Origin of the sequence: Arthrobacter sp. zg-Y750, from assembly GCF_020907365.1 — a bacterium.
GTDB lineage: Bacteria > Actinomycetota > Actinomycetes > Actinomycetales > Micrococcaceae > Arthrobacter_B.
In genome coordinates this window covers 55,535-112,202 of the sequence record NZ_JAJJOC010000006.1, presented here as the reverse complement: position 1 = coordinate 112,202, position 56,668 = coordinate 55,535, and the positions used below count along the sequence as shown (strand labels likewise).

The window sequence follows — 56,668 nt, the reverse complement described above, 5'->3', positions numbered from 1 at the left end:
ACCAGCCTGGCCTTTAGCCGACTGGTGTTCAGACCCTGCTTCTTCGGTTATCCGTTCGGTGTTCCCGAGCTGATCCATGCCCCAAGGATTTCACCCGGCACTGACATTTCCGGGGCCAAAACAGGCGAAAAAGGGGTGCATGCTCACACCAGAAATACCTGTCTTGAGGACCAGGCTACTTACCTTCCCCTGCCGCCGTCCTTGCCGCCGCCGCCGGCTCCTTTGCCTGATCCGGCAGCGCGAATATGCGGCCGGGGTTCCGACCCTAACCGGTTCCCCGCCAGACTTGAAGAAACCCGCGACGCCGCAGTGAAGGGACACCCCATGGCCACCGACTCCGTCCTCATCATCGGCTCCGGACCCGCCGGGTACACGGCCGGGATTTACGCGGCGAGGGCCGGGCTGAAGCCGCGCATCCTGGCCGGCTCGGTCACCGCTGGCGGGGCGCTGATGAATACTACCGAGGTGGAGAATTTTCCCGGCTTCACCGACGGCATCCAAGGCCCGGACCTGATGGAAAACCTGCGCCGGCAGGCGGAGAAGTTCGGTGCGGTGGTGGAGTACGACGACGTCGTCTCGGTCGAGCTGGCCGGCCACACCAAACGGGTGGCCACTGGAGGCGGGAAAACCTACAAGGCCCGCAGCGTCATCCTCGCCACCGGTTCCGTATACAAGGAGCTGGGACTGCCCGAGGAGAAACAGCTCAACGGGCGGGGCATTTCCTGGTGCGCCACATGCGACGGCTTCTTCTTCCGGAACCAGCCCATTGTGGTGGTGGGCGGCGGGGATTCGGCCATGGAGGAGGCACTGTTCCTGACCCGGTTCGGGGAGTCGGTGACCGTCGTCGTACGCCGCGATGCCCTGCGTGCCTCGCGGATCATGGCCCAGCGCGCCCGCGACCACGGCAAGATCCGCTTCGAGTTCAACAGCGAGGTCACCGCCATCCACGGCACGGACAAAGTCACCGGAGTGACGCTGACGGACACCGTCACGGGGAGCACGCGGGAGGTGCCGGCTACCGGGATCTTCGTGGCCATTGGCCACGCGCCGCGCACCGATCTGCTGGCCGGGCAGGTGGACCTGGACGAAAACGGCTACATCCGGGTGGCCGCCCCCACCACGCAGACCAACCTCGACGGTGTGTTCGCGTGCGGCGACGCGGTGGACCACCGGTACCGGCAGGCGATCACCGCGGCCGGCACCGGCTGCTCGGCGGCGCTCGACGCCGAGCGGTACCTGGCAGCAGTGGAAGATGCGGACAGCATTGCCACCGCACTGGTGGAAGGCTCCCTGCAGGGCTAGGCATGCGGGCCGAGCCCTGTCCGGACGTACCGGAGTCCGGACGTACCGGGCCGAGCCCCTCCTCAGCTCAGGCGCCGGTAAAGGTCAGCACCAGCAGCGTGATGTTCAGTGTGACCAGCAGCAGTGAGACCAGCACGCCCAGTGCCGTGGTCCACCAGTGGTTGCGGTGCACACCCATCACCGCCTGCTGCGCGGTCAGCCAGACCAGCGGTATCAGGGCAAACGGGATGCCGAAGGAGAGGATGACCTGGCTGAGGATCAGGGCCCAGGTGGGATCGATGCCGACGGCGAGGATCGCCAGGGCCGGAATCAGCGTGATCAGGCGGCGCAAGAGCATCGGGATGCGGATTTTCAGCAGCCCCTGCATGATCTCCGCTCCCGCGTAGGCGCCCACCGACGTCGACGCCAGCCCGGACGCGAGCAGCCCCACGGCGAACAGTGTGGCCACCACTCCGCCCAGGGACCCGGCAATGGCGGCATGCGCGCCCTGCAGCGTGTCGGTCCCGTCCACTCCCTGCAGGGAGCTGGCGGCCAGCAGCAGGATGGCCAGGTTCACTGACCCTGCCACCGCCAGGGCAATGGTGACGTCCACCTTGGTGGCCTTGATCAGCCGCGGGGTGGTCAGCGTGTCAGTGCGTCCGGGGAACCGGTCGCGGGTCAGGGCCGAGTGTGCGTAGATGGCGTGCGGCATTACGGTGGCGCCCAGGATGGAAGCTGCCAGCAGCACCGATTCGCTGCCTTCAAAACGCGGGACCAGGCCTTCGGCCACCCCGCCAGCGTCCGGCGGGCTGACGAACACCCCTACCGTGAACCCCACCACGATCACCGCCATCAGGGTGACAATGACGTATTCGAAGCCGCGCTGGCGGCCGCTGTTCTGCAGCTGCAGCACCACAATCGAAATGATGCCGGTAATCAGTCCGCCCAGGAACAACGGCAAGTCAAAGAGCAGCCAGAGGGCGACGGCGCCGCCGATTACCTCCGCCACGTCGGTTGCCATGGCCACCAGCTCGGCCTGCAGCCAGTACAGCCGGCGGGCGGGCTTCCGGCCGATCCGCTCACCAAGCAGTTCCGGCAGGCTGCGGCCCGTGACCAGGCCCAGCTTGGCGGAAAGGTACTGGATGAGCCAGGCCATGATGTTGCCGACTACCACCACCCAGACCAACAGGTAGCCGAACCGGGCCCCAGCGGTCATGTTGCTGGCAACATTGCCCGGGTCCAGATAGGCCACACCGGCTACGAGCGCGGGCCCGAGCAGCCACAGGATATTGCGCGGCCGTCCTGCCGAGCGGGTGCCGGGGTCCGGCACAACGGTCTCTGGGGAAGGGACTGTACGAGCCATGACAGCAACCTAACACTCAAAGTTCGGTGCGCCTAACAATTTTTCCAGGTATGCCTTGGCACCGGGTGGATTGGTGTTCCGGACGCTGACTAACCAGGTGGCCTTGGATCGGTTCAGGAGTGCTTTGGGCGCACCGGATGCCCGGGGCGCTTAGGGCTGGGGCGCGTAGGCCTGCTGACCGGGCTGGTTGGCGAGACCGAAGGGGCCCTTGCTGGCCTGCGGACTGAAAGGACGGAACTGTTTCGGTGGACTATTCGCAGACATTCGATAATTCGCCGGGCGGGCGCTTCCACGGCAGATATCCCGTGACCTCCAGCTGCAGCGAATAACTCAGAAAGGTCCGGATCAGCACAATGACCGCCAGCACTCCCAGTGATTCAAACGTGGGGGTCACGGCTACGGTGCGGATGATGTCCGCAGCGACGAGGAGTTCCAGTCCCAGCAGGATGCTGCGGCCCAGCCGCTGCCGGTAATCCGCGTAGACCCGGGGCTTCCTTTGAGCCAAGGTGACGACGGCGGCAACGCTTGCGGCAATGGCTCCCAGCACTATGGCGGCAACCCCGGCCAGGTCCACCAGCTCCCCGACCGTCTCGATAAAGTGCTTGAAATCCATTCCAACTATCAGCTCCTCCCGGAGCGCCTGCGTCAAGGGTCAGGCGGCTGCGGGGGAGGGGCTGTAGTAAAAACGGAAATCGTCGTACGGATCCCGCCAGGCGGAGTCGTCGCGGGGAATGCGCTGCACCGCCGGTGCCGGTACCCAGCGGTTGTGGGCCACGCCGTCGTCGTCAATCCAGTGCAGGAGCACCTGGGTGCGGGTCCAGGCCACGGCCTTGCCGTCCACGGTTCCGCCGCCGCGGGTGGTGCACCGAACGTACGGTTCCCGGCGGTAATGGGCGTGGGTGACAGGTGTGGTGGGAACAGCGGAGAGGGCGGAGGTGCCGGCGGAGGAGCTCATGGATAAACCATGGCAAGTGGCACTGACATTTCTGCCGGTGCGGGGGAGAGACGGCTAGGAAGCCAGGTCCCGCCATTTCGCAGCAGCACGGCCGGTGAGCTCCGCGCCGCGTTCAGCAGCTCGGCGGGGCATCATGCGGATCACGGGTGCAAGGCCTGCAGCGGGTGCGGTGCCCTCGTGCCGCTCGGCGGCGTTCGCCGGCTTCCCGGGGGCCTTCATGGCAGACCGGTTCAGCACCAGGTAGGCAACGCAAATCGGCAGGAAAAGCAGCGAAATCAGGGTGAGGGCGCCGAGCGCGAAGACGGCCAGGGCGGCATGCACGGGGGAACCGAACAGGGCGCCGACCAGGTCAGCAGCCCCGAACAGCATCCACAGCCAGAAGACGCCGATCAGTACAAGACCGCTGCGCGCCCGGCGGTAGAGCATGGCCGACCGCTTCCGGGTGGAAGGCATGGCCTGAGACTGACTGCCCATTTTGGTTTTTCTCCCCAACTAAAGGTCCCTATCTGGACCTATGCAGATAATAGCCGTTTTTGGCCGAATTGGGAGATGGGCTTTTACCGCCGAGGCCACAGGGGCGCTTCCCGCCGGCTCAGCTTCCCGGCTGGGGATCAGCCCGCAGCTGGGAATGCCGCGGACTGTTGGGGTTCAGCAGGGAGTGGCGGTAGCCGTAGAACCCGTACACGGCCATGCCGATCACCAGCCAAATGGCGAACCGCAGCCAGGTTTCCCAGTGCAGCTGCAGCATCAGGAAGCCGGAGGACAAGACCCCGAATGCCGGGATCCACGGCATCAGCGGCAGCCGGAATTCCCGCGGGGCGTCCGGCTGGCGGTAGCGGAGCACAATCACGGCAACACTCACCACCACAAAGGCGGCCAGGATGCCGATGTTCGTCAGGTCGGCCACGGCGCGGATGGGGAAGAACCCGGCGAGCAGGGCCGAGGCGCCGCCGGCAATCCAGGTAACCCGCTGCGGAGTGCCGCGCCGGTCGGTGCCGGCGAACCAGCCCGGCAGCAGCCCGTCCCGGCTCATGGAGAACCACACCCGGGTGACGCCCAGCAGGAACGTGAGCATCACGGTCAGGATGGAGAGCACCGCGAAAGCCGAAATGACGGTGGCAATGACCGGCAGCCCCACGGACTGGAAGGCCGACGCGAACCCGGCCGTTGGGCTGATGTCCCCGTAATTCTGCATCCCGGTGAGCACCAGGGTGGCCAGGATGTACAGGACCATGGCCACGCCCAGGGACAGCAGGATGGCCTTGGGCATGTGTTTTTTGCCGTCCTTGGCTTCCTCTGCTGCAGTGCTCATGGCGTCGTAGCCGAAAACGGCGAAGAACACAGTGGCGGCACCGGTGAACACGGCGCCGAATCCGCTGGGCAGGAAGGGCGTGTAGTTGTCCGTGTTGATGAAGAAGAAACCAAGACCGACGATGAACAGGATCAGCAGCACCTTCAACCCCACGGCAACCAGCTCGAACCTGCCGAAGGTCTTGGTGCCGCGGCTCAGGATGAAGGTGATGAACAAGCAGACGACGGCGGCGGGCAGGTTGATCAGCCCGCCCTCCACGGTGTCACCGGTCCCCTGCATCCACACCGGCATGTCGATACCGAAGCCCGCCAGGAACTCGGTGAAGTACCCGGAAATACCAATGGCGACCACCGCCACGATGGCCGTGTACTCCAGGAGCAAATCCCAGCCGATGAACCAGCCGATCAGCTCCCCCAAAGCCACGTACCCGTAGGTGTAAGCGGACCCGGCCCGCGGCACCATGCCGGCGAACTCAGCGTAGGAAAGCGCGGCAGCCGCACTGGCCAGACCGGCGACGAGGAAGGAAATCAGCACGGCCGGACCCACCGGGGCAGCGTCCGGTCCACCGTTGGCCACCAGGCCGGCGAGGGTGAAAATGCCGATGCCGATAATCCCGCCCACCCCGATGGCGGTCAGTTGCCACAGGCCCAGGCTTTTGAACAGCTTGTTGCCGGTCTTCTCGTCGTCGATCTCTTCGATGGGCTTGCGGCGGAGGACGGAACCTCCGCGGCCCGCAACTGTGGACATATCTGCTCCGTTCCGTACGCGGCAGTGCCGGGACCGGGTGCCGGGCACCCGCTAGGGCAGAAGTATGGACCCCTGCACTGCCATCCGGGTACCCCTGCGCCGTTATCTGTTCAACCGGCGCGGGCACCGCCGGGAAACGGGCAGGCAGCAGGGCCCGCAGGCGTTGCGGGCCCGGGAGCCGGAAGACCGGATCGGACGGGCCGCCTAGCGCGGGCCGCCTAGCGCTGGCCGCGCAGGGCCGCGGCGGCGTCGCTGGCAGTGGTCCGGATCCGGTAGAGGCTCGACGTCGCGGTCATGTACAGCGTGCGGCCGTCGGCGCCGCCGAAGCAGACGTTGCTGACCGTTTCCGGCACCGGAATGTGCAGGAGCACTTCCCCTGCAGGGGAGAAGACCCGCACCCCGTCGCCGCCGGAAGACCAGAGATTGCCGTCGGTATCCACCCGGAAACCATCCGGCACGCCCGGGGCCACCCGCACGAAGACGCGGCCGTTTTTCGCCTGCCGCCCGTCGACGACGTCGTAGGCGCGGATGGGGTTGCCCGCAGGCTGCGCCGGCCCGGCGGGGGAGACGGTTTCCTCGGCGGTATCCGAAACGTACAGGACGGACTCATCCGGCGAGAACGCCAGGCCGTTGGGCGCCATGATGTCCGTGATGACTGCGGTCAGTTCCCCGCTGGCCGGATCGAAGCGGAACACGTACCGGTCCCCGTATTCCAGCTCTCCGCCGTGGCCTTCCGCCGGATTGTCGATGCCGTAGGAGGGATCCGAGAACCAGACGGTGCCGTCGGACTTGACCACGACGTCGTTGGGGGAGTTGAAGCGCACCTCGCCGAAGCGGTCCACCAAGGTCTGAACGGTGCCGTTGGTATCGCGCTCAATGGCCCGGCGTCCGTGCGAGCACTGGACCACGGAGCCGTCGGCGTCGAGTGCGCGGCCGTTGGTGAATTCCACATCCCGGCCGTACACGCTGAGCTCGCCCGTGGTTTCGCTGTATTCCAGGATTCGGTTGGACCGCACGTCGCTGTACCGGACAGCATTGCGCTGCGGAACCCAGGTTGGTCCTTCGGCCCAGACCGCCCCGGTGCCCACCTGCTCCAGCTCGGCTCCGTCTTCCAGCAGTGCGTCCATGCGTTGTCTCCTTTTCGCAGCCCCCTGCGGGCCCAAGCGTGTGCGGTCTGCGTCCTTTTATACGCGAGGCGGCCGCCGGTCCCAAGCCGGGCAGCACCGCGGATGTGCTCCGGGGTTGCGAAGCGCGCGCAAGGCTAGGCGACCCAACCGTGGATCAGGAGGTCGGCGTGCTGCCGAAAAGTGCGCACCAGGTCCGCGTTGGGCTGGTCCACGTCCTGCACCCACGCTGCTGCCGTCACCGGGTCCTTGCCGAAACGGATGTGCCGTTCCACCAGGCGTTCCATCCGCAGTTCCTCCTCGGGTTCGCAGAACCAAACCTCAGTGCAGTGGGAACGGACCTGCCGCCATTCCGGCCGGTCCAGCAGCAGGTAGTTGCCCTCGGTGAGGATGACGCGTGCGGCGGGGAACACCGGGATGTCCCCGGCCAGCGGCTGCTCCAGGGTCCGTTCAAACCCCGGGGCGTAGACGACGGCGGTGCGCGGGGCGGTCAGCCGCTCCAGCAGTGCGGCGTACCCGCCGGCGTCGAAGGTTTCCGGTGCGCCTTTGCGCTGCAGCAGGCCCAGGCGGGTCAGTTCCCGGTCGGAGAGGTGGAAGCCGTCCATGGGCACATGGGCAAAGCGGCGCGATTCCAGGGGTTGGTCCTCCGGATTCAGGGCTTGGACCAGTGCTTCCACCAGGGTGGTTTTTCCCGCTCCGGGCGCACCGGTGATGCCGACGATCACGGGCCCGTCCGTGGTCCCGGCCAACGTTAGGAGCCGCGTTTTCAACTCGGTCAGGGCGGTAGCACTGGACACGGTCCTTCCGCTCCTCCTCCGTCCCGGTCTGCTCCGGACAGGTCTTTTCTTCATGCAGGTTCCGGTTCGGCCCAGTCTATGGCGGCGATGCCGGTCCACCCGGGACATTGGCCGTGACTTCTCCTACGCTGTGTGCCCAGGAGAAAACCCAAGGGAAAACCTGCCTAGGAGGCGGCCGTGGGCCGTGGACGTACGCTTTTGAAGGCCGCCGCGCAGGGCGCCGTCGCAGGTTTGGCCGGGGTGGCCGTGATGACCGCAGGCGAAAAGGCCGAACAGGCACTGACCCGCCGGCCCAACTCCTACGTGCCGGGCCGGACCCTGCTGAGCATGCTGGGCAGGCACCCGGCTCCGGACGCGCAGCCGCCGATATGGAACCACGCGATGCACTGGGGAACCGGCGCCGTGCTCGGCGGACTGCGCGGCATCTGGTCGGTGACGGGCATCCGCGGTCCGGTGGCCAACACCACGTTCACCGTGGTGCGTCTGGCAACGGACCAGACACTGGAAAACGCCACCGGCATCGGCGCGCCGCCCACCTCCTGGCCGCTGCCCGAAACGGCCGTGGATGTGTGGCACAAAGCCGTCTACGCCTGGGCCACCGGGCTTGTCTCAGACGCCTGGATCGCCCCGATCCTGGAATCCCGGCAGGGCACCACCAGCCACTGACCCGAGGCGTGCGGGCCGCACCCGTCCCGGCCTAAGCTGGGGATGTTGCCTATCCGAGGAGAAATACGTTGTCCCTGCTGACCCCCTTGATTACCAGCGCCGGCCTGATCGGCGGCTACAAGACCGCCCGTGATACCGGGAACCGCCAGCTCGGCGGAGCCGTCCTCGCCGCGGCGGGCGCCGCCGCCTTCGCCCTGTGGAAGCGCGACGCCGGCACGGGCACCGCTGCCGCACTCACCACCGGCTACGTTGCCGCCTTCGGCCTGTCCCACCCGCTGGCCAAGAAGATGGGCGCCTGGCCGTCCGTCTTCACCGTAACCGGGGCCGTCGCCCTGGCTTCGCTGGTCTTCGGCCGGAAGCGCTAGCCGCAGCGAAAAACACAAGTACAGATAGGGCCGGACAGGAATACCTGTCCGGCCCTATCTGTGTGTGGCGGCAGCGGCAGAAAGTAATTCTATTTATCTATTGTGACGATCGTCATAGTCTGTCAATAATGGAGCGTCCAAGCACTGCAACGCAAGGAGCACCGTGGCTACACAGGCACCATCATCGACTGAATGGAACATTCCCCGCCGCACCACGGGCCTGGTGCTGTTTGCCTGCTGGCTGGCAATCCTGGCCGAGGGATACGACGTCGGCGTCCTCGGCGCCGTGCTTCCCGCACTCGCGGAATACAAGGAATGGGACCTCTCACCCCTTGAACTGGGCGGGCTGGGCGCTTACGCACTGGTAGGCATGCTCTTTGGCGCCCTGTTTATCGGCACCCTCAGCGACATCATTGGCCGCAAGAAAATGCTGCTGCTTTCCATGCTGATCTTCACCGTGACGCAGGCGGGCGCCGCGATGGCCCCCACCCCGGAAATGTTCGGCCTCTTCCGCTTCCTGGGCGGACTCGGCATGGGCGGCGTCATCCCGGTGGCCGCCGCGCTGACCATCGAGTACTCCGCACCGAAGAAGCGCTCTTTCAACTACGGCTTGATGTACTCGGGCTACTCGCTGGGCATTGTTGCCTCGGCACTGGTCGCCATGGCCCTGCTGCCGGCATTCGGCTGGCGGGCAGTCATTGCCGTGGGGGCGCTCCCGGTGGTCATCCTGCCCGTAGTGGCCTACCTGCTGCCCGAATCGCTGGAGTACCTCGTCTCCAAGGGCCGGATCACGCAGGCCAAAGCCCTCGCCGCACGCCAGAACATCCCCAACTACAACCCCGCACCGCCTGCCCGCGGGACGGCGGCAATTCCCTGGCGCGAAGTCATGGCCACCATGTTCTCCAAGCGGTTCCTCCGGTCCACGGTCTTCTTCTGGATCTCGCTGTTCTGCGGCATGGTCCTGGTCTACGGCCTCAACACCTGGCTGCCGCAGATCATGCGCAAGGCCGGCTATGACCTGGGATCCTCGCTGACCTTCCTTCTGGTCTTCAGCCTGGCCTCCGCCATCGGTGGCCTGGTCCTTGGATACGCCGCAGACCGGGTGGGGCAAAAGCGCATCCTGGTGGTCTTCTACATCCTCGGTGCAGCGGGAATCCTCCTGCTGATGTTCCCCAACTCCATGGTTGTGAACCTGGCCTTCGTTGCCTTCGCGGGCATTGGATCGATCTCCACGTCCTTGGTCCTCACCGGCTATATTGCGGACTACTACCCGGCGGCCACCCGAGCCACGGCCACGGGCTGGGCGCTCAGCTTCGCGCGGATCGGTGCCATCAGCGGTCCAATCATCGGCGGCTGGATCGCCGGTGCCGGAGTTCCCTTCGAATGGAACTTTGCCGTCTTTGCCGTCATCGGCCTGGTTGCCGCCGGCGCGGTCGCCATGATCCCCAAGCGGGTTCCCCAGTTGGACGGCCTGGCTGCGGATACTGCCGTACCGGCTGCCTCCCCTGCGGCCGGTTCCACCAAATAAAACCTACGGTTGGTGCCCGGCCGCGTGCCGGGCACCAACCCTGTCTGCGGAGGACCTGCATGAACGTAGCGCAGCTGGTGGGCCGGACCTTGGCGGAACTGGGTGCCGGGCACTGCTTCGGCGTGGTGGGGTCGGGAAACTTCACCCTGACAAATTCTCTGCGCGAGCACGGAGTAGCGTTTACCGCCGCACGGCATGAGGGCGGCGCTGCCACCATGGCCGATGCCTATGCCCGCATGTCCGGCCGGGTGGGCCTCGTCTCGGTGCACCAGGGGTGCGGGCTGACAAACGCGGCAACAGGAATAGGCGAGGCGGCCAAGTCCCGGACACCGGTGATCGTGCTGGCTGCCGAGGCCCCGTCCGCGTCCGTGAACTCAAACTTCAGCATGGATCAGGACAGCTTCGCCCGGTCCGTCCTGGCCGTTCCCGAACGGATCCACTCTGCCCGGACCGCAGTCGCGGACACGGTCAGGGCCTATCGCCGGGCGGTTAATGACAGGCGCACGGTTGTGCTGAATCTTCCCCTGGACGTACAGGCCCAAGCAGTGCCGGAAATTCCTTCGCAGCCGGTCCCCGCCCTGCGGCGGCCCGATCCGGTGCGGCCGGGTGCAGGATCTGTTGCCGCGCTCGCAGACCTGCTGGAAAAGGCCCGGCGTCCGGTAATCATTGCCGGCCGGGGAGGCAGAGGGGCACGGAACGAACTGCTGGCGTTGGCCCGCCGCAGCGGTGCCCTGGTGGCTACTTCCGCGGTGGCCAAGGGGCTGTTCAACGCAGACCCGTTCAGCCTGGGCATTTCCGGCGGGTTCGCCTCACCCTTGGCGGCTGAGCTGATCACGGACGCGGATCTGCTGGTCGGTTTCGGCTGCGCCTTGAATATGTGGACCATGCGGCACGGGCATCTTGTGGGCCCCGACACCGCCGTGGTCCAGGTCGATCTGGAGGACGAAGCACTCGGCGCCAACCGTCCGATCACCTTGGGGGTGCAGGGCGACGCAGCCGAAACGGCGACGGCGGTACTCGCGGAACTGTCCAGCCGCGGGAGCGCTGCGCGCACCGGGTACCGGACCGACGGCGTCCGCCGGCGCATCGCCGCCTCCATCCGGTGGCGGGATGAGCCGCTGGTGGATTCCTCAGCCGGCGGCAGGATCGATCCGCGCGTCCTGACCCGCAGGCTAGACGAGCTGCTGCCGGCAGAACGGATTGTTGCTGTGGACTCCGGCAATTTCATGGGCTATCCAAGCCAGTTCCTCGACGTTCCGGACGAGTTCGGGTTCTGTTTCACGCAGGCGTTCCAGTCCGTTGGCTTAGGCCTGGCCACCGCGATCGGAGCAGCTGTAGCCCGCCCGGACCGCCTCCCGGTCCTCGGGACCGGAGACGGCGGCTTCCACATGGCCCTGGCGGAACTGGAAACCGCCGTGAGGCTCCACCTGCCGTTGGTCTGCGTTGTGTACAACGATGCCGCCTACGGAGCAGAGGTCCATCACTTCGGTGCGGACAATCCGCATGCTGACATGGGCACGGTGGTGTTCCCGGAAACGGACGCGGCAGCCATCGGACGCGGTTTCGGTGCAGACGGGCTCACCGTCCGAAAGGCCGAGGACCTGGACGCCGTAACTCAGTGGCTGGCATCAGGCCCGCGCCGGCCGCTGGTCATCGACGCCAAAATCACGTCGGACAACGGTGCCTGGTGGCTCGCCGAGGCCTTCAGCAGCCACTAAGCAGTCACTGAGCAGCCACTAAGCAGCCCCAGAGCAGCCCGGCCAAAGAGAGCCTGCCAAGAGCCCGGCAAAAGCACAAAGGGAAAGGTCCCGTCTCTTGTAAAGACGGGACCTTTCCCTTGGAGGGGGCGGTTTATACGCCCGAAGCCAGGACTTCCGCAGACCGGGCGGCGTTTGGTGTCCACCGCACGTGCGTCGCAGCGGATTCCGGTTCCAGTTCACGCAGCAGCGACAGCCGGGGCCGGACGGCGTCGGTCCGGGCGCTGGGCGGCTTGCGCCGGCCGGCCTTGAACGGCAGGGGCCAATCCGCTCCCGGCCCCCGGTAGTCCTGCTCCGCTGCGGCCTGCAGCGTCCACTGCGGGTTGTACAGGTGGGTGCGGCCCAACGCGCAGAAGTCGGCGCGCCCGGCGAGCAGGATGGAATTCACGTCGTCGTAGGAGGAAACAGCGCCGACGGCGATAACGGCCACGCCGGAAGCAGCTGCCGCCTGGTTGCGGATTTTGTCCGCAAAGGGTGTCTGGTAGCTGCGGCCGAACGCCGGCTTTTCCTCCTTCGAGACCTGGCCGGAGGACACGTCGATTCCGTCTGCCCCGTGGGCGATGAACGCACGCGCGATCTCCACGGCGTCGTCGTCGGTGTTTCCGCCCTCAACCCAATCCGTGGCGGACAGTCGGACGGTGAGCGGGCGCTCGGCCGGCCAAGCCGCCCGGACGGCGTCGAAAACTTCGAGGGGATAGCGCAGCCGGTTCGCCAGGCTGCCGCCGTATTCATCCGTGCGCCGGTTGGAGAGCGGGGAGAGGAAGGAGGACAGAAGGTATCCGTGCGCGGCGTGGAGTTCGAGCAAATCAAAGCCGGCATCGGCAGCACGGCGGGCCGCGTCGGTAAACTCCGCCAAGACCTGCTGCATGTCGGATCGGTCCATTTCCCGCGGCACGTTGCAGTTCTCGCCGTAGGGAAGCGCCGACGGACCCATCACGTCCCAGCCGTCCTCCAGCGGAACATCAATACCCTCCCACATGAGCCGGGTGGACCCCTTGCGTCCGGAGTGCCCGATCTGCGCACCGATCTTGGCCGTGGACTGCTGGTGGACAAAGTCCACGATCCGCCGCCAGCCGGCAGCTTGCTCATCGGAGTACAGGCCGGTGCAGCCCGGGGTGATCCGGCCGACGTCGGACACGCAGACCATCTCGGTCATCACCAGTCCGGCGCCGCCCAGCGCCTTGCTGCCCAGGTGGGTGAGGTGGAAGTCCCCCGGCAGCCCGTCCACCGCCGAATACATGTCCATGGGGGAGACCACTATGCGGTTCTTGAGTTCCAGGCTGCCGATGCGGGCCGGCTGGAACATGGCCGGTGCCACGTCCTGCACGCCGGCGGACTCGGCGAAGGCCTTGTCCGCCAGGGCGGCGAAGCCAGGGTCGCGGAGCTTGAGGTTGTCGTAGGTGATGCGGCGGCTGCGGGTGAGCAGGTTGAAGCAGAACTGCACCGGATCCTGGCCCGCATACTGGCCGATGTTCTCAAACCATTCGAGCGAAGCCTGTGCGGCACGCTGGGTGGATTCGACCACGGGACGCCGCTCCGCCTCATAGGCCGCCAGCGCGGTCTCCACATCGGGATGCTCGTGCAGGCAGGCAGCCAGCGCCAAGGAGTCCTCCATGGCGAGTTTGGTGCCTGAGCCGATCGAGAAATGCGCGGTGTGGGCGGCGTCGCCAAGCAGGACGATGTTCCCGTGCCGCCAGTTTTCGTTGCGCACGGTGGTGAAGTTCAGCCACTTGGAGTTGTTGGACAGAACGCTGTGTCCCTGCAGTTCGTCCCGGAAGATTTCCGTGATCCGGGCGATTGCTGCTTCGTCGCTGACGCCGGGAGGGAACACCTGCCCTTCAGTTTCGTCGAAGCCGGCCGAACGCCATACATCCTCATGCATTTCGACAATAAAGGTGGAGCCCTGGTCCGAATACGGGTAACCGTGGATCTGCATGACGCCGTGCTCGGTGTCCTTGATGAAGAACTTGAAGGCCTCGAACACAAGGTCGGTTCCCAGCCACATGTACTTGGAACGGCGCAGGTCCAGCGACGGTTTGAAGGAATCCGCGTAGGCGCCGCGGATGGCGGAATTGAGGCCGTCGGCGGCGAGGACCAGGTCATGGGTGCGGCTGAGCTCGGCGACGTCGGGGGCCAGCGTGGAGAACCGGACGTCGACGCCGAGGTCTCCGCACCGCTGCTGCAGCAGTTCGAGCAGTTCCTTGCGGCTCATGGCGGCGAAGCCCTGTCCGCCCACGGTGTGCTGCTCACCCCGGAAATGGATGTCGATGTCCGTCCAGCGGGCAAAACGCCGGGACATGGCGGCGGCAATCTCGGTGTCCGCGTTCCCGATGCCGCCAAGGGTCTCGTCGGAGAACACGACGCCGAACCCGAACGTGTCGCTCGCGGCGTTGCGCTCCCACACGGTCACCTCGTGCGCAGGATCCAGCTGCTTCATCAATGCGGCAAAGTAGAGCCCTCCGGGGCCGCCGCCGACAACTGCGATCTTCATGGTGTGTCCTTTCAATACCGGGTGTCCGGTGTGGATCTAGGCCTGGGCCGTTTCAACGATTTCGCGGAGCTTGAAATGCTGGAGCTTGCCGCTGGGGTTCCGGGGCAACTCGTCGACAAACGAAATGGCGCGCGGATACTTGTACGGCGCGATCACCTGTTTGACGAAGTCCTGCAGTTCGACGGCCTTCGCATCCCCCGGCGGAACGTTCTCCCGCAGCACCACAAAGGCGAGGACTATGGATCCCCGTTCGGGATCGGGGCGGCCGATCACAGCGCTTTCCAGTACGTCGGGGTGCTGGTTCAGGGCGGCCTCCACTTCCGGGGCGCCGATGTTGTAGCCGGAGGAGACAATCATGTCGTCGGACCGGGCCTGGTAGTAGAAGTAGCCGTCGGCGTCCTGGCGGAAGGTATCCCCGGTGACGTTCCAGCCGTTGACCACATAGTTTTCCTGCCGCGGGTCATCCAGGTACCGGCAGCCGGTGGGACCAATGACGGCCAGGCGCCCGATCTCCCCGGGGGCCACTTCCTCGTCGTCGGGTCCCAGGATGGTGGCCCGGAAACCGGGCACGGTACGTCCGGTGGCACCCGGGCGGATATCGCTGCCCGCAGCGGAAATGAAGACGTGCAGCATTTCGGTGGAGCCGATTCCGTTGACCAGTTCAAGACCGGTCTCCTTCTTCACTTCCCGCCACGTTGCCTCCGGCAGATGCTCGCCGGCCGAGACGGCCATGCGCAGCGGGCGCAGCAGATCGGCGAGCCCTTCCTTGATGATGGCCCGGTAAGCGGTGGGCGCGGTGAACAGCACGGTGGCACCGGCCTGCCGGCTCAGTTCGGCCAGCTGGGCCGGAGTGGTGCGCTCGGTCAGCAGGGCGCTGGCACCGAACCGGAGCGGAAAAACCACCAGTCCGCCGAGGCCGAAGGTGAAGGCCAGGGGCGGTGAGCCGGCGAAGACATCATCGGCAACCGGCTGCAGGATGTGCCGCGCGAAAGTGTCGGCATTGGCCAGGATGTCGCGGTGGAAGTGCATGGTGATTTTGGGTGTGCCCGTGGTTCCGGAGGTGGGCCCCAGCAAGGCAACATCGTCGGCGGCAGTCTGCACGTTGGTGAAGCTGGCGGGTTTGGCTGCAGACAGGACGGTGAGGTCGCCGTCGTCGTCGCCGCCCACCGGGACCACCGGCACCTCGCCGGCCGCGGTCCTCATGTCCGCCAGGAACCGGTGGTCGCAGAGCACCGCCGTGGGGCGGGTCAGTTCCATCAGTGTGCCGATTTCCCCGGCACGAAGGGCAGGCATGGTGGTCACCACAACGGCGCCCGCCTTCAGTACGCCCAGCCAGCAGGCCACGAGCCACGGGTTGTTGGGCGCGCGCAGCATCACCCGGTTGCCCGGAACAACGCCAAGGTCTTCGGCCAGTACCCGGGCAACCTGGTTGGAACGCTCAAGCAGCAGTCCGTAGCTCCACCGCTCACCGTCCGGGGTCAGCAGCGCGGTGCGGTCGGCGCCCATCGCGGCAGCGGTGTCATCAATCAGTGCTTCAGCAGCGTTGAGCCGGTCGGGGTACTGCAGTTCGGGAAGGGTGAACTCCAGCACCGGCCATTGTTCCCCGGGCGGAAGGTGGTCGCGCGTGAAGGTGTCCTGATGGGCCGAGGGGGATAGTTCCATGGTGCCTCTTTCCGTAGCTGGGCTGGTGTCCCTGGGATGGGTTAGGAGCGGGGACCGCGGATCATGCCCTCCTGGGCCACCGTGGCCAGCAGGGTCCCGTCCCGGGTGAAGAACCGGCCCGCTGCCAGCCCCCGGTTGTTTTGGGAGGAAACGGCGTCCTGGGCGTAGAGCACCCAGTCATCGACCCGGCCGTCACGGTGGAACCACATGGCGTGGTCCAGGCTTGCGGTGGTCAACCCGGGGGTTGCCCAGGCCAGTCCGTGGGCCCGGAGCAGGGGTTCCAGGATGGTGTAGTCACAGACATAGGCCAGGGCCGCACGCTGGATCGCCGGATCATCGGGGAGTTCCGAGAAAGCCTTGACCCACACGGCCTGGTGGGCGGTGACGCCGCTGCCGGTTTCCAGGTACAGCGGTCCCGGAACATGGCGCATGTCGAAGCTGCGGCCGGCCGACCAGTAGCGGGCGTCGTCGCCGTCGTGGCCGTCCAGCACGTCGGCGGCGCTGGCGAGGGACTCAGGATCCACGCCTGCGTACGACGCCGGCAGGTCCGGCTCATACTCCGGGCCGTCTTCGGGCACGTGGAAGGACCCGAGTGCTGCGTAGACCGGCTTTCCGTTCTGGTAGCCCCGCACCTGCCGCGTGGAGTAGCCGCGCCCGTCGCGCAGGAGCTCCACCTCGTACCGGACCGGAATCCCCACATCCACCGGCCGCAGGAAGTAGCTGTGCATGGAGTGCAGCCGGCGGTCCGCGGCGGCTGACTGCATCATGGCCAGCGCACCCTGCGCCACCATGTCCCCGCCGTAGGCCTTGGGCCAGGGAACGTACTGGGGCATGGCGGTGTAGGCCTGGTCAAAGATCTCCGCCACGGTGGGCTTGAGCTCGATGGCCTGCAGGAAGGTGTCCGAGTTCACGAGCGGCGGTATCCGTCCAGCGTTTCGTCCGGCACGTCGTCCAGGTTGACCACAATGTTTTCCGGGGTCCGCGCGGTGAGCCAGACGAGCTCCTCTGTGACCGACATGTTGGCCTCCACATGGGGCATGAAGGGGGGCACGAAGACCCAGTCTCCGGCTTTCATATCCAGGTACTCGGAGTAGTCCGCACCGAAATAGATGCGTCCGTGGCCGCGGAGGACATAGCCGCCGGTTTCCGCTTCGCCGTGGTGATGCGGGAGCGACCGGTAACCGGGCACATTGGATACCTGCCCGAACCAGATTTTGGTGGCCGGAGTGTGCTGGATGCTGACGCCGGAGACCCGGACGCAGTCCCCGGACTGGGCGGTGTTGGTGTCTTCCTCCCCGGCCCGCGTCACCACGGGCACCACCTGCCCGTCGGGGCCGGCATAAACGGAGTTGTCTCCTTCGACGCTGTACGCGGTCATGATTTTCCTTTCCTGGCACCGTGGGCGCCGGTGGGTGGATGCTCTAGGCGGTGACCCGGGAGGAGACCCGGATGTGGTTTTCCAGCCGGCCGATCCCGCCCACCTCGGTGGTGAGGACATCGCCGTCGGACAGATAGCGGGGAGGATTCATGCCCATGCCCACTCCGCCGGGGGTCCCGGTGAGGACAATGTCGCCCGGACGCAGCTCGGTGAAGGTGGAAATATAGGAGAGCAGGCGGGCGGCGCTGAAGACCAGGCTGGCCGTATTGCCGTGCTGCATGCGCTCGCCGTTGAGGTAGCAGCTGACCTCCACTCCGGCCTCCGGATCCAGTTCGTCGGCGGTGACGAGCACCGGCCCCAGGGGCGTGCTCCGGTCAAAGGCCTTCCCCTGGAACCACTGCAGTGTCCGGTTCTGCCAGTCCCGCATGGAGATATCGTTCGCCGCGGTGTAGCCGGCAATTCCTGCTGCTGCTTCAGCCTCGTCGGCATGGCGGAGCGCGGTTCCCACCACGACGGCGAGTTCGCCCTCCCAATCCACGCTTTCACTGCCGCTGATGTCCAGGTCCGCGAAGGGGTCGGTGAGGGTGTCCGCGAATTTCGCGAAGAGTGTGGGGAACCGGGGAAGCTCCCGGCCCATTTCCAAGATGTGCTCGCTGTAGTTCAGGCCGCAGCAAATGACCTTGGCCGGCGCCGGGAGCGGGTTGAGGAGTGTGGTCCCTTCCCGCGGGACGGAGCGGGCGACGGCGTCCGGTGCGGCGGCCTGCCGGGTTGCCTCTTCGCGCCATTGGTCCTGCTGAAGCAGGGCGCTGAGGTTTGGTGCGTCCAAGGGGAGGTAGCTTCCGTCCGGCAGCACAACGGCCGCGCTTGTCCCGCCCCCGGCGGCTATGGTTGCCAGCTTCATATGCTCTCCCTGCCTGTGTCTTCCCCGGCTGTGGAAGCAGTCCCGAGGAATATGTCGACTTTGTGACTGGCGTCACGTAGGCTCAATGTAGCACGGTGCAAATGGCTTGAACAGAGGCATTTGCACGCAGGAAAGTGATCCGCTCAGGAGGAAAAACCGCAATGCAGAATAAGGTCATCAACCCCTCTTCGCTGCCCAAACCGTCGGGGTATGCGCACGGCGTGCTGTCGGGGAACACGGTCTATCTGGGCGGGCAGACTGCCCTGGATGCAGAGATGCGGATTGTGGAAGGCGGTGTGGTTGCACAGTTCCGGCAGGCCTTCGGCAATGTGCTGACAACGCTGGCCGAGGCGGGCGGTCGTCCCGAGGATCTGGTATCCGTGACCATTTACCTCACGGATGTGGACGACTACATGGCCAACGGCCGCGAAATTGGCCGTATCTGGCGTGAGATGGCGGGGTCGGAGTATCCGGCGATGGCCGGGATCGGTGTCAGCCGGCTGTGGCAGAAGGAAGCGGTCATCGAGATCCAGGGCGTCGCCGTAATCCAGGACCGGGACTAGCCGGGACGAGCCGGAACTAGGGAACGTCGTCGATGACGGCGGTCGCGTGCGCTTCGGCCAGCGGACCCAGAACGGAGTGCAGCCGGGAAAAGAGGTCGTGTGCCTCCAGCGCATTCCAGTCCTTGGAGAGCAGCTCCACCGGCAGCCCCGGGTCCAGGTACGGGAGCCGGCGCCATTCGGTGAGCAGTAGCAAGTGGTCCACGAACGCGCGGGCCATGCGGTCCGCAACGGGCTGCCCGCCGTCGAGCCAGCGTTCCAGCAGCGGTTGCTGGAGGCGGATGAACTCGGCGTACTGAAGCTCGAGCGCCGGCAGGTCCCACCACTGCGCCACATTGGCCCGCATGTCACTGCTGCCAACGTGGTCGGCGAGGAAAAACTCCAGGTACTGGCCCATACCGCGGTTTTCGAAGTAGGACAGAACCGAGGGACGCAAATGTCCGGGGGCAATCCATAGCCCCGGGGTGACTGATCCGAAACCCATCCGCACCAGTGAGCTGCGGATCTTGTGCCGGATATTGCGCTGGGATTCAGGGACGGTGAAGGTGGCGAGCAGCCAGGGATCCTCAATGCCGGCGCGGCGGGGATGGAAAATCCTCTCGTCACCTTCGCGGAAGGTGTCCTGCATCCCGGACGACAGGGCGTATCCGCTGCGGCCCTGGACGGTCACACTTTCCAGGACACCCCGCTTCTTCAAGCGTGAGATGGAGGAGCGCACCCCCGCCGGACCGACACCGGCGTCCTGTAGAAGCCGGATGATGGTGGCCACCTGAATGCCTGCTCCCGGGGTCCGGGCATAGAGGCCAAACAGCGTAACGATCAATTGGTGGTGCCGGGGCACCGTGCCTTCCTGCATTTCCGCCGCAGGCGGCACTTCCTTGATCATTCCGTTATGGTACAACGCGCCGGACCTGCGGCTTGACCCCCGGCCGCCGGGCAGCGCAGCATGTACTGCCGGCCCGGAAATCTGCCGCAAACGGCGGGAATCATCCGCGCGCCGCCGTCGTTATACCCAATGCTGGACCGAGAGGGCCGGCAGTTGAGGCAACACGCAGTTGAAGAAACACCGGAAGTACTTGGCAACTGAACACGGGGATGATCGGTTTCGACGATGTTTGTTGAGCCAGGGGAAGCGGGCCGAGAACGCAGAGTTATCTCGTTAACGCTCTCTGCAAAAAAATAAGTGCCAAACCTATGCGCACTGACTTCGCTCTCGCTGCCTAAGCAGCCGGAGTAGTCCGTCAGCCCGGAGTCGCTCTCGCTCCGGATGCTGGCGTCGTTTAGAGGGCCACTGCTGAATACCTCTGCCGTCGGGGTGTTCGGGACTTTATGACGGCTGGGCCCGGATCAGCCACTCGTTTGCAAGATGGCTGGGGCCGAGAAAATCCGACGCATACTGCGCCCGGAGAAGCCCTGACAATACAACACCGGACGGGGGTTCGATTCCCCCCATCTCCACCGTATGTTGCGCCGAGACATCCTTTACGGGTGAGTCGGGTCAACGTTGACACCCCGGTCTTCGGACCGGGGTGTTTTTCTTTGTCCGGCGGCATGCGCTTCCAACGCCGCGTTGAGCGGGCGCTAATCTGGGGGGAAGAAACTCGGTACGCGTGAAGGGACACCCATGCAGGCATTGACCATTACCCCCGGGCAGAAGGATTCGCTGGACCTGGCGGACCTGCCGGAGCCGGAAGCGGCCGAAGGCAGCGTACTGGTGGAAACGCTTGCTGTGGGGCTGTGCGCCACGGACCGGGAAGTGATCGCGGACGAGTTCGGTACTGCTCCCGAGGGCCGGGACTACCTGGTGATGGGCCACGAGAACCTGGGCCGGGTGCTGGAAGCGCCGGAAGGCTCCGGGCTGGCCGCGGGGGACCTGGTGGTGGGGATTGTCCGCCGTCCCTGTGCGGAGAACTGCCGTGCCTGCGCTGCCGGTGAATGGGACATGTGCCATACCGGCAATTACACCGAGCACGGCATCGAAGCCCTGGACGGCTTTGCCCGCGAACGCTGGCGGGGTGAACCGGAGGACATGGTGAAGCTGAAGCCTTCCCTGGAACGCGTGGGCGTGCTGCTGGAACCGGCCACCATCCTCGCCAAGGCATGGGAACAGGTAGACAGGATTGGCAGCCGCGCCTATTTCCGCCCGCACGTGGTTGCCGTAACCGGTGCAGGACCGGTGGGCCTGCTGGCCGCGCTGCTGGGCATCCAGCGCGGAATGGAGGTGCATGTCTTCGACCTGGAAGAAGGCGGACCCAAGGAAGCCCTCACCAAGGAACTCGGTGCCGTATTCCACACCGAGTCCCTCGCCGAATCCGGCGTCAGTGCCGATATCACCATCGAGTGCACCGGTGCTCCCGCCGTGATTCGCGAGGTGTTGCAGAACGGCGCCAAAAACTCCGTCACCTGCCTGACCGGGGTCTCCGAGGAAGGCGGTGAAGAGTCCTTGGACCTGGGGGCGCTGAACCTGTCCCTGGTGATGGACAACCGGGTGGTCTTCGGAACCATCAACGCCAACCGCCGGCACTACCTCAAGGCGGCCGAGGCACTGGCCAAAGCCGACACGTCGTGGCTGGACAAGATAATTTCCCGCCGGGTTCCCCTGGCCGACTACGAGCAGGCCTTCGAAGACCGCGACGGCGACATCAAGGTGGTGCTGGACCTGGCCTGATCCGTCCGGGAGGGTATTCAGCGGGGCCGGCTTCGGTGGTAGACAGGAAGAACCAGGGCCGCCCGGCGGCCGCGGCAAACCGCATTGGAGGGACGCTGATGACCAAGGAAACCGACCTTCCCATCATGCCCGGCGGATCGGACGCCGACCGGGCAGACCAGGACATTCCCACCGTTCCGGGCGCCGGTGACGCCGGCCCGGCCGGGGAAATCCACCGCGACGGTTCAGAGGCGGACGGAATGGACCAGGACATGATTCCCGGGGCGGGCGACGCCGGCCCCAGTGGCCCGGTCTATCCCGAGGGGTCCGAGGCCGACATCCTGGAACAGAAGGCGGAGGTCCCGGTGGATGACGACGGCTATCCGCAGGGATCCGAAGAAGACGATTCAAACGAGCGCTAGCGGGGGTCAGGCACCGTCGGGGTAGTACTGGCTGCTTTTGCCGTAGTCGGGATCCAGCGGGGAGCGTTGCATCTGGTGGTCCGCAGGGTGTTCCAGGCAGCTGGTGCGCAGGAAGACCGTGACGAAGTGCCCCGGGTTTGATTCGCCGCGTTCGTAGGTGACCGTGGCGCGAAGGCCTCCGCTGCTCAGCACTATTTCGCGGACGGGGCCGTCGGTTTCGTCGGCATACCCGGCTTCCCGGTCGACGGTCCATCCCTCCTGTTCCAAGGTGGAGACAACTTGCTCCTGTGCCGCGTTGGCTGCGGTGGCGTCCTGCGCCGTCGCGCTCAATTCCGACATCCAGCTTGTTTGCTTTTGTTGTTCCTCGATTTCGGGGCGAAGGCAGGAGATTTCCCGCAGTTTGTCGACCGCCAGTTCTGCGGCGCCTCCCGTCCCCTGCTGCAGCAGGGGAACCAGTTTCTCCAGCTCCTGCTGGATGTCCGCGAACTCTTCCGCGGAAAGAGGTGCTGCCGTGGATGTCTCCGTTTCTTGGGATTCTGCCTGCACCGAGGGCGCGCATCCTGCGGCAGCGGCGGTGATCAAAAGTGCCAGTATGACGGCGCCGGAGCGGCCGCGGGACCGTGGAGTCAATTCGCTCACTGTTCCAGGCCTTTCACGCCCAGTTTTCCATTCGCATAACTCCGGGTGCTCTTCGCGGTGTCCTCGATATACAGACTCATGCATCAGTCTGAAACTTCATTTCCATCCCCCTGGATCTGACCGAATGACTGCCCCCGAGTATTGCATGAGTCCATTTGTGCGGCCATGAGCCGAAGTGTCCATACCGCCCTGCTGAGGACGCCCCGGATCCGCCTGGAGCCGCAGACCACCGTAGAATGGACGGCGGCAACACGGCCGGAGGAAACAGCAGGAGCGGCGTGAACTTATTCGACCCGGCGGAGGTTTTCGACGCCGTTGACCTCGCCGGAGTGCTGGCCAACGGGGTGTTGGGCGGAGCCGTGGCACGACAGCTGCGGATGGACCCGGTGGGCTTCATTGTGCTGGCCCTTACCTCTGCCCTGGGCGGCGGTGTACTCCGCGATACCTTGCTGCAGGCCGGTACACCCGTGGCCCTGACCAACCCCGCCTACCTGTTCACGGCCATTGCCGGTGCTTTCATCGCGTACGCCATTGAACTCAAGGGCAAATGGGCCAACCGCTTCCTGATTGTGATCGACGCCCTCGCACTTGGCTGCTGGGCAGCAACCGGTACCGCCAAGGCCCTGGCCGTGGACCTGGACTGGCTGCCTGCCATCCTGATCGGCGTGGCGACGGCGGTGGGCGGCGGCATGATCCGCGACATTGTGGTGGGGCGCGTCCCGGCAATCTTCGGCGGCAACACCCTGTATGCCACCGGCGCGCTGGTGGCGGCCGCCGAAATGGTGGTCCTGTACAGCCTGGGAATGCAGAACGTGGGCATGGGCGTGGCCATCGGCACCTGCGCGGTCCTGTGCATCATGGCCCGGCGCCGCGGCTGGCGGCTGCCCGGCCCGGGCGAGTTCACCGTCAAGCTGCCCCGCCGCACCCGCCCGGCCGAGCGGCAGGCAGCAGGTTGGCCGCGGCCCACACTCCGGCGCCCCCGCCTGAGGCCACGGCCCCGCCCTGCATCCGGGGAAGGCGCCGCGGAAGGAACCGGGCACAAGAACCCGGACCAAGATGACACCGGACGCGAATAACTGCGCTTATTTGCGCTAAAACGCTGATTCCGGACGATTTAGTCCCGAAAAAATCCACTTTTGCAGACTCGCTACGCCGGAGTAGCGTGGCCGTTATGACTGCTTACAAAAGCGTAAATCCCGCCACTGGAGAGACCCTCCAGGAATTCCCCGAAGCCACCGATGCTCAGATCAGCCAGGCCGTCACGTCCGCCCACGAGGCGTACCTCGCCTGGCGCAACGAACCGGTAGCGAGCCGGGCAAAGGTTGTTGCCCGGGTTGCCGAACTGTACCGGGAGCGCGCCGACGAACTGGCCGCACTCATTGCCACGGAAATGGGCAAGCCGCTGACCCAGGCGAAGGGCGAGGTAGCCCTCTCCGCGAACATCTACGAGTACTACGCCACCGAGGGCCCCGGCTTTATGGCCGACGAACAGCTGGCACCCAAGGGCGGCGGCACCGCCGTCGTCCGTACCCTGCCGGTCGGCCCCCTGCTGGGGATCATGCCCTGGAACTTCCCCTACTACCAGGTGGCCCGCTTCGCCGGCCCCAACCTGGTGCTGGGCAACACCGTGCTGCTCAAGCATGCCAACAACTGCCCGCAGTCCGCGCTGGCCATGGCACAGATCTTCGCCGACGCCGGCGTGCCCGAAGGTGCCTACATCAACCTGTTTGCCACCAATGAGCAGGCCGCGGACATCATCGCCGACGCGCGCATCCAGGGTGTATCCCTGACCGGCAGCGAACGGGCAGGCGCCGCCGTTGCCGAGGTGGCCGGCCGGAACCTGAAGAAGTACGTGCTGGAACTGGGCGGCAGCGATCCGTTCATTGTCCTGGACAGCCCGGACCTGGATGCCACCGTCAAGGCGGCCGTGGCCGGCCGCATGAACAACGCCGGGCAGGCCTGCAACGCCGCCAAGCGGTTCATTGTGATGGAGGACATCTACGAGGAGTTCGTGGAGAAGTTCACCGCACGGATGGCGGCCATGGAACCCGGCGACCCGCTGGATCCGGAAACCCGGTTCGGCCCGCTTTCCTCGCAGGCCGCAGCGGACGGGCTGGTGGAACAGATCCGCAACGCCGTTGAGCAGGGGGCGACGCTGCGCACCGGCGGTGGACACATCGACGGCCCCGGCGCTTACGTGCAGCCCACCGTGCTCACCGACGTCACCCCGGACATGCGGGCCTTCTCCGAGGAGCTGTTCGGACCGGCCGCCGTCATCTACAAGGTGGCCAGCGCGGATGAGGCCGTGGAGCTGGCCAACAACTCACCGTTCGGCCTGGGCGGCACCGTCTTCAGCGCCGATGAGGACAAGGCACTGGAGGTGGCGGACCAGCTGGAAAGCGGCATGGTCTGGATCAACGGCACCGCCAGCACCCAGCCTGACCTGCCCTTCGGCGGCGTCAAGCGGTCCGGCGTCGGCCGCGAGCTGGGCCGCTACGGCATGGACGAGTTCGTCAACAAGAAGCTGGTCCGCACCCCGGCCAAGCGCTGAGGACGGACTAGGCCGCGCGGGTGCTTTCCGGTTCCGCGCTTTCGGGCTCCGGCCGGGAAGCATCCGCGTGGTCGCTGGGTCCGTTGAACACCACGTAGCGGTAGGCGAAGTACCGGAAGATGTTGCCCAGGGCAATGCCCACGATGTTGCCGGAGATGTTGTCCGCGAACTGGCTGCGGTAGCCCAGGACGTAGTGGGAGACGTACAGGCAGCCGGTGGCGATGAACAGGCCCACCAGGTTCGTCAGGCCGAAAAGCAGGGATTCGGTGCGGATGCTGCGGGTGCGCAGCTTGCGGAAGGTGATGTAGCGGCTGCCCAGCCAGGAGACGGTGGTCGCTGCCAGGACGGAAATGGTCTTGGCCAGGATGGGGCTGTCCTGGATCAGGGTGGAGGAGAGGATGTTGAACAAACTCACATCCACCACGAAGGCCACGGCTCCCACAGCCGAGAAGGAGCCGAGGCGGCGGGCGATCGCGCGCACCTTGTTGGTTTTAGCCATTACCGAATCCGTTCAACGCGTTCGCACCGGGACGCAGCTTCCTGCCCAAGCCGTGCAATCACGCAGGTGTGGGACTTTTACCTTCGGATGATTGCACACCGTGCATTTGGCCGCAAAATCGGGTAAAACGCAAGCGGAATCAGGGCAGTGTGACCGTAAAGACAGTTCCCTTGCCGGCTTCGCTCTCCATGGCGATGGTGCCCCCGTGCTCCTCCACAATGCGCTTGGTGATGACCAGGCCCAGCCCCACGCCGGGGATCTGCGCGCGGCGGGCGGTGCCGGAGCGGAAGAATTTGGTAAATACCTCCGCCTGCTCGGCTTCGGTCATGCCGATGCCGCAGTCGGCCACCTGCAAAATGGTGGCGCCCGCGTCAGTGCGCCAGGCGCGGATCGTCACCTGGCCGCCGTCGGGCGAGTACTTGACCGCGTTGGAGAGCAGGTTGTCCAGCACCTGCGAGATGCGCTTGGGATCCACCATGGCCGGCAGGGACTCCGGGACCTGGGCGATCAGCTCGACGGCGTTGATTTCAGCCCGCGGCTCGGCGGAAGTGATGCAGGAGCGGATCAGTTCGCTGAGGTCGGTGACTTCCTGCTCCACGCTGGTGGACCCCGCAGCGGCGGAAAGCAGGTCGGAAACCAGATGCAGGAGCTTCTCCGAGTTCCGCTGGGCGACCTTCAGGGAGGACGCCACATAGGACGGAATGGAATCTTCTTCGTCCAGCGCCAGCTCCAGGTAACCCATGATCGAAGTCAGCGGGGTACGCAGCTCGTGTGAAACGTTGGCCACGAAGTCGTCCTTGGCTGCCACGGCGTTGACCAGGCCGGTGACATCGCTGTAGGCGATCACCGAGCCCCGGAACGCGTCGTCGTCGCCCTTCATGGACCGGGCAGATACGCTCAGGGCCTTCTGTTCCTCGCCCTCGCCGTACCAGACCAGCTGGTCCGAGAAGGACTGTCCGCGGCCCGCGCGCTGCACCGGACGCTGCTCCAGCGGGACCGGCGTAGAGCGGTCGGGGCCGAAAATCAGCATTTCGCCCTCGGTGGGACGCTTGGTGAAGTAGGGGGCGGCCAAACGCTCATGCAGGCGCTGGCGCGAGTTGGTCAGGATCCGTCGTCCGTCCTCGTCAATAACCACCACACCCACCCGGACCGTGTCCAGGATGGTCTCCAGCATGGATTCCTTGCGCAGGCTCTCCAGCAGCGAAGCCTGCAGCACCACGTCCTTTTCCTGCAGCACCACGGCCTGGGCGGTGAGGCTCGCTTCCGCCGCAGCACGGGCAGACTCGGCGTCCTCAGCCGTGCGCAGCGCCGAGATCAGGTCCCGTTCGTACAACCGGCGCTCGTGCGCGTAAAACGCGACAATCTGGTCAAGGGCGGGCCGGTCGCCGGCTGCCGGCGTGCGGGTGGCGGAAAGAAGTACCGGAATGCGCTGGCCTCCGGGTCCCATGAGGTCGACGGCGAGTTCCGCGAACGCCTTGTTCATCCCCAGCTGGGGCATGGCGTGCGTGGTGTAGACAATCCGGTCACCCACCGGCAGCAGCTTCAGCAGGCTGGTGCCGCGCAGCTCTTCAATGGATTTACCGATCCATTTGAGCACCATGGCGTTGGCGGACACCACGGTGCCGTCTTCCAGGGTGAGGATGTGCCCGGCGGGTGCGTTGTTGAACAGTTCCTCGTAGTCGAGCGGGAAAAGCCGGTCCACCGCGGGCTACTTTGGCTGCTGCAGGAAGTCGAGGATGATGTCTGCGGTCTCGTCGGGGGCGCTGACGTGGGGAAGGTGCCCGGTGGCCTTCATCTGCACCAGGGTGCTCTGCGGCATCCCGTCACGGAGGTACCGGCCTACGTGCTCGGGGCAGAGCAGGTCCGAGGAGGCCTGCATGATCAGGGCCGGAACGGCAACCCGGGCCAGGAGGTGGCGGACGTCGGAGAGGAACGCCACCCGGGCGAACTGGCGGGCGATGGTCGGGTTCACCCGGCAGAAGCTGCCCTCCAGCTTGGCGCCGAGGGCGGGAGTTTCCGGGTTGCCCATAATGACCGGCGCCATGTTTGCCGCCCAGACCAGGTAGTTGGTGTCCAGGGACTCCAGCAGATCATCGAGGTCGGCCCGGCTGAAGCCGCCTTCATAGCCGTCCTCCGGGTGGTCCATGTAACTGGGGGACGGGGCCACGAGAACGACCCGGCCCAGCCGTGCGGGTGCGGCGGCGGCGGCGGCAATAGCCATCATGGCGCTTACGCTGTGGCCGATAAACGTGACGTCCTGCAGGTCCAGTTCCTCGCACAGTTCCAGGACGTCATCCACATAGCCGTTCAGGCTGGAGTACTTGGCCGGAGAGTAAGCAGCGGCATCGGAATTGCCGGCGCCCACGTGGTCGAAGACAACCACTTTGTACTCATCCGTGAAGCGGGGAAGAACGCCCTCCCACATGCCCTGGTCGCAGCCGAATCCGTGGGCGAAAAGCAGTACCGGGCCGTGGGCGCGTCCCAGCACTCGAACATTGTTCCGAGTGCGGATATCAGTTGTCATGTGCGTTTGCGCCTGCTTTTCTTCTGATGCAATGTCCGCCCCTGCCCCACAGCGGATTCAACTGCACACTTTACAGGTTCCCGGCAGCTCTAGACGCCATATTGGTTCCGTTCGGAAATGCGTTTAGCGTGCAGCTCCACCGGGGATTTCCGATCTTCAGGCCACTGGTTATCCGCGGCTTCCCGGGCAACCCGGATGGTGGCTATCCATCCCCACACGCTGGTGGTTTTTCCGACGTAGCCGTGCCCGTACCAGCGTTCCTGCCCGGCGTCGTTGGGCTGAGCATCCCCGGTCACCTGCAGGCTTCCACCACCTGCAAACATGCCCAAGCGCCCGACGGCGACTGTACGGGAACAATGTCGCCCACCTCGAGCGCGGTGGCGGTGTGCGGGGAAAAGGGAAAGGTCCGGGCCGGCATGCTGCCATGGTGGCACGGAGGTGCGTAATTCGAATTGCGCAAAACACGGGAATTCCTGTTTTTGGTACTGGAGGCAGGCGGCCTCAATTGCTGCTGCGATCCTGCTCCTTAGCCCACGGCAAAGCGGAGTTCGGCCGCTCCGCCGTTGAACTGGGTGGTGGCCACCAGGTGCATGGGCGGGGTGGGTCCGTCCACCGGCAGCAGCCGCCGGCCGTTGCCCAGGGCAACGGGCATGTAGGTCACCCACAGTTCGTCCAGCAGTCCGGCGTCGGCAAACTGGGCGGCCACATTGCCGCCGCCCACCACCCAGACGTCGCGTTCACCGGCAGCATCCCGGGCTGCGGCAAGCACCTCGCGCACGTCGCCGGACGCGAAGCGCACGTCGGCCTGCGGGGGAGCGGTCTCTTCCCGGCTGGTGAGCACCCAGCACGGCTGCCGGTAGGCCCAGGTGTCCGGTTCCTCCGTGCGCAGCCAGCGGTAGGTTTCCCCGCCCATCACCACCGCCCCCACGCCGGCGAGGAACCGGTCATAGTGCGCCTGGAACGCTTCGAAACCGAACTGCAGCAGCCAGTCCAGGCTGTTGTCCTCGGTAGCGATGAAGCCATCCAGGGACGAGGCGACGTAATAGATGACCTTGGGCATGCCGAAAGACTACCGGCGCCCCCGCAGTGCCGGGCAGTGGACGGTCCCAAACGGTAGCCCCGGGCACCGGATTGCGCCCGCCTTCCGGCGCGCTCCGCCAGCTTCTGGGATAGGTTGGGAAGCACGCACCATAAGCAGCCTGACTATTTTGGATCCGGCCGGCGGACGGCACCGGGCGGGACGCGGAAGGAAGAACATATGAGCGAGCGGCTCGTAGCTGACCTGATTGTCGACCGGCTGAAAGCCTGGGACGTCCAGCGGGTGTTCGGGTACAGCGGAGACGGCATCAACACCGTGCTCGGCGCCATGCGCCGCAGCGGGGACCCCGAGTTCATCCAGGTCCGGCATGAGGAAAACGCCGCCTTTATGGCCGTGGGGCACGCCAAGTACACCGGCGGCGTGGGCGTGGTGATGTCCACCCAGGGGCCGGGGGCCATCCATCTGCTCAACGGACTGTACGACGCCCGGCTGGACGGGGTGCCCGTGGTGGCCATTGTCGGCCAGCAGTCCCGCAGCGTCCTGGGATCCTCCTACATGCAGGAGGTGGACCTGATGAACCTGACCCGGGACGTGGCCTCGGCCTTCCGGCAGCAGATCAATTCCCCCGAACAGGTTCCGCTGGTGCTGGACCGCGCCTTCAAGAAGGCCCTGGCCACCGGCACCCCCGCCGTCGTCATCATTCCGCATGACGTGCAGCAGGCGCCGGCGCCGGAACTGGAGCAGGAGCACGGCATCCTGGACACCGTCCCGGTGTTCCGCCCGGCCCGCATCCAGCCGCTCGAAGCGGATGTGCGCGCCGCCGCGGACCTGATCAATGCTGGAGAAAAGGTGGCGCTGCTGGTGGGGCAGGGCGCCCGGCATGCCCGCGCCCAGGTGGCTGCCCTGGCCGAAAAGACAGGCGCCGGCATCACCACCAGCCTGCTGGGCAAGCCGTACGTGGATGAAACCGCGCCGCTGGCTGCCGGCACCATGGGCCATCTGGGCACCGCCTCCGCAGGGTACGTGCTGAACAACTGCGACACGCTGCTGATCATCGGCTCCAATGACCCGTGGACCGAGTTCTATCCGACGCCCGGATCCGCCCGCGCCGTGCAGATTGACCGGGACGCCTCGGCCATCGGCAACCGCTATCCGGTGGAGGTAGGCATCACCGGAGACGCCGGCCCGACACTGGATGCCCTGCTTCCGCTGCTGGACGCCAAACCCGACGCACCGTGGCGCGGCAAGGTGGAGGAAAGCGTACGCCGCTGGCACGAACTGGCCCGCGTCCGCGCCATGACCGAAGCGGAACCAGTGAACCCCGAACGTGTGGTCTATGAGCTGAACCGGCGGCTGCCGGCCAACGCGCAGGTGGCGGTCGACGTCGGCAGTTCGGTCTACTGGTACGCCCGGCACCTGCAGCTTCCCGAAGGCGTGCCGGCGCACCTCTCCAGCACCTTGGCAAGCATGGGCTGTGCGGTGCCGTACGGCCTGGCCGCCAAGCTCGCCGCCCCGGACCGTCCCGTGGTGGCGCTCTCCGGTGACGGTGCCATGCAGATGGCCGGGGTGGCCGAACTGATCACCCTGAGCAGGCTATGGCAGAAGTGGGAGGACCCGCGGTTTGTCATCTGCGTGCTGAACAACCGGGAGCTGGCCGAGGTGACCTGGGAGCAGCGTGAAATGGAGGGCGACCCGCGGTTTGAGGACAGCCAGTCGCTGCCGGACTTCAAATACGCCGAATACGCGAAGCTGCTCGGCCTGGAAAGCATCCGGGTGGAGGATCCGGAACTGCTGGGAGAAGCCTGGGACGTGGCGCTCGCGGCCAAGCGGCCGTTCCTGATCGAGGTTGTCACCGATCCAGCCGTGCCGCTGCTGCCGCCCTTCCCGGCCGGTGCGGCGCAGGCGGAAACTATGAAGGACGGACTGGACCAGGAAGGCGCCGCCGGTGAACACTCCCGCCGGATGCTGGAAACCTACCTGGCCCAGGAAGAGGGCCTGTACGGGGACCTCTGAGGCCCGGCGCTAGGCCCGGCGCTCCGCCCGGCGCTCCGCCCGTTGCTGAGCCCGTTGCGGCGAAGGCCCCGATAACGGAACGGGCGCACCCCGGCGGGGTGCGCCCGTTCCTCCTTTCGGCGGACCGGACCTGCCTTCGAGGGGGCTAGGAGCGGGTCGGCGCGCCGAGTTCCACGGGTTCTTCGTCATTGAGGTAGGCGGATTCGGAGTGGGCAATCAGGTCAATGCCCTTGAGCTCGCTCTCCTCCGGGATGCGCAGGCCAATGGTCAGCTGCAGCACCTTGGCAATAAGCCACGTGACCGCGAACGAATAGGCCAGCACCGCGAGGCAGGCCACCGCCTGGATGCCCAGGAGCGAGAAACCGCCGCCGTAGAACAGGCCGCTGACCCCGTTGGGGGCGGCGTCCGTGGCGAACAGGCCGATCAGCAGGGTGCCGAGCAGGCCGCCGACGGCGTGGACGCCCACCACGTCCAGGGAGTCGTCAAAGCCGAGCCGGAACTTCAGCTCGATGGCCAGCGAGCAGACCAGTCCCGCGATGGCACCGATGGCCACGGCGCCCAGCGGGCTGACGGCGCCGCAGGCCGGGGTGATGGCCACCAGTGCTGCGATCAGGCCCGACGCCGCGCCTAGGCTGGAGGACCGGCCCAACCGCATGCGTTCCATCAGGGCCCAGCCGAGCAGTCCTGCGGCGGCCGCGACGGCAGTATTAAGGAATACAACCGCGGCGGAATGTCCGGCGCTTAGGGCGGATCCGGCGTTGAAGCCGTACCAGCCGATCCACAGCAGGCTGGCCCCCAGCAGGATCAGCGGACGGCTGTGCGGCTGGCCGTGGCTGTGCGGCCAGCCCTTGCTGCGGCCCAGGACCAGGGCCAGGGCCAGGGCGGCCACCCCGGCGTTCAGGTGCACGGCGGTGCCGCCGGCAAAGTCGATGGCGCCCAGCTGGTTGGCGATCCAGCCGCCCACCACGGTGCCGTCCTCGTTGTCGAAGGCGAAGACCCAGTGCGCGAGGGGGAAGTAAACCAATGTGGCCCATAGTCCGGCAAAGACCATCCACGCACCGAACTTCATCCGGCCGGCGGCGGAACCGGCCACCAGGGCGGTGGTGACGCAGGCGAACATCAGCTGGAAGGCGGCAAACAGCGCCAGGGGAATGGACGCTGCCGGGTCCTCGGTGAGCAGCGAGGAAAGGCCGAAGAACTCTGCCGGGTTACCCAGCAGGCCCAGGCCCCCGAGCGAATCGCCAAACGCTGCGGAATACCCGTACAGCACCCATAGGACGGCCACCAGGCTGGCTCCGCCGAAGCACATCATCATCATGTTCAGGATCCGCCGTGAACCCACCATGCCGCCGTAGAAAAAGGCGATCCCGGGGATCATCAGGCAGACCAGTGCCGAACTGGCCAGCAGCCAGGCCGTGTTTCCAGAGTCCATGGAGGTACTCCCGTTCGGGTCGGGGGCCCGGGTCTGCATGGGCGCTGCGTCAACAGGGCCGGGCAACAGCCGGGCGGGGGATGATGGACGGATCAGCCCCCCGGTACTGACCGGCGCCCCCGGTGGATGCGGGGCACTGATTCCATGGTGGTGCCGGGATGTTACGAACGGGAGCGCCGCCGGGTTAGCGCTGTGTTAACGCTGGCTGGGCACCTGCTGGGAGCTTGCTGAACGTCAGGCGTTGCGGGGCATGCCGCGGCCGAAGGTGAAGGCCCGGACAATCTGGATGATGCCCAGCACCACCAGGAAGATCCCTCCGTAGATCACCAGGACAGCCAGGGATTCCACCGGGATAAAGAGGACCACAATACCGGCGAGGATGCTCAGGACACCGAGCACAATGGCGAACCAGCGGGAGCCCCCGCGGTCGGACTCGGCCAGGCTCATAACGCCTTCCACAATCCAGGCAATACCTATGACCAGGGCCAGCGCGGTCAGGGATGCAGCGGGATTGCGGATGGCGATCACACCCACGGCCACCAGGGCCAGCCCCACCAGGATGTTCAGGATCTTCAGCCCCGGGCCCAGTCCGGTGAAGACGCCCAGCAGGATGCGGATGGCGCCGGCCACCACAAAGTAGAGGCCAAAGAGGACGGCCAGGACCTCAAGGGTTGCCCCGGGCCAGAACAGGACCAGCAGGCCCAGGACCACCGATACCACCCCGATGGTTGCCAGTCCGAGGCGGATCCCGCGGATAGCGGATTTGGCCAGGGTGAGGGCGTCCAACGCGAACCCGCCCTCTTGATGGAAAGCGCTGCCTGATGTGGACATCAAGACCTCCTGAGAGTTTCCCCCAAGCGGCTCCGGCAAATACCGGCCTGTCCAGTATCTGCCGCGGGCCGCGCCTTTCTCTAGGGAAGGCTGTCGGAACCGGTCAGCACGGCCCGGATCATGCCGGCGACGGCGGCCATGCCCTCTTTATTGGGATAGTCAGGACAGGCCCGGTGCCCCTGGCATGCCAAGCAGTTCGCGCACCTGCGCGTCGGTGGTCTGCGGGAAGGAGCGGTAGGCAAGTCCGACGGCAGGCAGTCCGCTGGGCGCCCACGGCACCACGACGTCGTCGGCCCCGAATGCGGGCAGCTCTGCGGCACCGCCGCAGGACATCGGCGCCGCAGCCACCAGCCGGGCAGGGTCCAGCTGCCGCACGGCGCCCAGCGCGGCGCGCATGGTGGCCCCGGTGGCGATGCCGTCATCCACCACAATGACCGTGCTGCCCCGCAGCCGGCGGGACGGGGCAGCCTGCCGGAACAGCTCCTCCCGCCGCCTCACCTCGGCCAGCTGCTCGCCCGAAGCTGCGTCGAACAGCGCCTCGGCCGCCGGATCGCGGGTCCGCCAGTACGCCAGGACATCCTCGTTGCGCACCATGCTGGTCACCCCCGCAATTCCCGCCACCGCTCCGGCCGCCAGCTCCGGCTGCGGCGGATATCCGACCTTGCGCACCACCACCACGTCCAGGGCGGCTCCCAGGCTGCGGGCCACTTCGGCTGCCACCGGGACCCCGCCGCGCGGCAGTCCCAGCACCAGCAGATCCGTGCTGCCCGCATACCCGGCCAGCGCCGCGGCGAGCTGGCGTCCGGCGTCGGCCCGGTCCTGCCAGCCCGGGCGGGGATTGTGCTGCTGAGGGGGATCCGGCATAACCAGCCATTTTCCGGAAAAGGGGATGGTCCTTTCACGCTAGGCGCGGACGCAGCCGGCCGGTAGGGGCCCTCGTTGCCAAAGCCGCGCCGGGCATAGCAAAGTGGCCGGTATGACGCAGACCGCAGTAATTACAGGAGCAACATCGGGTATCGGGGCCGAGTTCGCCCGCCAGCTGGCCGAGCGGGGCTACAACCTCGTGCTGACCGGACGGAACACCGAACGGCTGGAGGCCTCCGCCGCTGAACTGGCCCGGCGGTACTCCGTCAAAACCGAGTACCTCGGCGCCGACTTGTCCACCGACGACGGCGTGGCCGCCGTCGCCGCGCGTGTGCGGGAACCGGACGTGCGCGTGCTGGTGAACAACGCCGGCTACGGACTGAAGAACGATTTCGCGCACAACAGCCTGGACGCCGAAGTGGACCACCTCAATGTGCTGGTCACCGCACCGCTGAAGCTGAGCCACACCGCGCTGAACAGCATGCAGGCCGGCGGGGGCGGACGGATCATCAACGTGGCCTCGCTGGCCGGCTTCCTGCCGCGGGGAACGTACAGCGCCGCGAAGGCCTGGGTCATCAACTTCAGCCGCTGGGCCAACATTTACTACAAGGACCGCGGAATCACTGTGACGGCGGTATGCCCGGGGTTTGTGCACACCGAATTCCACCAGCGCATGCAGATGGACAAGACGGTCTACCCGGGCTGGATGTGGCTGCAGCCCGAACGCGTGGTGCGGGAGGGGCTGGCCGCGGCCTTTGCCGGCAAGGGAGTGTCGATTCCGTCCAAGCGGTACCGGGCGCTCGCCGCGGTCAGTGGTCTCGCCCCGCAGGGGATGGTGGCCCGGATCGCAGGCCGGGGTCGGTAACCGGAGGCGGACGACGACGCGCGGAGCGGGGCGGCGCGACGGCTGGGGGCTGGGGGTCGGCTGGGCCTTGGGGTCGGTTGGTCTGGCAGCTCGAAAAGGCAAAAATTACCGGTTTTCGGCCGGAAATCGGTAATTTTTGCCTTTTCGTTGGGTGGGCCGGTGTTGGGGAAGCGGTTTTCCCACGCTCTGGTGCTGGTGGGACGGGTGTTTCCCCACGCGGCGCAGCAGTAACACTTCGTGGGAAATTGGATGCGGCAGGAAAGGCGGGGCGGGACACCCACCCAGACCGGCCAACGCCTGTGACTCGGGACGTCATGCGGGCTGGCCGTTGCCCGGCCACGGGCCTAGGGTGACTGTGCAGTTCCCGGCGGCGCCGCCCCGGCCAGGCGTGATCCGGACCCGGGATGCTGTTCCCCACGGCTGTTCCCCACGGCGAAAGTGAGTCCCATGAGCACCCCCACGGTTTACGCACTGCACGAGAACCCTGAATGGTTTCCGCCCTTCGCCCGGGCCTTCGAGGCCGAGGGCGTCCATGTGGAGGAATGGCTGCTGACCGACGGTGTGCTGGACCTGGATGCGGTCCCGCCGGAGGGAATTTTCTGGTCGCGGATCAGTGCGTCGTCCCATACGCGGGACCACGGATTGTCCAAGGACTATGCCCGGGCCGTGCTGTCCTGGCTTCAGGCACACGGCCGGCGGACCGTAAACGGCCGCCGGGTCCTGGAACTGGAGATGAGCAAGGTGGACCAGCTGACTGCCCTGCGGGCTGCCGGCATCGACACCCCGCGCACCGTTGCCGCCGTCGGACGCCACCAGATCCTGGCGGCGGCCAAGGAGTTCGAGACCCCTTTCATCGTCAAGCACAATCAGGGCGGCAAGGGCCTGGGCGTGCGGAAGTTCGAGTCCCACGGTGAGCTGGCGGACTACGTGGCGTCAGCGGAGTTCGAGGAACCGGCGGACGGAATCACCCTGGTGCAGGAGTACATTTCCGCTGCCGAACCGTTTATCACCCGCGTTGAAATTGTGGGCGGGGAGTTCATTTATGCGATCAAGGCGGATACCGCCCGGGGCGGCTTCCAGCTCTGCCCGGCCGACGCCTGCGCCATTGACCCGGCCACCGGGAGGCCCATCATGCCGCCGGGCGCCACCATTGCCCCGGACGCCGACACGCAGCTGTTCAGCCTGCGGAAGGACTTCGACTCCCCAGTGATCGGGAAGTACCTGGAGTTTGCCCGCCGCAACGGGCTGGAGGTGTGCGGGATCGAGTTCATTGAAGCTGCCGACGGCCGGCTGCTGACCTACGACGTGAATACCAACACCAACTACAACGCCGCAGTGGAGGCCGTTGCCCCGCGGTCGGCACCGCGCGCGCTGGCCCGCTACCTGGCGTCCCTGACCGACTAGCTGCGTCCGCTTGGACCCGTTGACTGTTCCCCCACACCTCGGCGGCGGGACGGAACCGGCGTGGTTTGGGCCTCGTTATTTATCGGTGGAAGCGAGGCCTCGCTATAGTCAGTTTTAGCCAACTTAAGGAGCAACTCCATGTCCGTCGCCGCTGAGCGTGCCTCTGAACCCCTGTGGGTCAAGAACTATCAGAGCGGTGTTCCGGCGCAGATTGAACTGCCCACGGAATCCCTCACCGCCATGATGGAAGAAGCTGTAGAACGCTTCGGCAGCAAGGTGGCATTGGAGTTCTTCGGTGCCGAGACCACCTATAAGGATCTGGGGGACCGGATCAACCGTGCAGCCGAGGGCCTGCGCCGGCTGGGAGTGCGCAAGGGCCACCGGGTGGCCATCATTCTGCCCAACTGCCCGCAGTACCTCATCGCGTTCTACGCCGTGCTGCGGCTGGGCGCCGTCGTCGTCGGGCACAACCCGCTGTACACGGAGCGCGAACTCCGCCACCAGTTCGAGAACCACGGTGCCAAGGTTGCCATCGTGTGGGACAAGGCAGTGGAGAAGGTCCAGGACTTCCCCGGCGACGTTGCCGTGGAAACCATCGTGGCCGTGAACATCACCAAGGCCATGCCGCGCCTGAAGCGTATCGCCCTGACCCTGCCGCTGCCCTCCGTCCGGCGCACCCGCGAGGGGCTGACCGCCAAGACCGAACGCACCGTGGCGTGGGAAGACCTGCTGGACAACGCCCCGCTGGCGCAGGACCACCCGCGCCCGCAGGTCACCGACCTGGCCGCGCTGCAGTACACCTCCGGCACCACCGGCGCTCCCAAGGGCGTCATGCTCACGCACTACAACCTGCGTTCCAACGCCCTGCAGGGCAAGGCCTGGATGCACGGCGCGCAGGAGGGCAAGGAAGTTATTTACGGCGTGCTGCCGATGTTCCATGCCTTCGGCCTGACCCTGTACCTGACCTTCTCGGTGCTCACCGGCTCCCGGCTGGTGCTGTTCCCCAAGTTCGACGTGGACCTGGTGCTGACGGCAGCGAAGAAGTCCCGCCCCACCGTCTTCTGTGCCGTGCCGCCGATCTACGAGAAAACCGCCACCGAATCGAAGAAGCGCGGCGTGGACCTGTCGACCATTCGCTACGCGATCTCCGGCGCCATGACCCTGCCGGCCGCCACGGTCAAGCTGTGGGAAGAGGTCTCCGGCGGACTGCTGGTGGAAGGCTACGGCCTCACCGAATCCTCACCGGTGGCACTGGGCAATCCGTTCGCCGAATCGCGGCGCAACGGCACCATCGGTGTGCCGTTCCCGAGCACCGAAATGCGGGTAGTGGACCCCGAGGCGCCGGAAAACGACGTCGAGCCCGGAGCTGCGGGCGAACTGCTGGTCCGCGGTCCGCAGGTCTTCGCCGGCTACTGGAACAACCCGGAGGGCACCGCGGAGGTGCTGCTCGACGGCGGCTGGCTGCGCACCGGCGACATTGTCACCGTGGATGAAGACGGCTTTGTGAAGGTGGTGGATCGGCGCAAGGAACTGATCATCACCGGCGGCTTCAACGTTTCCCCCACCGAGGTGGAGGACGTGCTGCGCACCCAGCAGTACATCCTCGACGCCGCCGTGGTGGGCTTGCCCCGGGCAGACGGCGGCGAGCAGGTAGTGGCCGCCGTCGTCCTGCAGGAAGGTGCCGAGCTGGATGAGGCCGCGCTGCGCGCCTACTGCCGGGAGCGGCTCACCCCTTACAAGGTGCCGCGGAAGATTGTCGCCATCGACGAACTGCCCAAGTCCATGCTGGGCAAGGTGCTCCGGCGCCAGGTGCGGGACTCCCTGCTGCAGGACGCCTAGCTCCATCATCGTTTTCGCGGGGGCATGAGGTTTACGCCTCGCGCTTCGGGTACCTATTGACGGTTCTCCGGCCGAGGGGCTGGAATTGTAAGTGGGCTTGGTATGTGTGCCAGGTCACTCACAAGTCAACCAACCGGCCACCCGGAGCTGCAGGCGGAAACCGACCGCTTCGCTGTTTTCCTCCACAGGCCGGGGGTGAATTACCGCCGGTCAACCGACTCGGCGGATTCGCTGTCGCGAGGAGAACAAGATGATCACGAATCAGCAGGTCGAAGGACTTATGACCGGTTCGGGCAACGTACTGGGCCCGAACGGTGACAGGATCGGTTCCGTCGGCACCTTCTACCTGGATGACCAGACCGACGAACCGGCATGGGTCACGGTCAACACCGGCCTTTTCGGCACGTCTGAAACGTTCATTCCCCTGAGCGAGGCAACCGTTGAGGGCGTTGACGTCCTGGTGCCCTATTCCAAGGAAGAGGTCAAGAACGCGCCGCAGATCGAAAGCGACGGTTCGATCAGCCCCGAAGAAGAAGTCACGCTGTACCGCTACTACGGGTTCAGTTACGACGACGGTTCCACCGAGTCCTTCAGCGAGACGGACACCATCACCACGGACAGCGGAACCAGCGGCATGAGGGACGCCGACATGAGGGACGCCGACGCCGGCCTGGTTTCGGATGAGCGCACCGCCGGTACATCCACCGGGTCGGGCACGTCCAACCTGTCGGACCACTCGCGGTCGGGTGCAAACATCGATGATGCCATGACCCGGTCCGAGGAGCGGCTGAACGTCGGCACCGAAAACCGTGCGGTAGGCAAGGCCCGGCTGCGCAAGTACATCGTCACCGAGACCGTCACCCAGCAGGTGCCGGTCAGCCACGAGGAAGTCCGGATTGAGCGCGAGCCCATCACGGACGCCAACGCGGGCGATGCCCTCTCCGGTGCCGAACTCACCGAGGACGAGCACGAGGTGACCCTGCACGCCGAGGAGCCGGTGGTGTCCAAGCACACCGAGCCGGTGGAGCGGGTACGGCTGGACACCGAGACCGTCACTGATACCGAGAGCGTTTCCGAGGAGGTCCGCAAGGAGCAGATCGACACGGACGTCAACGACAGCGACATCCGGCGCGGGAAGTCGGGCGGGTCAGGGTCCGGCGGGTCCGGGTCCGGCGGCTCCGGGTCGGGCGGCAGCTCGGGCTCGGGTTCCGGGTCCGGCCGCGGCCGCTAGCGTCCGGCACAGCAATTTAGTACGCACGACGACGGCGGGTCCCGGGTTTTCCGGGGCCCGCCGTTTTGCTGGGTTGCAGGCGGCACGCCGGAAGGTTTCCCGTCCCCGTTGTTACCCGCTAAGGTGGGGCAACTGTCTTCGATTCCCGGGGGAACCATGCGAAAAACCGCCGCCATTGCGGCCCTTGCCCTGATGCTCACCACCGGTTGCAGTGCGGCAGGGACGGAACCCGCCGCGGCACCGGCAGCGCCTTCCGCTACCCCCGCGCCTTCCGCCACTCCGACGGCGTCGGCAAAGGATTCACTGGAGCAGTCCTGCCGCAAACTCCTCGGGCCGGAGGGCAAAGGGGTGCTTTCCCAGGCCAGCTATTTCGTGCGAATCAATGAGGGTACCTACGGATTCAACGGGCCGGCAGAAAGCGCCCGCACAGTGGAGAAGCAGATCCGCAGCATCGCCCTCACCGCGCCGGAGGGCCTGGACGTGCAGTTGGATGAGCTGGTCTCGTCCTTGGGTAAGGCCATCATTGCGGCCGAAAGCCAGGCTGCCGGATCGAGCTTCGACATGTTCGCCTGGCAAAGCACCATTGCGGACCTCCAAGCAACGTGCGCGCCCTACGAAGTGGGCTGAGTCCGGCTAAATGCCAGGTCTTGACGGCGTTCCCGGTTACGGATCCACCACTACCTGGAGGGCATCCTCATAGATAACGGTTCCGGGATGTGCCGACCGGACTTCCTCCCATTGAACTCCGTAGCGGGTCAAGAGGGCGAGGTACCCCGGAACCCTGGCCAGCAGATGAACGGCCGTGCTCTTGAACCAGGCCTGCGCGTGCGGGTGGAGATCCCGGTCATACACCGAGGGGTCTGACACGCACGGATCCGGGTAGGCGGCGTTGTACCAGGCGTTGGCACTGGCCAGCCACTCACTGTCGTCCCGGGACAGCTTTTCCTCTGCGGCCAGGCTGTTGGCTAAGCCAAAGATCCCCACCCTGTTTCCGCGGCGGCTGAGTTCTGTCGCCTGGTACCTCACAAATGCTGCGTCCATGGACCGAATCCTTGCACGGCGAACGGCGAACGGCGAACGGCGATTCCGGAGTTCCGCACTTCGGAAACCCTGACACTTTGGGAAATCCCTGCCAGTTTGGGAAATTCCTGCCAGTGCGCAGCTGAGGGATTTCCCAAACCGGCAGGAGAATCCCAAACCGGCAGGAGAATCCCAAACCGGCAGGAGAATCCCAAACCGGCAGGAGTACACCCCAAGCCCCTACGCCACCAGCCGGGCCGTCCGTTCCAGCACTTCCCGGCAGGCACGGATGGCCGGACGCTGGCTGCCGGCCTCACGCACCGAAGTGAAGATGGTCCGCCGCGGTTTGCCCGGCAAATCCAGCAGCCGCACGGTCGGGGGCCGGCCCGTCCAGACCAGCTCCGGCATCAGCCCGACGGCGTTGCCGGACTCGATCAGCCGAATCTGCGCCTGCAGGTCCGCCGTTTCATACCGCACATCCGGTTCAAACCCGGCCTGCCGGCAGGCCTGCTCCGCCCAGTGCCTCGAAGCTGCACCGCGGGGCTCCATGACCCAGGCCAGGGGGGCAGTGTCGGCAATGGAGCGGATATCCGGCCCGCCCAGGTTCTCCGCAGGCACGGCCAGATGGATGGCGTCAGTGGTCAGCTGTTCCCGGTCCAGCCCGGGATGCCTCGGAGCGGCGTGCCCGGGGTACTGCTCGGCAATAACCAGGTCGAAGTCCCGGGCCCAGGTTTCATACAGTGCCGTTTCCGGTTCGCGCTGGGTCATTTCAATACGCACCTCGGGGTAGTCCCGGCCCAGGATGGTCAGCGCGTCCGGCATCAGCGCCAGCGCGGCGGACTGGAATACGGCCACCCGGACCGTGCCGGCAACCGTGGTCAGCGACTCGGCCAGATCCGCCTCGGCGGATTCCATGGAGTCCAGGATGCGGGCGGCGTGGTCCACCAGGATTTCCGCCTGCGGCGTCAGTGTCACCCGGCGGCCGGTCTTGCGGAGCAGCTCCACTCCCACCTCCTTTTCCAGCAGGGCCAGCTGCTGGGATACGGAGGACGGACTGAAGTTCAGCGCGGTGGCCACAGACGCCAAGGTACCCCGGACCTTCAATTCACGCAGAAGCCGCAGCCGGCGGATATCGAGCACGGGAACCCCTCGTAGAACGTTCAGGAAAGCTGACCAGTATTGGTCGGAAAAGATCGCTTTATCTAATTGAACTACAAGCGGATACTGAGTCAGTACCTCGGGGGAACCCCACTTGTTAGACGAAAAGAGCACCAGGAAAATGACCGACACCTTTGAGGACCGCGCCACCGCCGATGCCGTCCCCAACGCCGCGCTGGCAGAGCAGTCCGTAGCCCTCGTCCGCCGCTGGCTCACCGAGGCCGCAGCCGTCCCCGTGGACGCCTCCGCAGCGCAGCTGGCCGGCGTCCTCAAGGACCCCGACGGCCTCGGTTTCACCGTGGGCTTCGTGGACGGCGTCGTCCGCCCCGAAGACATCCGCGTCGCCGCCCGCAACCTGGCCGCCCTGGCCCCGCGCGTGCCCGGCTTCCTGCCCTGGTACATGCGCGCGGCCGTCCGCGCGGGCGGCATCCTGGGCCCGGTGGTGCCGCAGATCGTCATTCCGGCCGCCCGCAGGGTGCTGCGCGAAATGGTCGGCCACCTGATTGTGGACGCCACCGACGCCAAGCTGGGCAAGGCCATCGCCGGCATCCGCAAGGAGAACATCCGGCTGAACATGAACCTGCTGGGCGAAGCCGTCCTGGGCCAGCATGAAGCCGCCCGCCGGCTCGAGGGCACACACGCACTGCTGGCCCGCGACGACGTCGACTACGTCTCCATCAAGGTCTCCGCCACCGTGGCCCCGCACTCGCCGTGGGCCTTCAACGAGGCCGTGCAGCATGTGATCGAGTCGCTGACCCCACTCTTCCGCCGTGCCGCGCAGTCCCCCGTGAAGAAGTTCATCAACCTGGACATGGAGGAATACAAGGACCTGGAGATGACCATGGCGGTCTTCACCGGGCTCCTTTCCAAGCCTGAGTTCAAAGAACTGGAAGCCGGCATCGTGCTCCAGGCCTACCTGCCGGACGCCCTCTCGGCCATGATGCGGCTGCAGGAATTCGCTGCCGCCCGCCGTGCCGAGGGCGGAGCCGCCATCAAGGTGCGCGTGGTCAAGGGCGCGAACCTGCCCATGGAGCAGGTGGAAGCCTCCCTGCACGGCTGGCCGCTGGCCACCTGGCACTCCAAGGCGGACAGCGACACCAACTACAAGCGCGTCATCAACTACGCACTGCACCCGGACCGGATCTCCAACGTGCGGATCGGCGTGGCCGGGCACAACCTGTTCGACGTCGCCTTCGCCTGGCTGCTGGCCGGGGAACGCGGCGTGCGGGACGGCATCGAATTCGAAATGCTGCTGGGCATGGCCGCCGGCCAGGCCGAGGTGGTGCGCCGCGACGTCGGCAGCCTGCTGCTCTACACCCCGGTGGTGCACCCGGCGGAGTTCGACGTCGCCATCGCCTACCTGATCCGCCGCCTTGAAGAGGGCGCCAGCTCCGAGAACTTCATGTCAGCCGTCTTCGAGCTGGCCGAGAACGAGGCCCTGTTCGAGCGGGAAAAGCTGCGTTTCCTGGCCTCGCTGGAGAACCTGGACACCGCCGTTCCCGCACCGCACCGCGTGCAGGACCGCAACATGCCGGCCGCCGCTGCCGCCGCGGACAGCTTCGACAACACTCCGGACAGCGATCCGTCGCTGCCCGCCAACCAGGCCTGGGGCCGCGGCATCCTGGCGCGTGTGCCCGGCTCGGACCTGGGCGAGGCCGCTGTGGCCGCCGCCGCAGTCAGCACCGAAGCCGAGCTGGAAGCCGTCATCAACACTGCCGTCACCCAGGGCAAGGCCTGGGGTGCGCTCAGCGGTGCGGAGCGGGCCGAAGTGCTGCACCGCGCCGGTGAAGTCCTTGAGGCCCGCCGCGCCGACTTGATGGAGGTCATGGCCGCCGAGACCGGCAAGACCCTGGACCAGTCGGACCCCGAGGTTTCCGAGGCCATCGACTTCGCGCACTACTACGCCGAGCTGGCCCGTGAACTGGACACCGTGGAAGGCGCCCGGTTTGTGCCCTCCCGCCTGACCGTGGTCACCCCGCCGTGGAACTTCCCGGTGGCCATTCCCGCCGGCTCCACCCTGGCAGCGCTCGCCGCCGGGTCCGCCGTCGTCATCAAGCCCGCCCGCCAGTCCGCACGCTCCGGCGCAGTGATGGTGGAAGCCCTCTGGGAAGCCGGCGTCCCGCGCGACGTGCTGCAGATGGTCCAGCTGGGCGAAAAGGAACTGGGCCGCCAGCTGATTTCCAACCCGGCCGTGGACCGCGTGATCCTCACCGGCGGCTACGAGACGGCCGAACTGTTCCGCTCCTTCCGCCCGGACCTGCCGCTGCTGGCCGAGACCTCCGGCAAGAACACTGTGATTGTCACCCCGAGCGCTGACTTCGACCTGGCCGCGCGCGACGTCGCCGCCTCCGCCTTCGGGCACGCCGGGCAGAAGTGCTCGGCCGCCTCGCTGGTAATCCTGGTCGGCTCCGTGGCTAAGTCCCCGCGCTTCCGCAACCAGCTGGTGGACGCCGTGCAGTCCCTGAAGGTCGGCTACCCGGAGGATCCCACCACTCAGATGGGCCCGATCATCGAACCGGCCGCCGGCAAGCTGCTGCGCGGCCTCACCGAGCTGGGCGTGGGGGAAACCTGGCTGCTGCAGCCCGAACAGCTCGACGAGAGCGGCCGGCTGTGGAGCCCGGGCATCCGCACCGGCGTCCGCCGCGGCTCCGAGTACCACCTCACCGAGTACTTCGGCCCGATCCTGGGCGTGATGACGGCGGACACGCTGGAAGAGGCCATCGAGATGGCCAACGACATCGACTACGGCCTCACCGCCGGCCTGCACTCGCTGGACCCGGCGGAAATGGATGTCTGGCTGAACCGCATCTCTGCCGGCAACCTCTACGTGAACCGCGGCATCACCGGCGCCATTGTGCGCCGCCAGCCCTTCGGCGGCTGGAAGAAATCGGCCGTGGGCGCCGGCACCAAGGCGGGTGGCCCCAACTACCTCATCGGGCTGGGCAACTGGGAAGCGGTAGACGGCACCTCCGAGGCAGCCCTTGAGCTCCCCGCAGCAGCGCCGGCGGCACGCCTGGTAGCTGCGGCGGAATCGGCCGCGTCGGCCTTCAGCGCCGACGACGCCGCCTTCCTCCGCCGCGCGGCGAACCGTGACGCGCAGGCCTGGAACAGCGAATTCGGCACCGCCAAGGACGTCTCCGCACTCTCCGCAGAGCGCAACGTGTTCCGGTACGTTCCCGTGCCGGTGACTGTCCGCCTGTCCGAGGGCCAGCCGGCGGCCCGGCTCGTCCGGGTGCTGACCGCAGCGCTGACGGCAGGGTCAACGGTGGCCGTATCCACCGCCGTCGACCTCCCCGCCGGCGTGCGGGCGGTCCTGACCGAACTCGGGCTCCAGTTCCGGGTGGAGGACGACGCCGCCTGGCTGGCTTCCGCCGCTGCCTCGCTGAAGAACGGCCGGGTCCGGCTGATCGGCGGTTCCGCCCGGGCCTTGGCCGAGGCGACCGGCGGCACCCCGGATATTGCCGTGTACGCCCAGCCGGTCACCGAATCCGGCCGCTTGGAGCTGCTGCCGTTCCTGCATGAGCAGGCCGTCAGCATCACGGCGCACCGCTTCGGCACGCCGAACCACCTTTCGGATGCGCTGATCTAACTCCGCAGCCGCCTGCCGGGAAAAGCACCGCAGAAAAGTACAGAAGGGCGGGAAGCCGTAAGCTTCCCGCCCTTCTGTACATTCGCCCGGGCCCGCCCTTGTCTCCGCTGCAATGGCGGCTGATGATGGGGTGGCCGGGGTGTATCGGGCTTCGGCACGCCGTCCGGGAGGCAAACATGCAGCCGCTGCTTATGGGCAAGAACGCCGTCATCTACGGTGGCGGCGGGGCTATCGGCGGCGCGGTGGCGCAGGCCTTCGCCCGTGAAGGGGCCCGCGTGTTCCTTGCCGGGCGCACCCCGGAGCCGCTGCAGGCGGTGGCTGCGGCGATTAGGGCGGCCGGGGGAGTGGCGGACACGGCACTGCTGGATGCCACCAATGAGCGGGCCGTGAACCAGCATGCCGACGACGTAGCGGCCGCGGCGGGAAGCCTGGACATCTCCCTGAACGTGATTCAGCACGGAGACGTGCAGGGCACCCCCATGGTGGAAATGCCCGTGGCGGAGTACCTGCGCCCGGTGGACACCGCGGTGCAGACCTTTTTCCTCACCTCGCAGGCCGCAGCCCGGCACATGATGAGGCAGCGTTCGGGGGTGATCCTGGCCTTCGGCGGGTCCGGGGACCCCGTGCCGGGTCTGTACCTAGGCGGATTGCAGACCGCGTTCGAAGCCATGGAAGCGATGCGCCGGCAGCTCTCCAGTGAGCTGGGGCGCTACGGCATCCGGGTCCTGACCCTGCGCACCGGGGGCATTCCGGAAACCCTGCCGGAAAATATGGAAGGTGCCGGCGAGATTGCCGACACCATCACCAACGCCACCATGCTGGGCCGTGCCGCCACGCTGGACGACGTCGGCTATGCGGCGGCGTTTGCGGCCTCGGACCGCGCTGCCAGCATGACTGCCGCCACACTGAACATCAGCGCCGGTGCGCTGATTGACCGCTGAGGCGTTGCCGCTCTGATCCTCGAAGCGGCACTAGACCTTCCAGAGCGAGAAGTCATCCATGCTGACGGCGGTCCGCACGTCGGTGGATTCGTCGCGGATCCAGACAGTGGCCAGTCCCGGGGCAGTCTCTTGTACGGAGCCGCGGAAATAGGTTTCCCCGCCGCTGCGGGCTTCCACGGTGTCACCGCGGTGAAGGGAACGGATGCTGCGTACGCGCTTGGCACGCACGGTTCGGGCCGAGGGGGCTGAAGGTTGGGCGCTTGCTACCGGCAAAGGGCGTCTCCTAGTGGGTTGATTCCTAGCGGGCTGATATTTATGCCAACAAACGCATATGCATCAAATATTCCCGATCACGCATGCAACCCTCACCCCCGGACGGCAGCCGCGGGTAGGATTCGGCCATGGATATCGTGGATTTCCTGGTCACACGCTTCCAGGAAGACATCTCCGAAGCCCGCAAACTCCTCGCCTCCCCGAACGTTTCCCTCTCCGACCGCTGGTATGAAGACCGCCTGCTGAAGGAATGCGAAACCAAGCTCATGCTCATTGAGATCATCGGCGGAGCACGCCGGCATGCCCTCTCCCGCATGATCCTGGACGAAGAGGACGAGGATGATCCCCGGTTCCGGGAAGAACTGGAATGGACGCGGCTGGCCCTGTCCGCCCTCGCCGCCGTGCACGAGGACCACCCGGATTTCCAGGACGCGTGGCGGCTCACGCAGGAACGCCCCTAACCGGCCACCAGGCGGGCCGTGGGGCCCGCGTATGCGTCGGAGCGCTTTGGGCAATAGATTGGTTCCATGAGTGCAAAGCCTACTGATCAATCTGTGCCGGACACCGATCTGCTCCACCAGCTCGCTGACTTCCACCACGTCGCCACCACGTTCAAGGGCTGGGACGGGTCCGAACAACAGGTCACGGACGCCACCCTGCGCCGGGTGCTGTCCGCCATGGGGCTGGACACGGCTACGGATAAGGATCTGGAACGGTCACTGGCACAGTCCCGGGCCGCCGTCTGGAAGCGGCCGCTGCCGCCCACCGCCGTCGTCCGGCAGGGCTCCCCGGGTACTGTCGCGGTGCACCTGCCCGCCGGGACTTCCGCACAACTGACTCTTCGGCTGGAAGACGGCGGTGAACAGGAATTGGACTGGCCGGCCACCCCCGAAGCGGAACTGGAGGTGGACGGCACTTTGGTGGCCCGCACCGCGGTGCCGCTGCCCGAGGGGCTGGAACTGGGCTGGCACCGACTGAAGCTGACGAGCGGAGATACCCGCGCGGAGGCGGTGCTGGTGGTGACGCCGGACCGGCTGGGCACCGCCGACGCACTGCTGGCCAAGCGGGCCTGGGGAGTGCAGGCACAGCTGTATTCGGTGCGCTCCTCCAGGTCCTGGGGCATCGGTGACCTAACCGATCTGGCGGACCTGGCCGCCGTCGCCGGCTCTGACTATGACGCCGGATTCGTCCTGATCAACCCGCTGCACGCCGCCGAGCCCGCACCGCCCATTGAACCGTCCCCTTACCTGCCCACCACCCGGCGGTTCTTCAACCCGCTGTATATCCGGGTGGAAGCCGTGCCGGAGTACGCCTACCTGGACGATGCGCAGCACCGGGCGGCCGAGGACACCGCCCGCAGCTTGTATGAGGCCAACACCTCGGCTGCCGAACTGGACCGGGACGCCAGCTTCGCCGGGAAGCTGAAGGTCCTCGAAGACGTCTACGGCGTCCCGCGCAGCCCGGCCCGGCAGCGGCAGTTCGAGGAATTCACGGCCGACGCCGGCCAGGGCCTGGAGAACTTCGCCCGCTGGTGTGCGCTGGCCGAGGAACTGGAGCCGGGCGCCCCGGAATGGGACGACGCCTCCGGTCCGGACAGCGAGTACGTGCTGGCGCAGTTGCCCAGGCTCCAGGAACGGATCGGCTTCTTCAAGTGGCTGCAGTGGATCCTCGACGAACAGCTCGAAGCCGTGCAGCAGGCGGCCCGGAAGGCCGGCATGGGAATCGGCGTCATCCACGACCTTGCGGTGGGGGTACACCCCGCCGGTGCGGATGCCTGGATGCTGCGTGACGTGCTGACCTCCGGCATTTCCGTGGGAGCCCCGCCGGACATGTTCAACCAGCGCGGACAGGACTGGAGCCAGCCGCCGTGGCACCCGGGCCGCCTGGCCGAGTCCGGCTACGCCGCATACCGGGACATGATCCGCACCATCCTCCGGCACGCCGGCGGGATCCGCGTGGACCACATCCTGGGCCTGTTCCGGCTCTGGTGGATCCCGCAGGACGCCGAGTCTCCCGGTGAGGGCGCCTACGTCTACTACGACCATGAGGCGCTGATCGGCATTCTGGCCCTGGAAGCGCAGCGTGCCGGCGCCGTCGTCATCGGCGAGGACCTGGGCGTCTTCGAGCCGTGGGTGCAGGACTACCTGGCTGAACGCGGGGTGCTGGGCACGTCCATCCTCTGGTTCGAGCAGACCGAGGACGGCCCGCTTGCTCCCGAGGAGTACCGGGCGGGCGCGCTGACCAGCGTGAACACCCATGACCTGCCGCCTACCGCGGGATATCTGGCCGGAGAGCACGTGAACCTGCGCGAGGAACTGGGCCTGCTGAACCGGCCCGTGGAAGAAGAACGCAAGGCGGACAGCGAGGCGCAGGAAGCCGTACTGGAGGCGCTGCGGCAGCGCGGCCTGCTGCCTGCCGCAGCCGAGGGGGAGGTCGCTGGGCAGCTGCGCGGCGAGCAGATCCAGCAGACGGTGGAGGCACTGCACGAGTTCATCCTGCAGACGCCCTCGGTGCTGCTCGGGGTTGCCCTGGCGGATCTGGTGGGGGAGAAGAAGACCCAGAACCAGCCCGGGACCGCCGATGAATACCCGAACTGGCGGATACCCCTCTGCGGTCCCGACGGAGAGGCGGTTCTGCTGGACGACCTGGAGGCAAACCCCCGGTTCCGGTCCCTGGCTGCGCTGATGCAGAAGGGGATCTAGGCCTACTCCTCCAGCTTCATGGCCTTGCGCAGGGTCAGCGAGCCGCCGCTCTGCATGACGGCCCGGCGGTAGATCCGTGCCGAGAAGGACAGCAGGCCGTAAGCTGACGCCAGTGCCAGAACCAGTGAGGCAAGGGACTGCCACAGCGGCACTTCGGTGCTCAGCATCCGGATGGGCATGGCCACCGAGGAGATCACCGGGACAAAGGACGCGAGCACCAGCAGCTGCCCCTTGGCGAATATCCCCGCGAACAGGGCAGCCATGATCACCGCCATCACGGGGGTGGAGCTGCTGTTCAGGTCCTCGTTGCGGCTGGCCATGGAACCAAGCATGGCCCAGCCGGCAGCGAGGATCAGGAACCCGACCAGGAAGAAGACCAGGAACCAGCCCGAGACCGGGATGATGAAGCCCAGCGTCTCCGCGGTTCCGGTTAGGTTCATCGCCAGCAGGGCCGCCCCGGCGTACAGGGCCAGCTGGATGATGGCCAGCACGGTGTTGCCGGCCACCTTGCCGTAGAGCAGCTGGCGGATGGGGATGGCGGTGGCCAGGATCTCCACCACCCGGTTCTGCTTCTCCTCCAGCACCGAGGTGGCAATCGCCATCCCGAAGATGATGGTGGCCATGTAGAAGAGGAAACTGAACACGAAACCGACGGCGGAAGCCACCGAGGAGTTCTCGGCGTCGCCTTCGAGCAGGGCTTCGTCCAGCTTGCTGCCGGCGGTCAGTTCCTCAGCCGTGGTTCCGGCTGCGGCGGCGTTGGTGCTGATGACGTAGCTGGTCAGGGCATCCGCCACCGGTCCGCGCAGTTCCGCATCGATGTCTTCCCGGCCGGTGAGCGTCCAGGTGCCCTCCTCCCCGCGCAGCAGTGCGGCGTCGGCCTCTTCGTCGCGGACCAGTTGCAGGGCGGCGTCCTCGGAGTCCGCGGTCCGGACCTCGAAGGAGGTGTTCCCGTCATTTTCCTGTCCGACGGCGTCCGCGCCGGTGATGATCTCCGAACCGGCGGAATCAGTGACCGCCACGGTGAAATCGGAAGCGCGGGAGGACATGTAGCCGCTGAACAGGACGCTGCCGACAATCAGCACCATGGTGACCAGGGTGGAAATCATGTAGGTGCGGTCCCGCATCTTGACCATGACCTCGCGCAGCGTCACCACGGCCCAGGCAGGGGTGGTGCTGCCTTGTTCGGCGGTTTTCTCCGGGTTCTCTGGTTTCTCCGGGGTACGGGTTGCAGTGCTCATGCGGTCACCTCACGGTAAATGTCGCTCAGGGAGGGGCGGATGGGGGTGAATTCGTGCACCGTACCCCGCGCGACGGCGGAGGCGAGGGTGCGCTGGGCGCCGGAGTCGTCGTCGAACTCCACCAGGGCCGTGGGACCGGCGACGTCAATGACCCTCAGCCCGGCCTCTTCCCGCAGCCAGCCGGCGTCGGGGGAAACCGTGATGCGGTGCCGGCGGGGGACCGCGGCGCGTAGCTCGTCGCCGGAGCCCGCGGCCATCAGGCGTCCCTGCTGCAGCACCACCAGGTTGTCGCAGAGCCGGTCCACCAGGTCCAGCTGGTGGCTGGAGAACAGCACTGGCACACCGGCGGCGGTACGTTCGCGCAGCAGTTCCACCATGGAATCCACGGCCACCGGGTCCAGCCCGGAGAAGGGTTCGTCCAGGATCAGCGCGGTTGGCCGGTGCAGCAGGGATGCGGCAATCTGCACGCGCTGCTGGTTGCCCAGGGACAGCGATTCCAGTTTGTCCTTGCTGCGGTCCGCCAGATTGAAGCGTTCCAGCAGGTCCAGGGCTTCACGGCGGGCCGCGGACTGGCTCATCCGGTGCAGCTGGCCCAGGTAGACCAGCTGGTCGATGATGGGCTGCTTGGGGTACAGGCCGCGTTCTTCGGGCATGTACCCGAAGGTTGCCCGCCGCTGGGCGGTCAAGGGGGCGCCGTCCAGCAGCACTTCGCCGGAGGTGGCGGTTAGTACGCCCATGATCATGCGCATGGTGGTGGTTTTCCCGGCACCGTTGGCGCCGACAAAGCCGGTCATCTGGCCGGACGGAATGTCGAACGTCACGTCGTCGACAGCCGTTTTCTCCCCGAAACGCCGGGTGAGGTTGCGGACCTGCAGCATGGCGGCTGCTCCTTTTCCCGGTGTGCCGGGCTCGGTGGTGTTCTGCTGCTTCCGAGTTTAGGCATCCGCCGAGCGGGGCGGATCGCCCGCCAGGGGGAATCCGCGGCGCCTACCCGGCGGCGGGTTTGTCCCCCGCAAGGATGAGCCCGGATTCGTAGGCGAACACCACGGCCTGCACCCGGTCGCGGACCTGGATCTTGGCCAGCAGGTTGGAGACATGGGTTTTGACCGTCGCCTCGGCCACGAACATGCCGGCGGCTATTTCCGCGTTGGACTGCCCGGCCGCCACATTCATCAAAACTTCACGTTCGCGGGCGGTCAGGGTGGCGAGCAGCTTCCGCTGGGCGGCGGTGGCGGCCGACGGCGAAGGCTGCGTTCCCGGGGATGCGGTTCCTTCCGGTGCGGTTGCGGGGCCGCTGCCGGGAACAAACTGTTCCTGGGCCTGCCGGGCAAAGCGTTCAATGACGCGCACCGTCATTTCCGGTGCCAGCAGGGCGTGGCCGCCGGCCACTGCGTGCACAGCTGCCACCAGGTCATCCGGATCGGCGTTCTTGAGCAGGAAACCGCTGGCTCCGGCCCGCAGGGCGTCGAAGAGATAGTCATCGCGTTCAAAGGTGGTCAGGATGATGACCTTGGCCGTGCCGGCCCGGACGACTTCTTCCGTGGCACGGATCCCGTCCAGCTGGGGCATCTGCACATCCATCAGGATGACGTCCACCGGATGCGCAGCGGCGAAGTCCACCGCATCGCGGCCGTTGGCTACCTGCCCCACCACCTCGATTTCCTCTTCCACGGAGAGCATCATGGCGAAGCCCGCCCGCACCAGCGCCTGATCATCGGCCAGCAGCACCCGGATCGGTTCCATCTCTGTGTTTCTTCCTTTCTGCCCGGGCACGGCCCGGGCAAATGGCAGCACGCTGCCGCCCCCGGCAGCCACGGTAGCGGGCAGCGGCGCGGAGCGGGAGGGAATCCCCGGCGCGGCCCGGGATGTGACGGGACTGTGACTGTTGACGGACTGTGACCGTTGGCGGCGGTTCGCGGCTCGGGCCTCAGCGCACCGGGAAACGGACCCGGACCCGCCAGCCCCCGCCGGATCGGGGACCGATTTCCGTCTCGCCGCCGTGCAGTGCGGCCCGTTCCCGGATGCCGCGGATGCCGAAACCGGAGCCGGCGGTACTGCTCGAGCGGGGCCGGCCGTCGTCGACGGTCTCCACCTCCACCCAGCTGCCGGTTTCCGCCGTACCGGTGCGCAGGGCGACGACGGCGGACCCGGCCGTGGAGTGCCGGCGCACGTTGGCCAGCGATTCCTGGATGGTTCGGTAAATGGACAGGGCCATGGGCGCGGGGACTGCGTCCAAGTCCCCGGGAGTCTCTTCGGAGCGGTGGTAGGTGACCGACAAGCCCAGCTTTTGGTGCTCGGCCACCAGCGCCGGCAGCTCCGCCAGCCCCGGCTCGGGCGTGCGCCTCGCCCCGCCGTCGGACGCTGCGGGTGGTTCCTCGCCAGCACGGAGCACACCGAGCAGCGAACGCATTTCCGCGACCGCTTCCCGGGACGAGGCCTCGATGGTCTGCAGGGCACCGGCGGTGGCCTCGGGCTTTTTCTCCAGGACCCGCCGCGCGGCACCGGCCTGGACGCCGATCACCGCAATGTGGTGGGCGACGACGTCGTGCAGTTCCCGGGCAATGCGCAGGCGTTCGTCCAGCACCGCCTGCCGTGCCAGCTCCGCGGACTGCGCCTCGAGCTGGGCGGACTGCTTCACCAGCAGCTCCCGCCGGTGGGCAGCACGCCAGGCACCCATCCCGAAAATAATGGCCCCGCCGAAGTATGCCGCGTTGATCAGCGAGTTGTAGATGGCCAGGGATGCCAGGGGCGGGAGGACACCGCGGTAGGTCTCATCGCCCTCCATCAGGCGTTCCAGCATGCCGTCATAGGCGGAGGACACGGTGAAGGAGAGCAACACCCACAAAGCCATCACGGCAATGACCACCGCAGATCCCATCCACAGGATCCGGCGGTCCCGGGACCACGCCACGGCCGTATAGAGGGCGGCGAAGTAAGCGCCCGCGAACGTCAACTGCGTGCTCACCGACGGGACCAGCAGGGACAGGCACAGGAAGCCGGTGCTGCACAGCAGCATGACCGTCACGGGGAAGCGGCGCCGAACCATCAGCGGCAGGATGATCAGGGCCAAGGCCAGGTGCTGGAACCAGATGGGCCGGGTTTCACCCGCTGCCGCGCCGATGCCGCGGCTAACCTCCAGAACCAGTGCCGAAACCAGCAGCAGGACCACGGCGCTGACTACGTCGTTGCGCTGCTGATTGGGCGTGGGCCCGGGACGTTCCCAGTCTTCGCCGGTACGCCAGGGGAGGCGGGCGCGCCAGTGCGGCGCGGGCGGGGTTTCCGCACGCCGGCCGGGGCTGTCGAAGGCCAGGGTGTCAATCATGCTGCCCAGTCTAGGAGCCGGAAAGGGTGCGGGGCTCCGCCGCGGGGATGAGGGACGTGGGAGGGAAGGCGCCGTCGTCGGACCGGAACCCGGGCACGGATGCGGCCTCGCTGGCGCAGCCATTCCCCGCGCTTTGTCCGGTTCGCCGCGTTTTGCGTCATTCCCCGCGCCGCGCAGTGCGGGAATTGCCACAAGGTGCGGGGAGCGGGAGCGGAACGCCTGCGGAGGCGCCGTCGTCGGACCGGAACCGAACCCGGTTTGCCCGCCCAAGGCTGTGCTGGAGTGCAAGGAGTGATTTACTGCGTAGGTAGCGGCAACCGGGTACGGACGGCCGGGCATCAGCGTGGATGACAGGACTCAAAGCATGTTTGTTGAAGAAGCACAGGCCATTCTTCCGGAGCTGGTGGCGCTGCGCCGCAGCCTGCACCGCGAACCGGAGACCGGCCTGGACCTGCCGCTCACCCAGGAGAAAATCCTCGCCGCCCTGGAGGGCCTGGATCTGGAAATCACCCTGGGGATGAAGTCCACCTCCGTGGTGGCGGTGCTGCGCGGCGCCGAACCCGGACCGGTGGTGCTGCTGCGCGGGGACATGGATGCCCTTCCGGTGGCCGAGCTGACCGACCTGGACTATGCCTCCACCAACGGCAACATGCACGCCTGCGGGCATGATCTGCATGTGGCCGGGCTGGTCGGCGCGGCCCGGCTGCTCAGCGCCCAGCAGGAAGACCTCTCCGGCAGCGTGGTCTTTATGTTCCAGCCGGGGGAGGAGGGCCACGACGGCGCCAGCGCCATGATCGCGGAAGGCGTGCTCGACGCCGCCGGGCAGCGTCCCGTGGCGGCGTACGGCATCCATGTGCGGCCGGGTCCGCTGGGGGTTTTCCGGACCAAGCCGGGCACGCTGATGGCCGGCGCCAACGAACTGCGGATTACCGTCAAGGGCTCCGGCGGGCACAGCTCCCAGCCGCAAACCGCCATTGACCCGGTGCCGGCGCTGACCGAGATCGCCACTGCGCTGCAGACCATGACCACCCGCCGGTTCTCCGCCTTCGACCCGGTGGTGCTCACCGTCACCCAGCTATCCGCCGGCGAGGCCATCAACGTCATCCCCGATACCGCCAGCCTGGGCGCCTCGGTGCGGACCCTGTCCGAGGAATCCCTGGACCGGGTGATCATCGAATCCAAGGCGCTCGCCGAGGGCATCGCCTCCGCGCACGGCTGCACTGCCGAGGTGGACTTCACCATCCGCTATCCCGTCACCACCAACGACGCCGGCCGCACCCGTGAGGCGGTCACCGGGCTGCGGGAAATCTTCGGAGAGGAGCGGGTGCAGGAATCCCGGGACCCGCTCATGGGCTCGGAGGATTTCTCCCTGATCCTGAACGAAGTGCCCGGCACCTTCATCTTCCTGGGCGCCACCCCGCCGTCGCTCAATCCGGTGACCGCCGCCTGGAACCATTCCCCGCGGGTGGTTTTTGATGACTCGGTGCTGGGAGACCAGGCCGCTGCCCTGGCCCAGCTCGCTTACAACCAGCTCACCTAGGACCGGCCGTGAGCAGCAGCGGTGGTGCTAGCCTCGGCGGGATGATGGAAAAACTCCGGGCCGCCGTCGTCAGCCCCGCCCCGCCTACCTCGAAACCCCGGCGCGCCGGCGCCGTCGCGCTGGGTGCGTTCCTGCTGTTCGCCGGAACCTCGCACCTGACCGTCGCCCGGCAGGAATTCCGGGCCCAGGTCCCGGACTGGGTGCCGCTGGACGAGGACGCGGTGGTGCTGCTCTCCGGCGCGGCCGAGCTCAGCCTGGGCGCCGCACTGATCCTGCTGCGCAAACGCCGGGTGCCCGTGGGTCTGGCTGCTGCGCTGTTCTTTGTGGCGATTTTCCCGGGCAACATTTCCCAGTACGTCACCCACACGGACGCGTTCGGGCTGGACTCGGACCGGGCCCGGCTGGTGCGGCTGTTCTTCCAGCCGCCGCTGGTGCTCTGGGCACTGTGGTCCACCGGGGCGTGGAAGGCCCTGCGGGCGGGAACCGGCGCTCGGCACTCCTGACGCAAGGGTGGCCTAGGAACGCCAGGTTTTTGACCAGATGACCTTCTCCTCAACCTCGATGGTGATTGAGGGCGTTCCCACGGGATCGGTTTCGTTTAGGGGCGGGCGTGCGCCCTGCTCCTTGGCCAGGCGGCGTTTTTCCCGGCGGAGCCGGCGCTGGGCACGGCGCTGCTTATCCTGGCGCGCCTCCCGTTCGAATTGTTCCGCTTCCCAGTCCCGGTACCACTGCGGGAGCAGCACGGGGCGGAGGAATTTCGGGAGGAAGAACTGGTGCATCACCGCAATGGCGATGCAAACACACCAGAAGGTGGTGAAGACGGCCTCCGAACCGGGAATTCTGACGCCCATCTCCTGCAATCCGATAAGCAGAAAGCATCCGGTGACCCCTAGCCCGCCCCAGAACAGCACGAACCCCAGGCGGGAATGCTTTGCCGTTGACTGCGCTGTCAAAGCCAGCCACGACGTCCACCGGCCGGTGTATGCCCGCAGCCCCATCACAATCATCACCGGACCGAGGCCCAGGGCCGAGGCGCCGATCAGGATGTACGCATACAGGGGTGAGTCCATGGACCGACACTCTAGGGGACGACGCGCACGGCAGCAGGGATTTGTGCGGTGCGTTTATGCATCCTCCTACCGAGTGACCACCATCACGCCCCTCGGGGTGCACCACCCGCCCTGCCGCGCCGATGGTA

The 56,668-nt window shown here is 66.6% G+C and carries 53 protein-coding genes and 1 other RNA gene (1 of these 54 only partly in view); 23 read left to right on the top strand and 31 right to left on the bottom strand.

Annotated features, from left to right (window positions below; translation table 11 throughout):
* Positions 1-78, bottom strand: the start of a protein-coding gene (locus LOC57_RS03475; RefSeq protein WP_229958088.1) for an HNH endonuclease signature motif containing protein. 1,503 nt of this gene lie to the left of the window's left edge; only the first 78 of its 1,581 coding nucleotides appear in the window; the start codon lies at positions 76-78; its stop codon lies off the left edge, out of view.
* A 246-nt stretch (positions 79-324) separates the two neighbouring features.
* Between LOC57_RS03475 and trxB the strand changes: the two genes are divergently transcribed.
* Positions 325-1,302 carry a thioredoxin-disulfide reductase gene (trxB, locus tag LOC57_RS03470; protein WP_227925612.1) on the top strand — a complete coding sequence of 326 codons (978 nt, stop codon included), beginning with the start codon at positions 325-327 and terminating at the stop codon, positions 1,300-1,302.
* 67 nt (positions 1,303-1,369) lie between these two features.
* On the opposite strand, the gene LOC57_RS03465 is transcribed toward trxB, so the two are convergent.
* The 7 genes from LOC57_RS03465 to LOC57_RS03435 form a co-directional block, all read right to left on the bottom strand.
* Complete coding sequence (locus LOC57_RS03465) at positions 1,370-2,644, bottom strand: Nramp family divalent metal transporter (protein WP_229958086.1); 1,275 nt, start codon at positions 2,642-2,644, stop codon at positions 1,370-1,372.
* Between the two features lie 250 nt (positions 2,645-2,894).
* Positions 2,895-3,257, bottom strand: a complete 363-nt coding sequence (locus LOC57_RS03460; RefSeq protein WP_229958084.1) for a DUF1622 domain-containing protein — start codon at positions 3,255-3,257, stop codon at positions 2,895-2,897.
* A gap of 39 nt (positions 3,258-3,296) precedes the next feature.
* Positions 3,297-3,599, bottom strand: coding sequence for a hypothetical protein (locus LOC57_RS03455; RefSeq protein ID WP_227911881.1), 303 nt, complete (start codon positions 3,597-3,599; stop codon positions 3,297-3,299).
* A 54-nt stretch (positions 3,600-3,653) separates the two neighbouring features.
* Positions 3,654-4,052, bottom strand: coding sequence for a hypothetical protein (locus tag LOC57_RS03450; RefSeq protein ID WP_227911880.1), 399 nt, complete (start codon positions 4,050-4,052; stop codon positions 3,654-3,656).
* Between the two features lie 139 nt (positions 4,053-4,191).
* Complete coding sequence (locus LOC57_RS03445) at positions 4,192-5,658, bottom strand: amino acid permease (protein ID WP_229958082.1); 1,467 nt, start codon at positions 5,656-5,658, stop codon at positions 4,192-4,194.
* A gap of 218 nt (positions 5,659-5,876) precedes the next feature.
* On the bottom strand, positions 5,877-6,785 hold the full coding sequence (locus LOC57_RS03440) for an SMP-30/gluconolactonase/LRE family protein (protein ID WP_229958080.1): 909 nt from the start codon (positions 6,783-6,785) through the stop codon (positions 5,877-5,879).
* Between the two features lie 134 nt (positions 6,786-6,919).
* A complete protein-coding gene (locus LOC57_RS03435) occupies positions 6,920-7,579 on the bottom strand; it encodes a nucleoside/nucleotide kinase family protein (protein ID WP_229958078.1) in 660 nt (219 codons plus the stop codon).
* 177 nt (positions 7,580-7,756) lie between these two features.
* Here LOC57_RS03435 and LOC57_RS03430 point away from each other — a divergent pair, with 177 nt between their 5' ends.
* From LOC57_RS03430 to LOC57_RS03415, 4 genes are all read left to right on the top strand, one after another.
* Complete coding sequence (locus LOC57_RS03430) at positions 7,757-8,245, top strand: hypothetical protein (RefSeq protein WP_227911876.1); 489 nt, start codon at positions 7,757-7,759, stop codon at positions 8,243-8,245.
* 68 nt (positions 8,246-8,313) lie between these two features.
* Positions 8,314-8,610 (top strand): hypothetical protein, encoded by a 297-nt coding sequence (locus LOC57_RS03425; RefSeq protein ID WP_227911875.1) that lies wholly within the window; start codon positions 8,314-8,316, stop codon positions 8,608-8,610.
* A gap of 163 nt (positions 8,611-8,773) precedes the next feature.
* Complete coding sequence (locus LOC57_RS03420) at positions 8,774-10,138, top strand: MFS transporter (RefSeq protein WP_227925609.1); 1,365 nt, start codon at positions 8,774-8,776, stop codon at positions 10,136-10,138.
* Between the two features lie 59 nt (positions 10,139-10,197).
* Positions 10,198-11,856 carry a thiamine pyrophosphate-binding protein gene (locus LOC57_RS03415; protein ID WP_229958076.1) on the top strand — a complete coding sequence of 553 codons (1,659 nt, stop codon included), beginning with the start codon at positions 10,198-10,200 and terminating at the stop codon, positions 11,854-11,856.
* A gap of 133 nt (positions 11,857-11,989) precedes the next feature.
* Here LOC57_RS03415 and LOC57_RS03410 read toward each other — a convergent pair whose 3' ends face one another.
* The 5 genes from LOC57_RS03410 to LOC57_RS03390 are packed head-to-tail and all read right to left on the bottom strand — an operon-like array spanning position 11,990 to position 18,327.
* On the bottom strand, positions 11,990-14,386 hold the full coding sequence (locus LOC57_RS03410) for a bifunctional salicylyl-CoA 5-hydroxylase/oxidoreductase (protein ID WP_229958074.1): 2,397 nt from the start codon (positions 14,384-14,386) through the stop codon (positions 11,990-11,992).
* 36 nt (positions 14,387-14,422) lie between these two features.
* Complete coding sequence (locus LOC57_RS03405) at positions 14,423-16,048, bottom strand: AMP-binding protein (protein WP_229958072.1); 1,626 nt, start codon at positions 16,046-16,048, stop codon at positions 14,423-14,425.
* 41 nt (positions 16,049-16,089) lie between these two features.
* Positions 16,090-16,959 (bottom strand): acyl-CoA thioesterase, encoded by an 870-nt coding sequence (locus LOC57_RS03400; RefSeq protein ID WP_227911870.1) that lies wholly within the window; start codon positions 16,957-16,959, stop codon positions 16,090-16,092.
* Positions 16,956-17,426, bottom strand: a complete 471-nt coding sequence (locus tag LOC57_RS03395) for a cupin domain-containing protein (protein WP_227911869.1) — start codon at positions 17,424-17,426, stop codon at positions 16,956-16,958. Before LOC57_RS03395 ends, LOC57_RS03400 begins: the two co-directional genes overlap by 4 nt.
* Positions 17,427-17,469: 43 nt before the next feature.
* A complete protein-coding gene (locus LOC57_RS03390) occupies positions 17,470-18,327 on the bottom strand; it encodes a fumarylacetoacetate hydrolase family protein (protein ID WP_229958070.1) in 858 nt (285 codons plus the stop codon).
* 161 nt (positions 18,328-18,488) lie between these two features.
* Between LOC57_RS03390 and LOC57_RS03385 the strand changes: the two genes are divergently transcribed.
* On the top strand, positions 18,489-18,890 hold the full coding sequence (locus tag LOC57_RS03385) for a RidA family protein (protein ID WP_227911867.1): 402 nt from the start codon (positions 18,489-18,491) through the stop codon (positions 18,888-18,890).
* A 16-nt stretch (positions 18,891-18,906) separates the two neighbouring features.
* Here the strand turns inward: LOC57_RS03385 and LOC57_RS03380 are convergent, their stop codons facing one another.
* Positions 18,907-19,773, bottom strand: coding sequence for a PaaX family transcriptional regulator (locus tag LOC57_RS03380; RefSeq protein ID WP_227911866.1), 867 nt, complete (start codon positions 19,771-19,773; stop codon positions 18,907-18,909).
* Positions 19,774-19,978: 205 nt separating this feature from the next.
* On the opposite strand from LOC57_RS03380, the gene ssrA reads away from it, so the two are divergent.
* From ssrA to LOC57_RS03365, 3 genes are all read left to right on the top strand, one after another.
* Positions 19,979-20,348, top strand: a transfer-messenger RNA (tmRNA) gene (gene ssrA / locus LOC57_RS03375).
* A gap of 163 nt (positions 20,349-20,511) precedes the next feature.
* A complete protein-coding gene (locus tag LOC57_RS03370) occupies positions 20,512-21,555 on the top strand; it encodes a glucose 1-dehydrogenase (protein WP_229958068.1) in 1,044 nt (347 codons plus the stop codon).
* Between the two features lie 98 nt (positions 21,556-21,653).
* Positions 21,654-21,956 carry a hypothetical protein gene (locus tag LOC57_RS03365; RefSeq protein WP_227911864.1) on the top strand — a complete coding sequence of 101 codons (303 nt, stop codon included), beginning with the start codon at positions 21,654-21,656 and terminating at the stop codon, positions 21,954-21,956.
* 6 nt (positions 21,957-21,962) lie between these two features.
* Here LOC57_RS03365 and LOC57_RS03360 read toward each other — a convergent pair whose 3' ends face one another.
* Entirely contained in the window at positions 21,963-22,595 is a 633-nt protein-coding gene (locus LOC57_RS03360; protein WP_229958066.1) for a hypothetical protein, read from the bottom strand.
* A 278-nt stretch (positions 22,596-22,873) separates the two neighbouring features.
* Here LOC57_RS03360 and LOC57_RS03355 point away from each other — a divergent pair, with 278 nt between their 5' ends.
* Both LOC57_RS03355 and LOC57_RS03350 read left to right on the top strand, forming a co-directional pair.
* Entirely contained in the window at positions 22,874-23,671 is a 798-nt protein-coding gene (locus LOC57_RS03355; RefSeq protein ID WP_227911862.1) for a trimeric intracellular cation channel family protein, read from the top strand.
* Positions 23,672-23,766: 95 nt separating this feature from the next.
* Entirely contained in the window at positions 23,767-25,146 is a 1,380-nt protein-coding gene (locus LOC57_RS03350; protein WP_229958064.1) for an NAD-dependent succinate-semialdehyde dehydrogenase, read from the top strand.
* Positions 25,147-25,153: 7 nt separating this feature from the next.
* Here the strand turns inward: LOC57_RS03350 and LOC57_RS03345 are convergent, their stop codons facing one another.
* The 5 genes from LOC57_RS03345 to LOC57_RS03325 all read right to left on the bottom strand — a co-directional run bounded on the left by LOC57_RS03345 (position 25,154) and on the right by LOC57_RS03325 (position 29,229).
* The gene (locus LOC57_RS03345) at positions 25,154-25,645 is read right to left on the bottom strand and encodes a GtrA family protein (protein ID WP_227925592.1); all 492 of its coding nucleotides are present in this window, start codon (positions 25,643-25,645) and stop codon (positions 25,154-25,156) included.
* A 139-nt stretch (positions 25,646-25,784) separates the two neighbouring features.
* Complete coding sequence (locus LOC57_RS03340; protein ID WP_227925590.1) at positions 25,785-27,347, bottom strand: PAS domain-containing sensor histidine kinase; 1,563 nt, start codon at positions 27,345-27,347, stop codon at positions 25,785-25,787.
* Between the two features lie 6 nt (positions 27,348-27,353).
* Positions 27,354-28,133, bottom strand: coding sequence for an alpha/beta fold hydrolase (locus LOC57_RS03335; protein ID WP_229958055.1), 780 nt, complete (start codon positions 28,131-28,133; stop codon positions 27,354-27,356).
* A 125-nt stretch (positions 28,134-28,258) separates the two neighbouring features.
* Positions 28,259-28,498, bottom strand: coding sequence for a hypothetical protein (locus tag LOC57_RS03330; protein WP_229958053.1), 240 nt, complete (start codon positions 28,496-28,498; stop codon positions 28,259-28,261).
* A gap of 197 nt (positions 28,499-28,695) precedes the next feature.
* On the bottom strand, positions 28,696-29,229 hold the full coding sequence (locus tag LOC57_RS03325; RefSeq protein WP_229958051.1) for a dihydrofolate reductase family protein: 534 nt from the start codon (positions 29,227-29,229) through the stop codon (positions 28,696-28,698).
* Between the two features lie 198 nt (positions 29,230-29,427).
* On the opposite strand from LOC57_RS03325, the gene LOC57_RS03320 reads away from it, so the two are divergent.
* The gene (locus LOC57_RS03320; RefSeq protein WP_229958049.1) at positions 29,428-31,221 is read left to right on the top strand and encodes a thiamine pyrophosphate-requiring protein; all 1,794 of its coding nucleotides are present in this window, start codon (positions 29,428-29,430) and stop codon (positions 31,219-31,221) included.
* A gap of 145 nt (positions 31,222-31,366) precedes the next feature.
* Here LOC57_RS03320 and LOC57_RS03315 read toward each other — a convergent pair whose 3' ends face one another.
* The 3 genes from LOC57_RS03315 to LOC57_RS03305 form a co-directional block, all read right to left on the bottom strand.
* Entirely contained in the window at positions 31,367-32,653 is a 1,287-nt protein-coding gene (locus LOC57_RS03315) for an ammonium transporter (RefSeq protein WP_227925584.1), read from the bottom strand.
* Between the two features lie 234 nt (positions 32,654-32,887).
* Positions 32,888-33,484: an HdeD family acid-resistance protein gene (locus LOC57_RS03310; RefSeq protein ID WP_227911853.1), complete on the bottom strand. Its 597-nt coding sequence runs from the start codon at positions 33,482-33,484 to the stop codon at positions 32,888-32,890.
* A 159-nt stretch (positions 33,485-33,643) separates the two neighbouring features.
* Entirely contained in the window at positions 33,644-34,348 is a 705-nt protein-coding gene (locus tag LOC57_RS03305) for a phosphoribosyltransferase (protein ID WP_229958047.1), read from the bottom strand.
* 112 nt (positions 34,349-34,460) lie between these two features.
* Between LOC57_RS03305 and LOC57_RS03300 the strand changes: the two genes are divergently transcribed.
* From LOC57_RS03300 to LOC57_RS03280, 5 genes are all read left to right on the top strand, one after another.
* Positions 34,461-35,213 (top strand): SDR family NAD(P)-dependent oxidoreductase, encoded by a 753-nt coding sequence (locus LOC57_RS03300; protein WP_229958045.1) that lies wholly within the window; start codon positions 34,461-34,463, stop codon positions 35,211-35,213.
* Between the two features lie 447 nt (positions 35,214-35,660).
* Positions 35,661-36,617, top strand: a complete 957-nt coding sequence (locus tag LOC57_RS03295; RefSeq protein ID WP_227911850.1) for an ATP-grasp domain-containing protein — start codon at positions 35,661-35,663, stop codon at positions 36,615-36,617.
* A gap of 138 nt (positions 36,618-36,755) precedes the next feature.
* Entirely contained in the window at positions 36,756-38,456 is a 1,701-nt protein-coding gene (locus tag LOC57_RS03290; protein ID WP_229958044.1) for a long-chain-fatty-acid--CoA ligase, read from the top strand.
* 250 nt (positions 38,457-38,706) lie between these two features.
* A complete protein-coding gene (locus tag LOC57_RS03285; RefSeq protein WP_227925579.1) occupies positions 38,707-39,687 on the top strand; it encodes a YsnF/AvaK domain-containing protein in 981 nt (326 codons plus the stop codon).
* A 156-nt stretch (positions 39,688-39,843) separates the two neighbouring features.
* Positions 39,844-40,314, top strand: a complete 471-nt coding sequence (locus LOC57_RS03280; protein ID WP_229958042.1) for a hypothetical protein — start codon at positions 39,844-39,846, stop codon at positions 40,312-40,314.
* 36 nt (positions 40,315-40,350) lie between these two features.
* On the opposite strand, the gene LOC57_RS03275 is transcribed toward LOC57_RS03280, so the two are convergent.
* Positions 40,351-40,728 carry a hypothetical protein gene (locus LOC57_RS03275; RefSeq protein WP_229958040.1) on the bottom strand — a complete coding sequence of 126 codons (378 nt, stop codon included), beginning with the start codon at positions 40,726-40,728 and terminating at the stop codon, positions 40,351-40,353.
* Positions 40,729-40,947: 219 nt separating this feature from the next.
* Positions 40,948-41,847, bottom strand: a complete 900-nt coding sequence (locus LOC57_RS03270; RefSeq protein WP_229958038.1) for a LysR substrate-binding domain-containing protein — start codon at positions 41,845-41,847, stop codon at positions 40,948-40,950.
* Between the two features lie 139 nt (positions 41,848-41,986).
* Between LOC57_RS03270 and LOC57_RS03265 the strand changes: the two genes are divergently transcribed.
* Both LOC57_RS03265 and LOC57_RS03260 read left to right on the top strand, forming a co-directional pair.
* Complete coding sequence (locus tag LOC57_RS03265; protein WP_229958036.1) at positions 41,987-45,454, top strand: bifunctional proline dehydrogenase/L-glutamate gamma-semialdehyde dehydrogenase; 3,468 nt, start codon at positions 41,987-41,989, stop codon at positions 45,452-45,454.
* 176 nt (positions 45,455-45,630) lie between these two features.
* Positions 45,631-46,395, top strand: a complete 765-nt coding sequence (locus LOC57_RS03260; protein ID WP_227911843.1) for an SDR family NAD(P)-dependent oxidoreductase — start codon at positions 45,631-45,633, stop codon at positions 46,393-46,395.
* A 30-nt stretch (positions 46,396-46,425) separates the two neighbouring features.
* Here the strand turns inward: LOC57_RS03260 and LOC57_RS03255 are convergent, their stop codons facing one another.
* Positions 46,426-46,668, bottom strand: a complete 243-nt coding sequence (locus LOC57_RS03255; RefSeq protein WP_227911842.1) for a hypothetical protein — start codon at positions 46,666-46,668, stop codon at positions 46,426-46,428.
* A gap of 128 nt (positions 46,669-46,796) precedes the next feature.
* Here LOC57_RS03255 and LOC57_RS03250 point away from each other — a divergent pair, with 128 nt between their 5' ends.
* Together LOC57_RS03250 and malQ are read left to right on the top strand one after the other, a co-directional pair.
* On the top strand, positions 46,797-47,129 hold the full coding sequence (locus LOC57_RS03250) for a DUF6221 family protein (RefSeq protein WP_227911841.1): 333 nt from the start codon (positions 46,797-46,799) through the stop codon (positions 47,127-47,129).
* A 66-nt stretch (positions 47,130-47,195) separates the two neighbouring features.
* Positions 47,196-49,370, top strand: a complete 2,175-nt coding sequence (gene malQ / locus LOC57_RS03245; protein ID WP_229958034.1) for a 4-alpha-glucanotransferase — start codon at positions 47,196-47,198, stop codon at positions 49,368-49,370.
* A 2-nt stretch (positions 49,371-49,372) separates the two neighbouring features.
* On the opposite strand, the gene LOC57_RS03240 is transcribed toward malQ, so the two are convergent.
* From LOC57_RS03240 to LOC57_RS03225, 4 genes are all read right to left on the bottom strand, one after another.
* Positions 49,373-50,608 (bottom strand): ABC transporter permease, encoded by a 1,236-nt coding sequence (locus tag LOC57_RS03240; protein WP_229958032.1) that lies wholly within the window; start codon positions 50,606-50,608, stop codon positions 49,373-49,375.
* On the bottom strand, positions 50,605-51,486 hold the full coding sequence (locus tag LOC57_RS03235) for an ABC transporter ATP-binding protein (RefSeq protein ID WP_229958030.1): 882 nt from the start codon (positions 51,484-51,486) through the stop codon (positions 50,605-50,607). The genes LOC57_RS03240 and LOC57_RS03235 overlap by 4 nt, the downstream gene beginning before the upstream one ends.
* Positions 51,487-51,595: 109 nt before the next feature.
* Positions 51,596-52,351 (bottom strand): response regulator transcription factor, encoded by a 756-nt coding sequence (locus LOC57_RS03230; protein WP_229958027.1) that lies wholly within the window; start codon positions 52,349-52,351, stop codon positions 51,596-51,598.
* A 184-nt stretch (positions 52,352-52,535) separates the two neighbouring features.
* Positions 52,536-53,930 (bottom strand): sensor histidine kinase, encoded by a 1,395-nt coding sequence (locus LOC57_RS03225; protein ID WP_229958025.1) that lies wholly within the window; start codon positions 53,928-53,930, stop codon positions 52,536-52,538.
* Between the two features lie 364 nt (positions 53,931-54,294).
* On the opposite strand from LOC57_RS03225, the gene LOC57_RS03220 reads away from it, so the two are divergent.
* Positions 54,295-55,470: a M20 metallopeptidase family protein gene (locus LOC57_RS03220; RefSeq protein ID WP_227911835.1), complete on the top strand. Its 1,176-nt coding sequence runs from the start codon at positions 54,295-54,297 to the stop codon at positions 55,468-55,470.
* A gap of 41 nt (positions 55,471-55,511) precedes the next feature.
* A complete protein-coding gene (locus LOC57_RS03215) occupies positions 55,512-55,973 on the top strand; it encodes a DoxX family protein (RefSeq protein WP_227911834.1) in 462 nt (153 codons plus the stop codon).
* Positions 55,974-55,985: 12 nt separating this feature from the next.
* Here LOC57_RS03215 and LOC57_RS03210 read toward each other — a convergent pair whose 3' ends face one another.
* A complete protein-coding gene (locus LOC57_RS03210) occupies positions 55,986-56,540 on the bottom strand; it encodes a hypothetical protein (protein WP_227911833.1) in 555 nt (184 codons plus the stop codon).
* Between the last annotated feature and the right edge of the window lie 128 nt (positions 56,541-56,668).

Coding starts and splice junctions, on each gene's coding strand:
- trxB (WP_227925612.1), top strand. CDS start 325: ATGGCCACCGACTCCGTCCTCATCATCGGCTCCGGACCCGCCGGGTAC.
- LOC57_RS03465 (WP_229958086.1), bottom strand. CDS start 2,644: ATGGCTCGTACAGTCCCTTCCCCAGAGACCGTTGTGCCGGACCCCGGC.
- LOC57_RS03460 (WP_229958084.1), bottom strand. CDS start 3,257: ATGGATTTCAAGCACTTTATCGAGACGGTCGGGGAGCTGGTGGACCTG.
- LOC57_RS03455 (WP_227911881.1), bottom strand. CDS start 3,599: ATGAGCTCCTCCGCCGGCACCTCCGCCCTCTCCGCTGTTCCCACCACA.
- LOC57_RS03450 (WP_227911880.1), bottom strand. CDS start 4,052: ATGCCTTCCACCCGGAAGCGGTCGGCCATGCTCTACCGCCGGGCGCGC.
- LOC57_RS03445 (WP_229958082.1), bottom strand. CDS start 5,658: ATGTCCACAGTTGCGGGCCGCGGAGGTTCCGTCCTCCGCCGCAAGCCC.
- LOC57_RS03440 (WP_229958080.1), bottom strand. CDS start 6,785: ATGGACGCACTGCTGGAAGACGGAGCCGAGCTGGAGCAGGTGGGCACC.
- LOC57_RS03415 (WP_229958076.1), top strand. CDS start 10,198: ATGAACGTAGCGCAGCTGGTGGGCCGGACCTTGGCGGAACTGGGTGCC.
- LOC57_RS03410 (WP_229958074.1), bottom strand. CDS start 14,386: ATGAAGATCGCAGTTGTCGGCGGCGGCCCCGGAGGGCTCTACTTTGCC.
- LOC57_RS03405 (WP_229958072.1), bottom strand. CDS start 16,048: ATGGAACTATCCCCCTCGGCCCATCAGGACACCTTCACGCGCGACCAC.
- LOC57_RS03395 (WP_227911869.1), bottom strand. CDS start 17,426: ATGACCGCGTACAGCGTCGAAGGAGACAACTCCGTTTATGCCGGCCCC.
- LOC57_RS03390 (WP_229958070.1), bottom strand. CDS start 18,327: ATGAAGCTGGCAACCATAGCCGCCGGGGGCGGGACAAGCGCGGCCGTT.
- LOC57_RS03385 (WP_227911867.1), top strand. CDS start 18,489: ATGCAGAATAAGGTCATCAACCCCTCTTCGCTGCCCAAACCGTCGGGG.
- LOC57_RS03380 (WP_227911866.1), bottom strand. CDS start 19,773: ATGATCAAGGAAGTGCCGCCTGCGGCGGAAATGCAGGAAGGCACGGTG.
- LOC57_RS03370 (WP_229958068.1), top strand. CDS start 20,512: ATGCAGGCATTGACCATTACCCCCGGGCAGAAGGATTCGCTGGACCTG.
- LOC57_RS03365 (WP_227911864.1), top strand. CDS start 21,654: ATGACCAAGGAAACCGACCTTCCCATCATGCCCGGCGGATCGGACGCC.
- LOC57_RS03350 (WP_229958064.1), top strand. CDS start 23,767: ATGACTGCTTACAAAAGCGTAAATCCCGCCACTGGAGAGACCCTCCAG.
- LOC57_RS03345 (WP_227925592.1), bottom strand. CDS start 25,645: ATGGCTAAAACCAACAAGGTGCGCGCGATCGCCCGCCGCCTCGGCTCC.
- LOC57_RS03325 (WP_229958051.1), bottom strand. CDS start 29,229: ATGCCCAAGGTCATCTATTACGTCGCCTCGTCCCTGGATGGCTTCATC.
- LOC57_RS03320 (WP_229958049.1), top strand. CDS start 29,428: ATGAGCGAGCGGCTCGTAGCTGACCTGATTGTCGACCGGCTGAAAGCC.
- LOC57_RS03315 (WP_227925584.1), bottom strand. CDS start 32,653: ATGGACTCTGGAAACACGGCCTGGCTGCTGGCCAGTTCGGCACTGGTC.
- LOC57_RS03310 (WP_227911853.1), bottom strand. CDS start 33,484: ATGTCCACATCAGGCAGCGCTTTCCATCAAGAGGGCGGGTTCGCGTTG.
- LOC57_RS03305 (WP_229958047.1), bottom strand. CDS start 34,348: ATGCCGGATCCCCCTCAGCAGCACAATCCCCGCCCGGGCTGGCAGGAC.
- LOC57_RS03300 (WP_229958045.1), top strand. CDS start 34,461: ATGACGCAGACCGCAGTAATTACAGGAGCAACATCGGGTATCGGGGCC.
- LOC57_RS03295 (WP_227911850.1), top strand. CDS start 35,661: ATGAGCACCCCCACGGTTTACGCACTGCACGAGAACCCTGAATGGTTT.
- LOC57_RS03290 (WP_229958044.1), top strand. CDS start 36,756: ATGTCCGTCGCCGCTGAGCGTGCCTCTGAACCCCTGTGGGTCAAGAAC.
- LOC57_RS03285 (WP_227925579.1), top strand. CDS start 38,707: ATGATCACGAATCAGCAGGTCGAAGGACTTATGACCGGTTCGGGCAAC.
- LOC57_RS03280 (WP_229958042.1), top strand. CDS start 39,844: ATGCGAAAAACCGCCGCCATTGCGGCCCTTGCCCTGATGCTCACCACC.
- LOC57_RS03275 (WP_229958040.1), bottom strand. CDS start 40,728: ATGGACGCAGCATTTGTGAGGTACCAGGCGACAGAACTCAGCCGCCGC.
- LOC57_RS03265 (WP_229958036.1), top strand. CDS start 41,987: ATGACCGACACCTTTGAGGACCGCGCCACCGCCGATGCCGTCCCCAAC.
- LOC57_RS03260 (WP_227911843.1), top strand. CDS start 45,631: ATGCAGCCGCTGCTTATGGGCAAGAACGCCGTCATCTACGGTGGCGGC.
- LOC57_RS03250 (WP_227911841.1), top strand. CDS start 46,797: ATGGATATCGTGGATTTCCTGGTCACACGCTTCCAGGAAGACATCTCC.
- malQ (WP_229958034.1), top strand. CDS start 47,196: ATGAGTGCAAAGCCTACTGATCAATCTGTGCCGGACACCGATCTGCTC.
- LOC57_RS03240 (WP_229958032.1), bottom strand. CDS start 50,608: ATGAGCACTGCAACCCGTACCCCGGAGAAACCAGAGAACCCGGAGAAA.
- LOC57_RS03235 (WP_229958030.1), bottom strand. CDS start 51,486: ATGCTGCAGGTCCGCAACCTCACCCGGCGTTTCGGGGAGAAAACGGCT.
- LOC57_RS03230 (WP_229958027.1), bottom strand. CDS start 52,351: ATGGAACCGATCCGGGTGCTGCTGGCCGATGATCAGGCGCTGGTGCGG.
- LOC57_RS03225 (WP_229958025.1), bottom strand. CDS start 53,930: ATGATTGACACCCTGGCCTTCGACAGCCCCGGCCGGCGTGCGGAAACC.
- LOC57_RS03220 (WP_227911835.1), top strand. CDS start 54,295: ATGTTTGTTGAAGAAGCACAGGCCATTCTTCCGGAGCTGGTGGCGCTG.
- LOC57_RS03215 (WP_227911834.1), top strand. CDS start 55,512: ATGATGGAAAAACTCCGGGCCGCCGTCGTCAGCCCCGCCCCGCCTACC.
- LOC57_RS03210 (WP_227911833.1), bottom strand. CDS start 56,540: ATGGACTCACCCCTGTATGCGTACATCCTGATCGGCGCCTCGGCCCTG.